A 57070-nucleotide genomic window follows, 5' to 3' on the forward strand; every position below is an offset into this window, starting at 1 on the left:
TATTTTTACATATTTTAATAATTAATCAATTTTTTTTGCACGAAACCAATGAGTTGGTTTTTCAATTTCATTTTGTGCTGCAACTAATTGTAATTCATATTCGTGTTGTTTTAAAGTTTCAAGCATCACTGCATATACCGCAGCAGTGGTATGTTCTAATGCCTCAACAAGCGATTTTCCAAGTAATATATTCGCCAAAAATAATCCACTTGTCATATCACCAACACCAACCGGTTGTTTAACACCAAAATCAACTAATGGACGGCTTATGTGCCAAGCTTCATGTTGTGTAACTAGTAACATTTCAAAATTATCTTTGTTATAGCCTGCTCGACTTAAATGTTTGACTAAAATAACTTTAGGACCTTTATTACAAATTTTTCGGCAAGCAATAACTGCTTCATCAACATTACTAATGTGTTGTTTATCATTTAGCTCTTCTAATTCGAGAATGTTAGGCGCCATCATGTCAGCAACAGATAAAGCGGTATTACATAAAAACTCAGCAACACCGGGCGCAACAACACAACCTTTTTCAGGATGTCCCATCACAGGATCGCAAAAATAAATCGCATTTGGGTTGACCGTTTTGACCTTTTTAACAACCTCAATAATTGCATTGCCTTGTTCTGGCGAACCCATATATCCACTTAAAACTGCATCACACCGCTTTAATTCATGAATTTGATTAATTCCATCAACAATCTCAGTTAAGTGCGATGCTGGCATTACCGTTCCAGTCCATTGTTGATATTGTGTATGATTAGAAAATTGTACGGTATTTAAAGGCCATACATTTACACCAATACGACGCATAGGAAATACAGCCGCACTATTACCAGCATGACCAAATACCACATGTGACTGGATCGATAAAATATTTTTCACTCGATTATCCCCAAATTAACAAACAGTAATATTTTTTACCACGACGCAGTAAAGTATAACGATTAAACAGTTTATCGCTATCAGTAAAACGGTAATCAATTGTTGAGTTACGTTCTCCATTTACCGAAATGGCATTTGATTCTATCATGGTTCTGGCCTGACCTCGAGAAGGTGCAAACTGTGCATTAACGATTGCTTGTTGTAAATCAGCATCACTTTCAATTGATAGTGTTGGCATACCATCTTGCGCTAACTGTTCAAAATCAGCTTGCGATAAATCACTTAATTTTCCTGAAAAAAGACTTTCGGTAATACGTTTCGCGGCAATTAGCCCCTCTTCACCATGCACTAATCGAGTCACTTCTTCTGCCAATACATATTGAGCCCTTGGTGCAACGCCACTATTTTTATCTTCTTCTTCCAGTGCATCAATTTCACTTAATGGCATGAAAGTGAAGAATTTTAAGAAGCGATATACATCAGCATCAGCCGTATTAATCCAAAATTGATAGAATTTATATGGACTAGTCTTTTTCGGATCAAGCCAAACAGCACCACTTTCTGTTTTACCAAATTTAGTTCCGTCAGATTTTGTGATTAATGGCACAGTTAAGCCATATACCTGTTTTTGATGTAAACGGCGGGTTAAATCAATACCTGCGGTAATATTTCCCCATTGATCTGAACCACCAATTTGTAATACGACACTGTGAGATTTATTTAAGCACGCAAAATCATAAGATTGTAATAGACTATAAGAAAACTCAGTAAATGAAATTCCTTGCTCATCGCGGTCAATACGTTGCTTCACTGATTCTTTATTAATCATAGCATTGACTGAAAAATACTTACCAACATCACGTAAAAAAGTGAGCACATTCATACCACTAAACCAATCATAGTTGTTGGCAACAATGGCGGCATTTTCACCACAATTAAAATCTAAAAATGGTGACACTTGTTGTTTAATTTTTTGACTCCATTCAACAACTGTTTCTTCTGTATTGAGTTTACGTTCAACGGCTTTAAAACTCGGGTCACCAATTAAACCCGTTGCGCCACCGACCAAAGCTATCGGTTTATGGCCAGCTAATTGAAAGCGTTTTAAACAAAGTAAAGGAACTAAATGACCAAGATGCAAACTATCGGCAGTAGGATCAAAACCACAATAAAGCGCAATGGGATGTTGTTCTATGAGTTCTACCAGTGCTTTTTCATCAGTAAGCTGAGCAATCAGTCCACGCTCTTGCAGTTGTTTGATCACATTTTTTGTCATGATATTTACCTATTATATTTTGTTACGTTTAGAGTTTACTTTAAATAAAAATTTTATTCTGCTTTATTATGAAAACGTTTATACGCCTGTTTAAAATGGTCTGCCACAACTTCGTTAGGTCTGTTATCGCATAAACTAACAATCACAATGGCAATAGATGCAAATAAAAATCCAGGAATAAGTGAGTAAAGGTTAAACCAATTAAAATTGATCCAAAGCAACACGGTTATTGCACCAATCACCATTCCCGCTAATGCACCATTACGTGTCATTCTTGACCAAAATACAGAAAAAACAATAATTGGTCCAAAAGCTGCGCCAAATCCTGCCCAAGCATGACTAACTAAATCAAGTACACTGTTATTAGGGTTTATTGCTAATAAAATAGCGATAACCGAAACCAATAGCACCATAATACGCCCCACCCAAACAAGTTCGCGCTGTTTAGCGTTTGGTCTTAAAAAGGCACGGTAAAAATCTTCGGTTAAAGCACTTGAGCAAACAAGTAGCTGACAACTTAACGTGCTCATTACTGCAGCTAAGATTGCAGCAAGTAAAATACCAGCAATCCAAGGATTAAACAGTAATTTTGATAGCTCAATAAAAATACGTTCATGCTTACCATTATTAATTAAGTAAGCTAAACCTGGATTATTAGCAAAATAGGCGATTCCAAAAAAACCAACCGTAATGGCACCGACTAAACATAAAATCATCCATGTCATACTAATTCGACGAGCATTTTTCATTACCTCATGTGAATCAGCAGCCATAAACCTTGCTAAAATATGCGGTTGACCAAAATAACCTAATCCCCATCCTAATAAAGAGATAATAGAGATAAAGTCCATATGGGCAAAGATATTTATATAATCGGGATTAAGTGATTCAATATGAACAATAGCATCATTAAAACCACCTGCATTAGCTATAACCATAATTGGGGTTAAAATCAGGGCAAACATCATTAAACTAGCTTGAATCGTATCGGTCCAGCTCACCGCTAAAAAACCCCCAATAAAAGTATAGGCAATAGTCGCACCAGCGCCAGCTAACATTGCCCAACCATAGCTCATACCAAATGTACTTTCGAATAATTTTGCGCCAGCAACGACACCAGAAGCACAATAAATGGTAAAAAAGATCAGAATAATTACTGCCGAAATAATACGAAGTAAAGAGCTCTTATCATCAAATCGTCGAGCAAAATAGTCTGGTAATGTTAAAGAATTATGGTTAATTTCGGTAAAAACACGTAACCTGCCAGCAATGAGTAACCAATTTAGATAAGCACCGATTATCAAACCAATAGCAATCCAACTCTGAGATATACCGAATAAAAAAACGGCACCGGGAAGCCCCATTAACAACCAGCCACTCATATCAGAAGCACCGGCTGAAAGTGCTGTCACAACACTACCGATACGACGCCCACCGAGAATATAATCACCAAAGTTTTGCGTTGCACGAAACGCAAAAAAACCGATCGCAATCATCCCTAAAATGTACACACTAAAGGTGACAATCATTGGTAACGACATTTTTATAAAAAACCTTGTATTATGAAATTGAAATAGTGGGGTAGCTTATCATAAAAAGACGATGCTAAAAAGCAGGCTATTTAGGTATTTGAATCAATAAAAAATCAATAGCAAACCGTTATAAACATTATACTATTGGCTAATAGTCATATAGTATTGCTTATATTTATTTTAAATAACGCAATTTAACTTACCGATAAAGTCCAAATAAAGTATATAATATTAACCCAACATTCCACTATTTTTGATTATAATTAGTTTGTGAAACAATCAACTCGAATTCAGATTCTAGAAAGACTGAAAGAACATATTAAAGATCCTACAACAGAACTAGTATATCAAACACCCTTTGAATTACTTATTGCTGTTGTATTATCTGCTCAAGCAACTGACGTTAGTGTTAATAAAGCAACCAAACCGCTATTTGCTGTTGCTAACACGGCTGAGCAAATATTAGCACTGGGTGTTGATAAGTTGAAAAGTTATATCCGCACCATCGGTTTATATAATAGTAAAGCCGAAAATATCATTAAAACTTGCCAGATATTAGTCAATAAATATCAAGGTCAAGTGCCAGAAAATTTTGATTCATTAATTGAACTGCCAGGAGTTGGCAGGAAAACCGCTAATGTAGTACTTAACACAGCTTTTGGTTGGCCTACAATTGCTGTTGATACCCATATTTTTCGTGTATGTAACCGGACTGGTTTTGCACCCGGTAAAAACGTAGAGCAAGTCGAAGAAAAACTGTTAAAAGTTGTACCTAAAGCGTACAAACTAAACTGCCATCACTGGCTGATTTTACATGGTCGATATACTTGTATTGCTAGAAAACCAAGATGTGGCTCTTGTGTTATTGAAGATTTATGTGAATTTAAAGAAAAAATCTACCCTGAGTGATAATCAATGACAAATAAATATACATTGGATGACGAAGATATAAACTTATTTAAAAGTAGTATTGGTCATACTAAACAATTAAAACAAGATACTGTCATTCATCAACCGCAAAAACGGTCACAAAAAATAATGGAAACACAAAAACTTCAACATGAAAAAGGTCATGCTGAGTTCTATTTTTCTGACACCTATCAACCACTATTACAAGATGACCCAATTCGTTATATACGAGAAAATGCCGATCCATTTGAACTTAAGAAATTACGACGAGGTTTTTACGATCCCGAATTTTTTTTAGATTTGCATGGTTTAACCCAACAAGAGGCAAAAAAGGAAATAGCAGCCCTTATCGCAGCCTGCTTAAAAGAAGGGGCACACTGCGCTTGTATTATGTATGGTCATGGTAAGAATATTTTAAAAAAACAAACACCAATGTGGTTAGCCCAGCATCCGCATATAATCTGTTTTCATCAAGCCCCCAAAGAATTTGGCGGCAGTGCAGCATTATTGATTTTATTTGATATAATTAATCAATAGATATTGCTAATTCTATCCCAACAATTATTTGAATTGAGCATAATGATTGTATATCGTTGATTCAACGCTATTTTTATAAAACTAATAAAACTCATATCCTAAAAAGTCTATAGCCTTGGGTCTAATTAAAAATAGCATTATTCATTATTATATAGAATTTTTTGATCTCTATTTAACGATGTCACAACATTTATAGATGATATTTTTAAATAGTGTATTAGAATTTAATACATTATTGTAAAATTTGGCTTTGTTGGTTAATGGAGTAAATGCAATAGCGCACAATAATAAGTGGCTTATTAGTTATACAAAAAACGGATTTAGCTTAGTGATAAATGAAAAAAGCCAGCTTAGTTAGTGCTAGGCTGGCAAACATTGGAAGCAATGTGAGCAATGTCATACTTTTTCAGAAGTCTTGCGACGCTCTAACAAAGTACAGATTAATGATAATAATTCTCATTACTAAAATCAAGCATTATTTTTGACTTTTTTCAAAAAAAGGGTAAAAAAACTTTCAAACTCAATGGTTTTTAATTTTGACAATAAAGAATATTTAGAAAAAACAGTTAAAAAAGCAGAACATAACCCTGCTTTTTTGTAAGAGATTAAATTTTGTAAAGAATAAAAAATGCATATGAACATCTATTTTTGGTAAATAAATTCGACGCCTTCCTCATCACTTTCATCCCAGTCGTCAAAATCATCATCGTCATCAAAAGCATCGTCCATAGCTTGTTGATGATAATCATCCCACATAAATTCAACTTTTTCTGGTGAGTTTTCTTCTTGTTCAATTTCTCGTGGGTGAGCATTCATATATTCCATCAGATCCCAACACAAAGATTTTACACCTTCATGATTGACCGCAGAAATCAAATAATATTTATCATCCCAATTAAGTGCTTTCGCGATTTCGGCTGCTCGTTTAGCGCTTTCTTCTTCACCTAATACGTCCATTTTATTAAACACTAACCAGCGTGGTTTACTGGCGAGTTTTTCACTATATTGATGGAGTTCTTGAATGATCACTTTTGCATTTTCAACAGGATCAGTACCATCAATCGGTGCAATATCAACTAAATGGACTAATACCCGGCATCGTTCAAGATGTTTTAAAAAGCGAATTCCAAGCCCTGCCCCTTCAGCAGCACCTTCAATCAACCCAGGTATATCAGCAACCACAAAGCTTTGTTCGTTATCCATTCTAACCACACCTAAACTCGGTACTAATGTTGTAAAAGGATAATCTGCAACTTTAGGCTTAGCTGCCGATACTGAACGAATAAACGTTGATTTACCCGCATTAGGTAAACCAAGCATTCCCACATCAGCAAGTAATAATAACTCTAATAAAACATCTCGCTTTTCACCCGGCGTACCATCGGTTTTCTGCCTTGGCGCGCGGTTAACTGACGATTTGAAACGAGCATTTCCCAAGCCATGAAAGCCACCTTTGGCAACTAAGACTTTTTGTTGATGATGAGTTAAATCACCAATTATTTCACCAGTATATTTATCGGTAATTCGTGTTCCAACAGGCACTTTAACGGTAATATCTTTACCACGTTTACCCGTACAATCAGAACCTTGCCCATTTTGTCCGCGCTCTGCGCGATAATTTTTTTCAAACTGAAAATCAACCAAGGTGTTCAAGTTTTCATCGGCAACAAAAAACACATCACCACCATCACCACCATCACCACCATCTGGACCACCTTTAGGTATATACTTTTCCCGACGAAAACCTACACAACCATTGCCACCATCTCCGGCTTCAACTCGAATTGTAGCTTCATCAACAAATTTCATAAATTTTCCTCTTTTTTTCGGTTAATCAGCAAACCTTTTCTTGGTTGCCAAATATGGTGTCCAATTGTTGCAAACATCGCCCCGGCAACAACCGATATTGCGCCAATATAACCTAAAATATTTAAATATTGCATGGCAAACTTTTCTGGCCAAATTAATGCAAATAAATCAGAGAAGATCAATGAAAACAACGGTGTGAGTGTTGTTATAGCACTAACTTGAGCAGCCTGCCAACGCTCCATAGCCATCACTAATGCGCCATAAGCGATAATAGTATTTAAACCACAAAAAATAATGGCAAATAATTGTGTTGCATCAGCATGAGCAATTTTACTTGGCGAAGCAAGTGGCCATAAAAATACAGTACAAATTAGATAAATTAACCAAAGTAATTGTTCTGCGCGCAATTTACGTAATAATACCTTTTGCGCAAGAGCATAACTGGCCCACGAAACAGATGCAAGCAAGCCCAGCCAAACACCAATACCATAAGTAGACATATTAGAAAAAAGGTCAGCAATATTTTTATTAAAAAATAGTACTAAACCAGTTAACAATACCAAAATACCAATAATTTGGGTTGGTCTTAATCTTTCTTTAAAGATAAAAGCACTTGCTATCATAAATATCACAATACCGGTTTGGCCAACAACTTGCGCAGTTGTCGCCGACAGATATTGAACAGCGCTAGCAAATAACGCAAAATTACCGAGCAAACCAAACCCAGCAATCATTAATAAGATAAAACGGCGACGTTTTTTAAACATAATTAAATTAGGAAATTGCTTTTTATAAGCAAGCCATATCGTAATTCCAATCGCAGACATCCCTAGCCGAGACCACGCTAAAGTCAATGGATCAACAACGGCTAATGCATATTTCATTGCAATTGGCACTATGCCCCACATAACTGCCGTTAACATGGCTAATGCAAAACCTAATTTTACATTTTGCTGTTTTATCATAATAGATAATATTATATAAAATTTAAGAAATGAAAAAAGCCCCACAATAACTGTGAGGCTTCTATAATTTTTTTAAACCGTTTCTAATTAGCTGTTAGCAACGACACTAACATACCGACGGTTTTTAGGACCTTTAACTTCGAACTTTACTTGTCCGTCAATTAAAGCAAATAAGGTATGGTCACGACCACAACCTACATTAGTACCTGGGTGAAATTGCGTTCCACGCTGACGAACTAAAATATTACCAGCAAGAACTTCTTGACTACCATAACGTTTAACACCTAAACGTTTACTTTGGGAATCACGACCGTTACGTGATGAACCACCAGCCTTCTTATGTGCCATTGTTCGATACTCCTATTAAGCGATTGCAGTGATCTTCACATCAGTGAACCACTGACGGTGACCTTGTTGTTTACGATAGTGTTTACGACGACGGAATTTAACAATTTTTACCTTGTCACCACGACCGTGTTCAACAATTTCTGCTTTAATTGTTGCACCTTCAACAAACGGAGCACCAACTTTGATGTCTTCACCATTTGCTACCATTAAAACTTTATCGAAAACAACTTCTGCGCCGGTTTCGACTTCAATTTTTTCCAAGCGAACGACTTGTCCTTCGCTAACTCGGTGTTGCTTACCACCACTTTGGAAAACTGCGTACATACTTAACTCCGCAATAAAAAGCAGACGATTACTTGATTTAAAATATATGTCTGCATTGATTAATCTTATAGGGCGTGAATTTTACGCAAAATTTATCCTTGTTGCAAGCTCTGATTTCTAAAAGATCGCAAAAAGTTACAAAAAAGATCAGAGGCATACACTTTTCAACTTAGAATAACGATAAATGATTATTTCTTTTACGATATTTATTATCAAATACTATTGAGTCTTAACGCGGTAAAAATAAAGCTACGCTGTCATGTATCAATTATAACCGCTCTTGGTTTTCAAGTGAAATAGCTTAGTTTCACTTTTTTACTTACTCTAATCAGATAACAAGAATATGCAGTATATTTACCGATAAGCTTAATCCGTGATTAATTAAGCTGAAAACTATCAAATTTTAACCACAATGACATTAAATAAAATACCGTATCATCAATTAGATGATATCAAGATATTCGTTATTAAATTGTCAGTAAAATACGTAAAAAGTAGACATCAAAGGTCTCTAACAAAACTAAATTTTAAAGTCAGAAAAATAATAGCAGGTTGTTTATATTGTAAACAGTAAATTCAATAAAAAAGCCAAGTATGACTTAACCTCGTTGCATAAATAAAATGTTCCCTTTTATTAATTAATATAAATTAATTAATTAGTTGATAAAAAACTTATTTTTATTATGATAAATTTTATACTTCTATATACATGAAATTTAAGATAAGGTCAGTTTAAAATGTCTACATTAATTACTGCTTACTCAACCCTCACCAATCCACCTGCTATTGATTTTCCGTGTAAACTACTTAATCAACTAAGCTTAGAATCATCTGAACTTCCCGATCACCTTGATGATTTTATCGGTTTTGTGATGAACGCAGGAGACGGAGAGATGAATTCTCGTCGTTATGCTTTATATCGTCATATACAAAGAGTACGACATCTGTTTAGTATTGAAATTGACGAAGATAAATTTGATCAGTTCGCCGATTGGGGCTGGCGAGCTAACGTAATTATTTATCTATATGACAATACTATTCGTAACCCTGACGGCGATGTGTTGCAAGATCCTTATGGTAAGTTTGATAAAAATGCCACCATGCCTTATCCTTTAGATGCAAAACAACGTAAAGCAAAAACAGAACAATATTTAAAAGAACTTGGTATAAACGTTCCCACCAGTTTACCGCCTGTCGTTGCTGAATCTGAAGTAGTATTAAGATCGCCTGACGAGATAGCCCATCGAGCTTTAGCTTTGATGATATGTTGCATTCAAGCAGAAGGCTTTTATGAAAACGACCCCATCGATCCTGATGAGTTTAAACAGCGTTGCCCGATCGGTTATGCTGCTCTATCCGATAATGAACGAGCGTTTATCCACAGCAAGCAACCAGAACAAAAAGATGTAATCAATAAGTCTTGGCGATATGAAGCTTTATTAGCTTTACAATGGGCAATTGAGTGGCAATCTCAGTTACCTTTTGCGGATACTGTATGTGATTCATCTGATTTAGTTAATCAAGCAATGAACTATAACCAACAACCAAATCAGTCTGTCAATTTAAGACCAGTGAGTGAAATATTGGATGCTTTAGATTTACATTATCGTTTACATTGGTTAACAAGAGAATACGGGCGTGAGGATAAGGCGCTTCCTGCATCAATTAACGGCGGTGTGATTTACGAACGCCATTACGCATTAAACTGGCTAACCAATTTTGAAAATGCTGATTGGGATGATGTGGATACGCCAACTTGATTTATAAGTGCTATTTAAAACCATAAACCCTCTGAACAAATAGAGGGAATTGCCATCAATCGATACACAAACGAACACAATAATTTAGATTTTAACTGCAAGATGTTTTACTTAAAATCCACATAATCCTAACTAAAGAATTATGTTAAGTGAAGTAAGCACATACTTGCGGTGAGATCTTATCCGTAAAATCTAATTATTTAACAAAACTTGCTAATATTTGACACTAAAAAGCGTGTAAAAAATTAATTGATAATTGTAGTGAAATTTGTATAATTAGCCGACTAAATAAATTGAGTAATGATAATTGAATTACAATTCAAGAATGCTACCATCTCGTGAAACTTTAGCACGAGCGCAAAGATTTAATGATGATGTTGTTGACGTTTCGGGTGTGGATCTAGTATTAAGCTTGATCACCACAGCCGATTTAATTCGAGCAAATATTTATGCACAGTTAACCAAAGATTATGGTGTATCTGAAGGCAAGTTTGCATTATTAATGTCGCTCTATTCTGAAGGCGAAACTAATGCCAGCGATTTAGCATTGCGAATAGGCGTAACACCGGCAACCGTTTCAATTATGGTCAAGCGAATGCTTGCAGCATCAAGCCCTTTAATATCAATGAGCAAAAGTGGAGAAGATGGTCGTACACGTCTGATCGCTTTAACTGATGCTGGCATTAAACTTATTCATAACGCATTACCCAATCATCTCAAAGCTATCCGGGCTTTTGCTCAAGTTTTAGATAGCCAAGAACAAGAATCTTTAATACAGATGTTACGTAAATTATTACGAAAATAAACGACTTTATTACCTTAAAGTCATATTACTTTATCTTAATACTTAGCTGACTAAATAAATGGAAAATAAGCTATAATGAATATGCCAAAAAATATTAAAATCCCCGTTATATTTTTACTACTGCTTTTATTAGGATCAACATTAATTTATTTTGGTTCTCGAAACGACGCTGTATCGGTTGCCAAAAGCATTAAATCAGGTGTACTCACTGCTGATGAAATTAATGTCGCTTTCCAAAATGTTAGTGGTAAATTGTTAAAACGTACCGTCCAAGAATCACAACATGTGAAAAAAGGTGATGTTTTAATGGTACTGGAAGATACCGATACACAGCTTGCTATTGATCAACTTAAAGCAGTAATAGCAGGTCAAGAAGCGGCAATTAATCAAGAACAGGCCGCAATAAAAATTGCTGAAGATGAAACTAATCTATCAGAAGTATCAACGTGGCGAAATATTGAATCAACACAAGCCAATATTGATGCGGCAATTTCAGCAAGAGATTTTGCAAATACAGAATATGATCGCCACACCCAACTTCGTAAAACGGGTGGTGCATCACAATCGCAATTAGATAGTACGCGTAATACTTATATTTCAACTAAGATGAGTGTTATCCAATTACAAAGTCAATTAGCTACATTAATGGTCGGTGCAACACCAGATCAAATAAAACAATTTGCTCAAACTAAAAATGCTACCGGCATGACTTTACAATCGATTATTAATGCGCGTCATAATATTGAAAATCGTCAAAATCAATTAGCACAATTGCGTGCACAATTAGCACAATCACAAGCAGAATTAAAACAACTTGAGATCAATTATCAACGATTAACCCTTACCGCGCCAGAAGATGGAAAAGTCTTAAAACTGATGTATGAAGAAGGGGAATTAGTTCCTACTGGCGCACCAGCAGTGCTGTTAGAAACTGATCGTCAATATGTTGATATTTATGTCAATGAAAAGATGGTTAACGATTTCCAACCAGGTACTAGCGTAAGTGCTAATGTAATTGCGCTTGATAAAACAGTTAAAGGCAAGGTTAGATTTGCGACTGCAGCGCCGTCTTTTGCTGATTTACGCATGACTCGAGAAAGAGGACAAGCCGACTTAACATCTTATCAAGTTAGAATTTATGTTGATCCTATCCCACACTTATTAACGGGTATGACATTAGAGGTCGATCGATAATGCAAAACATGATTAAATCTATGCTTGAAGAGCTTGATGCTATGCTGTCCGGTCACTTTATACCTTATTATAAAGTAGCGATCGGTTTAGCGGCAATTGTTGCACTCATTTTTTCGCTCGTTCTTAGTCATGGAGCCGTGTTTGAAGGTAAAATTGCGGTAATTGATCTTGATGGTTCTAAATATTCTACTGAATTAATTAGTAAAGTGAACACTTCACCTTATATCCAAGTTGCTGAAGTGATAAGATCACCGGTTAATCCGATTACCCTAGTGTCACACGATCGTAATTTGGGGGTGTTATATATTCCTAAAGGCTTAGAAAAAAGTTTAAAAAAAGGTGATCAGACCGTTCGTTTAGGTTATTTTGCCGATGACACCAATGACGCGCAAAATGCGAAAGTGTTACAAAGTCTGAATGAATATATACCTGAATCAGGTGCGGAGCTAAGTGTTAGTCGTGTTTCTGCGTTAGGATTAGGTCGTGAAGGCACCGAGGCAGCATTATCACCAATGCAAATCAAAACACGGTATATGTTTAACCCAGCAAGTTCTTCGACCATATCGACCATTATTTATTTTGTCTACTTTTTTTCTTCTTTAACTTATGGTTTAACATCGTTAATGATCATCGGTCGCCTAAAAGTAACAGGCATGTGGCAAACGGTGTTAGAACGAGGTTTTATGCCATTATTGGCAAGAACAATACCTTATGCACTATTTTATACAACAGGGCTAACCTTGATTACGGCTATATTAGTAATATTTGGACAATTACGCTTTGATGGTAATTATTTTGCTTTTGTACCGAGTATTTTTATGACAGGACTTGCTTTTGGCTGGTTAGGTTTATTGCTATCTTGGAACACCAACAACCCAGGTGAAGGAGCTAGTCGTATGATCTTTTTGGTACCACCTGGATTTATTATGGGGGGATCAACCATGGCCGTAGGTATCATGCCAATATGGGCTTATTATATCAGTCATGCCTTTCCTTTAGTGTGGCTTTTTCGCTTTTTCCGAGATTTTGCCATGCGAGGACGTTCATTAATTGATATGTTAGCAACATATGGCATGTTTATTATCTATCTGACCATTATTGCTTTTGTCGTCATGATGGTGATTAATCATGTTAGAAAGAAAACAGGTATTGAAAATGTAAACCAGATAAAAGATTATTAGTTAAAATACACTAAAATTTTATACTGAAACGCATTTATTTTCTTAACGTTTTTACAAAATAGGGTACTGTTTATTCTATGTGATTTAGATATTGTTAATTTTGGTGATAACGTGTTAACCCAAAGGGGGATGATCTGTCCCCCGCTTAAATCTCAATTCAAATACGACAATAATAACATGCTTTTTGTACTATATTCTGGTCAACAGATTAATATATAGTCGTTGGCAAGATATCTGTATTGCCATTTTGATCTATAAACAAACGGAACACTTTTTTTTCACCATTGTTAAGGGTAAATTCACGTTCACGACGAGGTGCATTGAAACTACACAATCCCTTTCCTTGTATTGATGCGCCAACTAAAATGTTTCCACTAGGTGCATACAATGAAACATACTCTTTTGTTTCTAGCTTTGCTGCCTCGTTACCATTAATGAATACATTAATATAACAGCCACTACCGACAAAGCCTTTATCTCTTATTAATACCAAATTGGCATAATTATCGACTCTATTGTCAAATCCTAAAATTCTCTCTTTTGGGGTATACTTAGCTTCACTCAATAAAGTCGGAGTAGTTGAGCAACCAGCAAGAAAGGTGACAATTAACAATGCAATAATTACTTTTTTCATCTTCTTTCCTAAATCACTTATTTTTCGTAATGTCATGTGATTTAATTGATAAAATTCAAACATAATCGCTTCAATAAAACGGTCAATGAACCAATTGCATCAAAAACGAGAAAATTGCAAAATAAGTTTCTGACAGAAATTTTAAGGAACCTTATGTGTTTAAGTATAAAAATATTTAGTACTACTCTCTAATTCGGGATAACACATAAAGGAGGATTAAAGACAACTTTGTCCTTGATGTTGCGTTAGAATGTTAGGGTATTTTGCAGCACATATCCCTATTTAAAATTATGACTAAAACAATAAAAACCTAAACATCAAGTGCTTACAATTTGAAATGAGAAAAAAGTCCCTAATAGATATAAAAAAATAAAGTCACCGCATTATCCTTTTAACCAAGATACAATATTTGTAATAACAAAATAGTTTTACATAAACCATCCACAATCTAAATAACCACAAATACCCGCTGTTAAAAACATTCATATTTATATGAAAAGATAAAACTTGTGATCAAGATCACTTCGCTAATCGAAATCGACTATTTTGTAAATTGGTCAAATTGTTTTCTTTTACTTCTTATCAAGAATTACCTAACAGACTAAATTTACTGATAATATTCTATTTTTTGTTTTCTCCTATTTTCCCACTCCTTTCGTTTAATTTAAAAAAGAAAGTAATATTTACCGTTATTTTCATAAAAGCATTTTGTGACTTATCTATCATTTTCATTGTCTTTCGTGTGTTTAAATTTAATAACTCAATGAAAGCAATGTGAATGAACGTGTTATGAATGATGAAATGATGACCACACTACAACGCCGAGAAAAAATAATTCATTTACTTGATAACCAAAATACAGTTTCGGTTAATAAGTTGAGTAAATTATTTAAAGTATCAACAGTGACTATTCGTAATGATTTACGTCATTTAGAAGATAAAGGCTGCGTATTACGCTGTTATGGTGGTGCTATATTAAATAAGGCTTTTGCCTTTGATAAACCATTGTTAGATAAAAGCCGCATCAATTCAAACATAAAAAATAAAATAGCCCAAAAAGCTGCTGAGCTAGTGCAAGATGGCGATCGTATTATCCTTGATTCTGGCTCGACAACAGCAGCAATGGTGCCATATTTATATAAAAAACAAAACTTAATTGTTTTTACCAACGCTATCAATATTGCTTACGACTTATCAACCAATACCGATATTGATGTGATTATTGCTGGTGGCAATATTAGAAAAAAAGCCTACTCGATTTCAGGCCCTACTGTTGAAGAGCAACTAAAAATGTTTCACTTCAATAAGCTCTTTTTAGGCGTTGATGGATTTGACTTAAATGCTGGGATCACAACACCTAATTTTGCTGAAGCTGTTGTTAATCGAATCATGTGTCAAGTATCAAGCGACATTATTGCTATTACTGATTCGACCAAATTTGGACGTAAAAGTTTTTGTCTGATCGAAAAGATCAATTGTATTAATACGCTAATTACTGATTCAAAAATTCCAAAAGACTACTTAACGCAATTACATACATTAGGCATCAATGTCGTTATTGCAGATTCATAAACGACTTTATTTTTATCAAAACAAATTAATCACTAAACAGGGTTCTTATTATGCAACAATACTTTAATTATTCACTAGATTGGTTAACACAACGTAATGCACAACATACCGCTAAAGAAATTTGGCAACAACCACAAATTTGGCGCGAAGTTCTTGAACTAATTCAGCAAAAACAACCTGAACTACAACAATTTTTGCAACCTATACTGGCTGATGCCAATTCAGATATCATTTTAACTGGCGCTGGTTCATCTGCTTTTGGTGGTGTTGCGCTTGCCCCTTGGCTTCGTGAGCATACCCACCGCAACTTTTTTGCCTATGGCACAACCGAAATTGTCGCAGATCCACTACAATACCTACGTCCTAATAAAAAAACCTTAATCATATCCTTTGCGCGTTCAGGAAACAGTCCTGAAAGTGTGGCAACAGTTCAACTTGCAGACCAATTAGTGGCAGATTGTTATCACCTTTTTATAACTTGTAATCCGAATAGTGCTTTAACCCAATATGCAGCTAACGCCAACAATAGCAAACGAATTTTTGAGCTCATTATGCCAGAAGGTACCAATGATTTAAGCTTTGCTATGACATCGAGTATTAGCAGCATGATGCTAGCAACATTACTAATTTTTGGTCATTTTGATAACCAAACAACTCTCAATGCTGTTAATAAAATTGCTGATATAGCAGAGCAAAAATTGATAAGCTGGCAAGATATTACTAAACAATTAGCAGCAAAATCACATCAACGAGTGATCTATGTGGGTAGTAGCTGTTTTACCGGACTTGCTCAAGAATCAGCATTAAAAATTTTAGAACTAACAGCCGGCAAAATAGCCAGCCGTTTTGACTCAATACTAGGGCTTCGCCATGGTCCTAAATTTATGGTAGATAAACAAAGTCTAGTTATTTGTTTATGTTCGAATGATGCCTATATACACAAATATGATAACGATTTATTTAATGAATTAGTTCACGATCATATCGCTACCGATGTTCTAGCCCTTAGTGGCAAAAACAATAACACCCCAAATGTCTTATCGATTGATAGTGATCTGGCTGATTGTTGGCTACTCTTCCCTTATCTTGTTTTTGCCCAAATGCTCGCTTTTGAAAAATCATTAAGCTGTGGCTTAACGCCCGACAATCCATGTCCTACTGGTGAAGTAAATAGGGTTGTAAAAGGTGTGACTATTTATCCATTTAATCGAGTCTAAACGGTAATTATTTTATATCAAACCACTAAGGAGGGAATCAGTATGGGGACGCCAAATATTCTAATGACACGCATAGATAATCGTTTAGTCCATGGTCAAGTCGGAGTCACTTGGGTAAATGCACTTGGTGCTAATTTATTATTAGTTGCCAATGACAGTGCTGCACAAGATCCAGTCCAACAAAACCTTATGGATATGGTCATCGCTGAAGGTATTCAAACCCGTTATTTTACTTTGCAAAAAACGATCGACATCATCGGCAAAGCCGCCGATCGTCAAAAAATTTTTATTGTTTGTAAAACACCACAAGATGTTCTTACGCTAGTAAAAGGTGGCGTACCTATCAAATTTGTCAATGTCGGTAATATGCATTTTTCAGAAGGGAAAAAACAGATACATAAAACGGTATCGGTTGACGAAAGTGATATTGCCGCATTTAAAGAACTTCACCAATTGGGTGTCACTTGCGAAATTCGCCGAGTGCCCGATGAGTCCGGTGAAAAAATTTCAGATTTACTCAACTTTTGTTAATAACAGGGAGCACTATATGTTAATCGATGCGTTATTAATTGGGCTATTAGCAGGTATTGCTGGCGTTGATCTGTTTGATGGACTCACGCATTTACATAGACCGGTTGTTATTGGTCCTTTGGTCGGTCTAATTTTGGGCGATGTCACAACAGGTTTATATGTTGGCGGTTCATTGGAATTGGTCTGGATGGGGATGGTACCGTTAGCCGGTGCACAACCACCAAATGTGGTCATTGGTGGTGTAATTGGTACCACATTTGCCGTTTTAACTCATGCCGATCCTAAAGTAGCGATTGGAATTGCCGTACCTTTTGCTATTGCAGTGCAAGGTTGCATTACTATTTTATTTACTATCTACTCACCAATGATGCATAAATGCGACAAATTTGTCGATCAACTCAACTTCAAAGGTATTGAATGGGTCAACTACTTAGGAATGATTATATTATTTTGTTTCTATTTTATTGTCGCATTTTTACCAATCTATTTTGGTGCAGATGCAGCTACTGAGTTAGTCAAAAAATCACCACAATGGTTACTTGATGGGTTAAGTATTGCCGGTGGTATGATGCCTGCAATTGGCTTTGCCATGTTAATGAAAATTATGATGAAAAAAACTTATATCGCTTATTTTATTCTCGGTTTTCTTGGCGTGACATTTCTAAAATTACCTATTTTGGCAATTGCATTAGGCGCACTTGCCATTGCAATGATCGATTTCTTTAATTATAGCCGTGATAACAATCAAAGTAACAAGCCAGCCGGCTCAATGGAGGTGGAAGATGGGATTTAATAACGATAGTGAAAGCCAAATGGCACAAAAAGCAGAAAAGCGTATGGAACAAGCGTTAGCTACCAGCAAAGTATCGACCGATACCTACAGTGATCAAAGCCAAAATATCACATTAACTAAGAGTGATATCAATCGTATGGCATTTCGATCACTTGCATTACAAGCTTCATTCAATTATGAACGTATGCAAGCGGGCGGTTGGCTATTTACAATTTTACCTGCATTACGAAAAATTCATCAAAATAAAGATGATTTAAAAAATTCAATGCATATGCATATGGAATTTATTAATGTCCACCCTTTTGATGCGACATTCTTGTCTGGACTGGTATTAGCCATGGAAAAAGGCAAAGAAAATATTTCAACCATCCGAGCAGTTAAAGTTGCATTAATGGGGCCTTTAGGCGGTATAGGTGACGCATTATTCTGGCTGACATTATTACCTATTTGTGCAGGAATTGGGGCATCATTGGCATTAGAAGGTAGCTTATTTGGACCAATTATCTTTCTATTAATGTTTAACGTGGTACACTTTGGATTACGTTTTGGCCTTGCTCACTACGGTTATCGGGCTGGTATCAGCACTTTACCATTATTAAAAACGCACACTAAACGTATTTCACATGCTGCATCAATAGTTGGCATGACCGTTATTGGTGCTTTAGTTGCCTCGTATGTACATTTAGCCACACCACTAGAAATTAATGCAGGACAGGCACATATTGCACTACAAACCGATGTACTGGATAAATTAATGCCTAATCTATTACCGTTAGGATTTACATTAATGGTTTATTCACTCATGAAACGTAACTTTTCACCGGTTAAATTAATTGGTTTAACTGTAGTAATTGGTGTTTTAGGTAAATTAGTTGGTTTTTTATAAAGGACAAATTATGATAGGTGTGATATTAACCGGTCACGGTAGCTTTGCTACCGGCCTTTTTCAGGCTGCAACACAAATTATTGGCGAGCAAATACAATTTAGCGCAGTTGATTTTCCTGATGGGATGAGTAGTGAACAACTTGAACAACAGCTCAAAGCATCATTAAAATCAAACGATACCGGTGAAGGCGTCATTTTTTTGACCGACATTGTTGGTGGATCTCCTTTTAAACTATCGGCTACGCTTAGCTTCGAATTTGAGAAAATCGAGGTGATTAGTGGTATTAATATGCCGCTATTATTAGAAATATTGTTACAACGCGATGAATTGGATTTGCAAACCTTACGTTTAAAAATTGTTGAAAATGCCGATAAAAGTATTAGTAGCTTATGGCATGAACAACAAAAAAAATCAACTTATGAGAAGGAATGTTCAGATGGCATCTAAGCAAATTCATGCAAAACAAGTTTTAACACCTATTGGTTGGTTAGAAAATGCCATTATCACTATTGAAAAAGATAGAATCACCGATATTGAACTTAGTGATAAACCCAGTGTCAATGAGATTAAAGTATTACCAGCACTAATTGATACCCATATTCATGGCGTAATGGGTGCAGATACGATGGATGCAACGCATACCGCTCTTGATACCATGAGTCGTTTTCTAGCACAGCGTGGTGTAGGTGCTTTTTTGGCAACAACAGTAACGGAAAGTCATGAAAAAATTGAAGCGGCTTTAATACAAGTAAAAAATAGTATTAAACAAGGGGTATCTGGTGCAACCTTACTTGGGTCATATCTAGAAGGACCTTTTTTTACCGCAACACACAAAGGTGCACACCCACAAGAACTACTACATGCCCCCAATCAATTACTCATTGAAAAATGGTTAAAACTTGCAGAAGGGACATTAAAGTGCATCGCTTTAGCGCCTGAATATCCTGAATCGATAGCGATAATCAAATGGTTATCTAGCCAAAAAATACGTGTCATGCTAGGACATACTGATGCAGACTATTCAACTACTAAAGCGGCACTGTTGGCCGGCGCAAGTGGCGTAGTACATTGTTATAATGGGATGTCAGGTTTACAGCATCGTAATCCCGGTGTTGTTGGCGCAGCACTCAGTATTGACAATTGCCAAGCAGAAATCATTGTTGATGGCCACCATGTTCATCCTGCAGCTGTTGCCATTGCTCACAAATGTTGTGGTAAAAATTTATTGCTCATCACGGATGCTATGCGAGCAACCGGTATGCCTAATGGAGATTATCAATTAGGCAAATTAGTCGTACATATGCAAGATAATGTTGTACGCACCGATGAAGGAAGTCTTGCTGGAAGTGTATTAACGCTGGATCGTGCTGTTAACAATTTTGCTAAATTTACAGATATTTGTTTTGAACAAGCATGGCTACATGCTAGCTATTACCCAGCAAAAGCATTAGGTATTGATGAAGATTTAGGTAGTATTTCCATCAATAAATTAGCTAATTTAGTCTTACTTAATAAGCGAAATGAACTAGTTGCAACTATTGTTAATGGTAAAGTGGTATATAAATCAAAAGAATATGATGATCATTATTTTTGCTAAATGCTGAACAAAGCATAATTATGATCACTAAACCACGCCTAAAGAATATTTTTATGCTATAACCAAAAGAGTATAACAATGTTATAACTCACGTTTTTAAATGACATAAAAGGAGGTCATATGAAACAAATCCTATTTAAAGGAATATTAGGTTTAACAGCATTGTTGTCATTTTCAACATATGCAACAGATACGCTAGATGATTATACTTTAGAACAAGTGGTCGTATTTAGCCGTCATGGTTTACGTGCACCATTAGCCAGTCCAACAAGCACACTAGGGAAAGTCACGCCAAACCAATGGCCACAATGGGATACACCAGCGAGTTATTTGACCATACGCGGCGGTGTGTTAGAAACATATTTTGGTCACTATTTTAGCCAATGGCTTGTGGATAATAAATTATTAAATGCCGATAGTTGCCCAACTGAAAAAGATGTTTACATTTATACCAACAGCCTTCAACGAACAATTGCGACCGGACAATATTTTGCGGTTGGTGCTTTTCCTGGCTGCATAGTGCCTATTATTCATAAAGAAAAACTCGGTACGATGGATCCACTGTTTTTCCCTGTTATTCGAGATGATAGTCCTGAATTTAAACAAGCTGCGATTAATTCAATTAATCAAAATGCAGATTCTAATGGTATTGACGGGTTAAATAAAAAGCTAAATAAAGCCTATCGAGACATGGCTAATGTCATCAATTATCCAAAATCAAAAGATTGTTTAAACAACAAGCAATGTGACTTTATTGCTTTACCAACACAATTGATCATCGAAAAAGGTAAAGAACCTGGTATTACTGGACCACTACGAACAGGAACATCTATTGCCGATGCCTTTATATTACAATACTATGAAGGCGTACCTTTAGCAAAAGTAGCTTGGGGCAAAATAAAAAATGAGCAGCAATTTAAACAACTAGTTGCCATTAAAGAAGATTATAATAAGGTTCTGTTTGGCTCACCTGTTGTGGCAAAACACGTCGCTGCAAATTTAGTTAATTATATTAATCAAGCATTCACTGAAAATGACTCAACTATAAAGTTTACTTTTTTAGTAGGGCATGACTCCAATGTAGCTTCTTTATTTTCAACACTGCAGATTCAACCTTATAACTTACCAAACCAGTTTGAAACAACACCTATTGGCGGCAAAGTGGTATTCGAAAAATGGCGAAACAACAGTAGTGGCGAAAAATTTATGAAAATTGAGTATGTTTATCAATCTACAGATCAAATTCGCAACTTATCACCATTGAATCGTGATAATCCACCACAAAAAGTCACCTTAAACATGACAAAATGCCCAACAAATGCAATGGGACTTTGCTCATTCACCACCTTCAAACAAGTGATGGATGATATCAGCAAATAGTGTTATTTATTAATAGTAAGCAAAAACTGTTAACTGCGTTTTATGCTTACTATCCATTATGTTTATCTAAGGTTATTCAGCATTAATTTTTGAAATCACAATATCCGTTGGCATAACTTTTTTAATGATTAATTCATCAAAACTATTAATGTTCAATGCAACGTTTGCCTGAGCACAATTCAGTAAATTAACACCAATAACTTGGCATTTAGCATTAAAAGCAGATTGTATTCCCGCAATCGAATCCTCAAAAACAATACATTGCTCAGTAAGTAATCCAAGTGCTTTTGCGCCTTGTAAGTAACCGTCCGGAGCAGGTTTAGTCTTTGCTACCATTTCACCCGTGATAAAAACGGGTGGTTTCGCTACGCCAAGCAGGTTGAATCGAGATTCAGCAACTATTTTAGTGCCAGAAGTCACAATGCCCCAAGGTATATTTTGCGATGATAACAATTGTAAAAATTTACTCGCGCCGGGTATTTCACTTATGCCATCTAAGTCTTGTGATTCTAATTGCTCCATCCAGTTAAACTCTTGTTTTATCTCTTCATTAGGTTTATCCGGTAAAAAAAGCTTTATATTGTCAATCGCTTTACGCCCATGAATTGAAGTCAACACATAATCATGATTTAGATGATGACGCTTGGCAAATTTTAACCAACAACGCTCAACTGCTGATAATGAGTTGACTAATGTCCCATCTAAATCAAAAAGAAGTCCTTTAGCTTGCATATTATAATTTTCCTGTACGACTACATTGAATTTACTCTTCTATCGATTTTTGCATTAACTGATTTCCATTTAATGCAAATAACGTCAATCAATCACTTTTGCCATACCTGTATAGAGACTCATTAAACATTCAATCTCAACACAACAATACGCTGCTGATATTGTCACAAGTATTACAACAGGTTGCGACTGCATAGCCACATGAACTCACCATTGAATTAGTTAACAAGTGATAAATATCAAAAGTCGTTATCTGCTAACTTTATTATTGTGCTTTTTAGTATTTATTAAGATGAAATAAGTTAAATAGCCCCGCCTTTTCAAGCGTTATTGATCCATTACTTGTTGGACAACAACTTGCTGGAAATAGCCATCATAGTTTTGCATATTGACAAAACCAGTTTGTGACTCCATCGTATTTAACATGCCCATCGTCATAGCTCGTTTAAGCATCACCTCTACCGGTTCATGTTGGTGAATACCAACAGCCAGCCCAGCTAAAGTTACATCTCCAGAACCGACAGGATTAACCACATTAATTTTAGGAATTGTGACTCGATAATATTGTCCATGACAACGAGCAAAGGCGCCATTTTTACCCAATGATACAATGACAAAAGCGATGTTATCCAACAAAGGATGATTGACCGCTGAAATCAGTGAATCAATATTTTGTTCATCAATATTAACTTGTAGAATTTGTTGTAGTTCACTCTTATTGGGTTTAATCAAATATGGTTTATTTTGGGAGATTAACACCTCATGCAGCATGTTGCCAGATGAATCAAGTAAAACGGGAATATTGTTTTTATTCGCTTTTTCAATAAGTTGAGCATAAAAATTAACAGGAAAACCTTGGGGCAACGATCCAGAAATTGTGATTACTTTGGCCTGACTTAATAGTGTTTGATAATGATTGAAAAAATGAATCACATCTTGTTCAGTAAGTATAGGGCCTGATTCAAGAATTTCAGTTTGATTCCCCTCATGTAAAATCGCTATACAATTTCTTGATTCCTGTTTTGTAATATAAAAATCATATTTAATATCATCTTCAGTCAATTTTTTTTGAATATATTCACCCGTAGTGCCACCAACAATACCCGAAGCTAATACATCTATCCCCGAATATTTAATCCCCCGAGTTACATTCAGTCCCTTCCCTCCGGCTGTTTTTCTGACGTCTTTTACTCGATTAATATCATTAATGTTAAATTTTGCCAGTGGATAAGAGATATCCACCGAAGGGTTCATTGTAATGGTTAATATCATGTTTTTTTCCTACACAAATGATGCTCTACTATTGTTTATGAGAAATATTCAACTTACTTAATTTGGTTAATATGATGTAAGAAAAAAGTTTGTAACAGTATTAGTCTTTGCTTAAATTGGATAAGCTGAAATTGATGATTTTTTTATAAACGACATTCCATCGAAATCCCATCATCCTTGTATTTTATACAACTATAAAACCAACACCTTTTGCTTCAAATTCTTGTTTACATCGACTATTAACATCAACATCTGTAATAATTACATCAAGCTGGCTCATAGGTAACACAACATTGATACCATTACGCCCAAACTTTGATGAATCTAAAACCGCAATCACATGTTTTGCAGCTTTAGCCATAACGCTACTTATAGTATAACCTTCATTAAACGTTGTTATTCCTCTTTCAGCATCAATCCCGTCTGCGCCAACAAACAAAATATCTGCTGAAATGCCGGCTAATGATTGCTCAGCAATTTTTCCATGAAAAGAACGTGTTTTGTGTCTGAGCGTACCTCCACACATAAACAACATGATGTCACTATTGTCTGATAAGATAAATGCTGACGTCAGACTATTGGTAATCACTGTAATATGTTTTAGTTTTACCAGCTCTTCAGCTATTAGCATAGTTGTACTACCGCTATCTAAAATAATTGTATCACCTTCTTTAACATGTTTAACTGCTTCAATTGCAATACGTTTTTTTGCTTCTATAAATCGCTGATAGCGCTCTTCTAATTGCAACTCTTTAAACGATTTCATTTCTCCATTATCAACGATTTTAGTTGCGCCACCATGAAAACGTATTAATACGCCTTGTTTTTCTAGCAATCTGAGATCAGTTCGAATCGTGACTTCTGAAACATCATATTGCTGAGATAAATCACTCACCAATAAAGTACCTTTCATATTAATAAGCGCTAATATCTGTTGTCGTCTTTCACTTGCATTCATATTATTTCCTTTTTCGAAAATTTTTCAGCAGTGTATAACAAACAAAATCAAAAGATAAGCGCTCTTTTTCATGGTGGAATTAATTTAAAATTCTAACGGCAATTCAATAAAATTTTGCCATTCATGGGTTGTCCATTCAAACTACTCACTTCATGAACAAAAGCGTCAAAATCACCAATCACAGCAATGAGATCATCAAGCTTAATTTTGCCGTCTACAAAAAATTGGCTCACCAGTTGCCACTCTTTACCAGGCCAAGGATCGGAATAGTTCATCCAACTACCTAAGATTGCAAGCTCCTTCCTTAAAATCAAACCAAATGTTTTTTCTGGCAAGGTAAGATCATTATGCAGTGTGCCAATCAAACAGACCTTGGCCCTAGGACCGGCAATCTCGATAGCTAATTTAACCGTAATAGGCGATCCTGCAGTTTCTAAAACAATTTGCTCAAAACGGCATGATGACAAAGCTTGATGAATATCTTGAGCGGTTAAATCTTTAGAATTATAGACAGCATCAGCGCCTAATTTTTGAGCTAGTTTTAAACGCTCATCATTGATATCAACAACCGTAATCGATTTAGCCCCCATCGCTTTGGCACATAACAGGGTAAGTAACCCTATTGTGCCACCACCAACAATCACTAAATTTTTATCTTGGCATCCTTTAGCCAATAATAGTGCATGCATACCCACTGTCATTGGCTCAAAAAAAGCGCCTTCCAATGCATTTACTCCTTCGGGTAATTTAAATGCGTTTTTTTGATCTAATACTATATATTGAGCAAATCCACCTGCCATTCTTGATCCGACAAAGGTATAGTTTTTACACAGTGAATAATAGTGTTTTTGGCATTCATCACATTTAAAACAAGGCAATAAAGGCACACAAGAGATCAAATCACCAATCGCAAAGCCTGTGACTGCCTCGCCTTTTTCAACCACGGTACCACTAAACTCATGACCCAGTGTAATTGGATAAAAATGTGCAGCATGATGAAAGATTCTTGGGATATCAGAACCACATAAACCACAATAAGCCACTTTTACTAAAATTTGATTTTGCGAGGTTATTTTAGGTACTTCAACATGTTGTACAGCTAAAGTTCCGCCTTCATTGACAATAACCGTTTTCATTTTCATTTCCTTACGTTAGTCATCACATTTTGTTAATGTATTGCTTTGACTTATTACGCATAGTCAAAGCCAGTTAATTTTTTTTAAAGTGTAACTTCTAATTTATTGATTTATCTGGTCTTTTGCTATTATTTGCTGTTGCAATAATTTATGTTTTTGTGCCCGTTTCCAGGTTAAATACAGGCAGAACAAATAAAAGATACCAATAACTGCAAAACCAATAGGTTGATTTAAATTAACTAACTGAACCATGATATAGGTAATAGGCGAACCACCTTGATCCATCGCACCAACCGAGATGCCATTACCAGCAGTAATAGTACCGGCATTGACGGCAAGCTGAGTGGTTAGTGGCACCATTTGAGTTGCAATCCAAAGCGTAATAGCAATAATGATTGAACCGGAAATAATAATCCTAAACAGATTGCCTTGATGAATCGCCACACCCATTGCGATAAAAAAGCCAATTGTTGCTAAATCACCAAAAGGTAATACCTCATTACCGGGCAGCACAATGGCAATAAAAATACTTAATGGAATAAAAATTAAACTGGCAGATACGACTGTTGAGTGACCGAGTAATAAGGCAGGATCTAAACCAATTAAAAAGTCTTGCCCGCCAAATTTTGACTGTAAATGTTTACGTGCTTGTTTAGAAATGGGGGTTAATCCATCCATGATGGGTTTAATCACTCTTGGCATTAATAACATGACTGCCGCGGTTTGAATCGCAAGTTGCAAGGTCTGTTTAACCCCATAACCGGCTAATACGCCTAATAAAATCCCCATAAATAGACCAACTGTGACTGGCTCGCCAAATGCGCCAAATCTTTTTTGCATATCTACCGCATTGAAATTAATCTTTCTAATGCCAGGTATTTTTTCAATCACCGCATCGACAAATACCGCTATCGGTCCACAATAGGCCGAAGTACCATGTGGCACGGCAATGCCGTCAAGTTCAAAAAAATCTTTGGTATCTTTAGCAAACCAATCCCCCAATTTATAAGCAATAATTGCATGTACAACCACGCCAGCAATACCTAGCCAGTAAGAGCCGGTTGCAATATAAACCAGCGCCCCGCTGAAGGTCATATGCCAAATGTTCCAAATATCAACATTCACCACACGCGTCAATTTTAAAATTAACATAACTATATTGACGACAATGGCGATAGGAATGGCAACTAAGGCAATTTGTGAGGCCCAAGTCATTGGCGCTGCACCTGGCCATCCAACATCAACAATACTAAGACTAATATCAAACCGTTCCGCCATTGCTTGCGCCGCAGGTCCGACCGAACTAGTTAATAAACCAACAACCAATCCAATACCGACAAAACCAATACCTATATGGATTCCAGCTTTTAATGAATCACCCAGTTTCATTCTTAATGCTAACGAAAATAGGATAATGACAATAGGTAACATTACTGATGGACCTAGATCCAAAATGTACTGCATAATTTCAGTAAACATAGATTTATCCTTTTAAAATAGATAAGATTTTTTGTTTAAGTTGATCGATACCTACACCAGACACAAAAGGCATGCCATGTACAATAGGAATATCACCAAACTGTTGATCCATCTTTGCTGTAGTACAAATTAAGTCGACATCATCAATAAACGTGTTTATTTCGTTTATACGACATTGAATAAGATCAAGTTGAATATTATTTTCATTGCATAGTTCTTTTATTTCTTCCGCGGCTAATGTCGAAGTTGCAACAGCACCACCACAGGCAACAATAATCTTTTTTTTCATAAAAACTCCTGTAACTCATTGATGAAATATTACATTTTCAAAATGCGTCGTAATTTGTTCTTGCGATGCATTTAGAAGAAACTGATAAAATTCTTCATGTTGCAAATTAGTAAATAAGGCTTTTAAAAGCGCTAATTGATCTGCAGGCGAGGTAACAACTAACGAAATAATTAGCGAGACATCAACTAAACTATCATCATCAGCCCGATTGAAAGCAACCGGTGAGCCTGTTCGCAAAATAAAAATAGCAGGGGTATTGGCATGTTCAGCTTCACAGTGAGGAATCGCAACAGCATAATTATCAAATGCAATGCCGGTTGGAAAGGCATTTTCTCTTGCGATAAGTGCTTGCAAATGACTTTTTTTAACAATTGTTTTTTGCTGCAATTGCTGACTGATATAGGTTAATGCTTCTAATTGATTTTTAAAAACAAGGTTGTCTTCGAAAAGAAGCCGGCATTTTTTCATAATTAATCTCCATACTTGATTTATGTTATTTCGAAAACAAAAGCTATATTCGAAAGATTATTTTCTTTCGAATATAAAAGCAAACAGCAATAATAAGTTTTGTGATCGAAATCTATTTTTTTCAAATAAAGAGAAATAAATCATCTCCATCTAATTGAGATAGCAAAAGATAAAATCTGATCACGATCACAAAAAAATGTTTTATCTATTGCAAAAAAAGATTAATGTGACAAAATGTTACCCGTAACAAAGGAATAATAAGGATAAACAATGACTAAAAAAAATAAACAAGTTTTTGTTTTTATGGGAGTATCTGGTTGTGGAAAATCAGCAGTCGCAAAGCAAGTGGCTTATGACTTTGATGCTGCTTTTCTTGATGGTGATTTTTTACACTCTAAAGCAAATATCATAAAAATGCGTAATGGTATCCCATTAAATGATGAAGATCGTATGCCTTGGCTTCATTTAATCAGTAATGCAGCATTTGCAATGAGTAATGTTAATAATATTTCGATCATAATTTGTTCATCGTTAAAAAAACGCTATCGAGATATTATTCGGGGTGAAAATGAAAATGTTCACTTTATATACTTAAAAGGCAGCTTTGATGTTATTGCTGAACGGTTAGCAAAACGTGAAGGGCATTATCAAAAAGCCAATATGTTGCAATCACAATTTGATACCTTAGAAGAGCCGACGCCTGATGAAAAAGAGGTTTATACCATCAATATCGAACAGCCATTAGCAGGGGTTATCAACGATACTGAAAACGTCATCCGTTCAATTTGCCACTGCTTTTAACATATAAAAATTAAAAGAATATAACAATAAAAATTAAGAGGTTAATGTGAATCCAACAGTTCAAGCAGTTACACAGCGTATTATAGCGCGCTCAAAAGCTTCGCGTGAAGCTTATTTACAGAAAATAGAACATGCCATGTCTAACAGAGTCAATCGAGCCAATCTGCCTTGCAGTAATTTAGCACATGGTTTTGCCGCTTGTTGTATTGATGATAAAAATGACTTAAAAAATATATTAAAAAGTAATATTGGCATTATTAGTGCTTATAACGATATGTTATCAGCGCATAAACCTTATGAGTTTTATCCAGAACAGATACGAAAAGTGCTGCATAAACTAGGTGCTGTTGGCCAAATGGCTGGCGGTGTACCGGCCATGTGTGATGGCGTTACGCAAGGTGAGCCGGGGATGGAACTTTCGTTAATGAGTCGAGATATCATTGCTATGTCAGTTGCTATTGGTTTGTCACACAATATGTTTGATGGCGCTTTATATCTTGGTATATGTGATAAAATTGTACCAGGATTATTTATCGGCGCGCTCACTTTTGGGCACTTACCTGCTATTTTTATACCAGCCGGCCCAATGCCTTCAGGTTTGCCAAATAAAGAAAAAGTTCGTATACGCCAGCTCTATTCAGAAGGAAAAGCTTCTCGCGAAGATTTATTAGAATCTGAATCAGCGTCATACCATACCAGTGGAACGTGTACTTTTTATGGCACCGCAAATAGTAATCAAATGGTCATTGAACTTATGGGATTACATTTACCCGGAGCCGCATTTGTCCATCCAGAAACAGCATTACGTTTTGAGTTAACTAATGCAGCCGCGCAGCAAATTACCCGCCTCACAAATCAATCAGGTAATTATATGCCTGTTGGTAAAATGGTTGATGAAAAAGTAATTGTAAATGGTTTAGTTGCATTACTCGCGACAGGTGGCTCAACCAATCTAACAATGCATATTGTTGCTATGGCTAAGGCTGCTGGGATTATCGTTAATTGGGATGATATTTCGGATCTTTCAACAGTTGTTCCACTCTTATGTCGAATTTATCCAAATGGCCCAGCTGATATTAATTATTTTCAAGCTGCCGGAGGAACATCACTACTTGTCAGAGAATTGCTTGAAGGTGGTCTATTACACGAAGATGTTGAAACTGTTGTTGGGCGAGGTCTTAGCCACTATACCAAAGAGCCTATTTTAGAAAATGGTAAATTAATTTTCCGCGAAGGTCCAAACAAATCACTCGACGAAAATGTTATCGCATCAATTAAAAAGCCATTTGATTCACATGGCGGCTTAAAAGTCATGTCTGGCAATTTAGGGCGAGCTATTATGAAAACCTCAGCTATCGCTAAAGAGCATCAAATAATTGAAGCACCAGCAGTAATATTTAATAGTCAATATGATTTAGATGCAGATTATAAAGCAGGTAAGTTAGATAAAGATTGTGTTGTTGTTGTGCGTTATCAAGGACCAAAAGCAATTGGTATGCCTGAATTACATAAACTGATTACACCACTCGGTGTTTTACAAGATCGTGGGTACAAAGTTGCGTTATTAACGGATGGTCGATTATCTGGTGCATCAGGCAAAGTACCAGCAGCAATTCATGTGACGCCAGAAGCTTACGAAGGGGGATTGTTAAGTAAAGTGCAAGAGGGTGATATTATTCGAGTTAATGGTCAAACGGGTGAAATCACTTTACTTGTAGATGAAGCTGAACTCGCTAAGCGTCAACCTTATGCGTTTGATTTACATGATTCTCATTATGGCTATGGCCGTGAGCTTTTTTCGGTAATTCGGGAAAATTTAACTTCAGCAGAACAAGGGGCGGTGAGCTTTTAATTCGATTTTCTGCCGCATGTTGCGGCAGAAATCTTAATATATCATGTAATTAGCCTTTATCTTAAACTTCATGATACATCATTAGGCGACTTAGCATGAATTATTTTTTAATGAAATTATCCACTAACAAATCAACTACATCTCCCATTTTGCCATGCAATGAGGCTTTTACACTATAAAGTGCCATGCCCATCACTTGTGACGCTTGGATTTCAGGTGGCATAACAAGCTCATTTGAGCTGGTTTTCACATCCAACAATGCAGGGCCTGGGTGTGATAAAAATGATTGCATTGCTGCTTCAAGCAGATCAGAGTCTTCTACACTTATTGCAAACAATCCCATAGATTCAGCAACTTTAGCAAAATTAGGGTTTTGTAGGTCGGTATAATGATCAACCAATCCTTCTACTTTCTGCTCTAATTCAACAAAATTAAGTGAACCATTGTTAAGTACGATAATTTTTATTGGTAATTTTTCTTGGATGGTGGTTAATAAATCCCCCATCAACATACTAATACCACCGTCACCAGATAAAGTTATGACTTGGCGATTAGGAAATGCCTTTTGTACACCTAACGCTTGAGGCATCGCATTTGCCATTGTGCCATGTTTTAAACTAATTACAGTGCGTCTTTTACCATTAGTATTAAAATGTCTACATGCCCAAACCATAGCAGATCCAACATCAGCACAAAGAACCGCATCATCTGTTGCATATTTATCCACTAATTCAGTTAAATATTGAGGATGAATGGTTGCTTTTGAAGGCATTGATTTTTTATTTAATTTATTCATTGACTTGGTGTATAGTTCACGACATTTCACTAAGAAAGCTGTCTCTTGCTTTTCGTTAATTAATGGCAATAAAGCAGTAATTGTTGGTTTAGTACTACCAACAACGCCCACACTCACAGGATGACGTCGTCCAAGATGCGTAGCATCAATGTCAACTTGGATAATGATTGCTTTATTTGGGTAAAATTGTGACCAAGCAAAATCAGCACCTAACATCAGTAGTACGTCACAATCTTTGATTGCGGTCGAACCAGATTCAACCCCAAACATACCAGTCATACCCACATTATATGGGTTATCATATTCAACAAAATCTTTGGCTCTTGATGTATGCACAATTGGCGCTTTTAGTTTTTCTGCAAGACCAATTAATTCATCATGAGCCTCATGAGCGCCTTGTCCGGCAAAGATTGCTATCTTATGATTTTTATTTAATATATCGGCAATTTGATTAAGTTCTTCGTTAGAAGGATGAATAATTGGTTTAGGATGGTAAATTTTATGACCACTATTATCTTCTACTTTTTCTAAACTAATATTATAAGGAATGACTAAAACAGCAACGCCTCGTTGATTAATCGCAGCTTGAACTGCCGCTGTGGTTATTTGTCTTGCTTGTGTTGGATCATTTATTTCCTGACAAAATACCGAACAATTTTTATAAACAGATGGAAAATCAACTTCTTGTGGAAAATCAGTTCCTCTTTGTGAAGTAACCAATTGGCTTGCTAATAAAATAACCGGCACTTTATTACGTTGCGCTTCGTAAATACCATTAATAAAGTGTAAGCTTCCTGGTCCACATGAACCTGCACATGCAGTTATTTGATCAGTTAGATAAGCTTCAGCGCCTGCAGCAAAAGCCCCCACTTCCTCATGACGAACGTGCACCCACTCAATATCACTTTTTTTAATGGCAGATGTAATTTGGTTTAATGTATCGCCCACAATCCCATAACAATGTTTAACTCCGGCTTCACCTAAAACATCGACTATAATTTGTGCTACTGATTTTTTTGATGACATAGTTTCTCCTAAAAACTTTTATTGTTTTATTCCACTTTTAGATGCATAAATTACACCTACTTTGCCATAATGCGAATAGGTTATAAAAAAAACAGCAGAAAATGTTAAAAATGTAATAATAAAGTGGTCAATTTTAAGATAACTTGACTGGATAATATTCCCTATTACAATAAATCAATGTATTATGTTTAACATAGTATTTACTTCATAGAGTTGCTTTTGTGAAACAATTGTCATCTGAGCATGGGTTAATATCATCAATTTCTGCTCTGTTACCTGATTATTTATCCCAATATTTTCCATTATTAATTATTTGTATATTGTTATTGATCGCAATTTTACTATTTTCGTTTAGTAAATTGAGAATGGACATAATAGCGATACTGACAATTACCGCTATTACCATTACAGGTATATTAACACCATCTGAAGCATTAGCCGGATTTAGCGATCCCAATATCGTTCTTATTGCATTATTATTTATCATTGGTGAAAGCCTAGTTAGAACCGGTATATCGTTTAAAATGAGTGAATATATCCTAAAAATAGCGGGTAAGAACGATATTCGTATCATCATTTATATTATGCTGGGCTCTGCTCTACTCGGTTCAATAATGAGTTCTACTGGCGTAGTTGCGATTTTTATTCCGGTTGCTATCAGTATTGCCAATCATACGGGTATTCATGTCAAAAAATTGATGATGCCACTTTGTATTGCCGCTCTTATTAGCGGTATGATGACTTTAGTTGCAACTGCACCAAATTTAGTCGTAAATAGTGAACTTAGCCATTTTAAATTAACTGAGTTTGGTTTTTTCTCAATTACGCCAATAGGTTTAGGCGTATTGTTTGTTGGTCTTATTTACTGTGTATTAACTCGTAACTGGTTGCTTACCGCAGATCAACTTGCGCCAACAACAATTCAACCGCAAAGACGACGAATTACGGATTTGATTCGTGACTATAAATTAATTGGTCGAGCACATCGTGCGCAAATTTTAGCGGGTTCACCTTTTGTTGGTCGAACCATCGATGGCCTACACTTGCGTAGTGAACATGGCGTAAATGTTATTGGTATTGAACGTTGGCGTAAATTCCAAAAGGTTCTTATTCCCGTCAATGGTTCAACGGAATTTAGAGAAAACGATATATTACTGCTTGATATGTCACACTCCGAAGCTGACTATCGTACTTTTCTAAATACCAATAATCTTGAACCTAAGGTATTGCGTGGTGAATATTTTTCAGAACAAGTTAAAGAGGTCGGTATGGCTGAAGTTGCCTTATTACCGGAATCAAGCTTATGTGGTAAAACACTTAATGAAATCGATTTTCGTAGTAAATATTTTTTGACCGTAATCGGTATTTGGCGCAATCATGCTCCTGTTGAAACTAATAACTTATTCCAAGAACGATTAGAAATGAGTGATACCCTGTTAGTCTGTGGAGATTGGGGATCAATTCAAAAACTACAAACCCGTACCAGTGATTTTGTAGTACTCGATTATCCTTCCGATATCGATGACATTGCTCCAGCAAGCTCACAAGCTTATGCTGCCTTAATTAATTTAGCTATCATGATTATATTAATGGTAACCGGTATTGTGCCAAATGTTGTTGCAGCACTTATTGCCTGTTTATTAATGGGCGCAACAAAATGCATTGATATGACTAATGCCTACAAGTCAATACACTGGCCAACATTAATTTTAATTATAGGGATGATGCCTTTTGCATTAGCACTAAATAAAACTGGTGGTATATCACTCATTTCGGCTTGGCTTGAAGTCCATTTACGATCTTTTGGTCCATATATGGTACTTACCTTTGTTTTTTTATTATGTTCAATTGTCGGATTATTTATTTCTAATACAGCGACCGCCATATTAATCGCGCCAATTGCGATTGATTTAGCCTTAAAATTTGGTTATTCCCCTTATCCATTCGCTATGACTGTTGCCATCGCAACCTCTGCGTCGTTTATCACACCCGTTTCTTCGCCAGTTAAAACGATGGTAGTTGCGCCTGGGGGGTATAGTTTTAGTGATTTTGTTAAAGTTGGCGTACCATTAACCTTTTTAGTGATGGCGGTTGATATTGCTTTAGTGCCAATATTCTTCCCGTTTTAAAGCTTAACGGCTATAATGATTGATAACTGATAATATTAATACATACTTCACGAAATTAATGAATAGGAGAATTAAAAAATGATGAATTTTCTACAAACTATTTTAGCTCTAGCGGTTGCAGCCGCGATTATTATCGGTTTACTGACTTTTATCGGATTACTGGCTAAGTTTCAATGTTATAGAACTATAAAACAAGTTGAATCTGGCAAAATGAGTGATGCCACACTGATGCGCCGTTATAATATGACCAAAAAATATAAAGACAGTGTTTTTTGGACATTTTTTAATTATGGTATTTACTATAAATACGGTAAGAAATTAAATCAAAAAGTTTTTGAAGTTTTTAAAGAATGTATGATTAAACGAAATCTACCTTTATAAAATTTTTACTTATTCTCTATCTTGAAGCAAAGGCGCTAATTATCAATTAAGCGCCTTTCTGTTTAAAGATTCTCAAGAAAATTTCAGTTATAATGCCACTCATTATTTTCTGATTATGGATAAAGATACATGCCACAAAATATCAAGCCATTAAACATTATTTTTGCAGGTACCCCTGATTTTGCAGCCAAACACCTACAAGCTTTAATCGAAGCGAAACATAATGTGATAGCTGTTTTTACTCAGCCCGATCGTCCTGCTGGGCGTGGTAATAAGTTAACGGCAAGTCCGGTTAAACAATTAGCCATCGAAAATCATCTTCCGGTTTATCAACCAGCTACACTCAAAACTGAAGAAAATCAAAAAATCATTGCTGAGCTCAATGCCGACATTATGATTGTGGTGGCATATGGTCTTATTTTACCGCAAGCTGTGCTTAATATGCCTAAACTAGGTTGTTTAAATGTGCATGGTTCATTATTACCAAGATGGCGCGGCGCAGCTCCTATTCAACGCGCTTGTTGGGCAGGTGATACTTTAACCGGTATTACGATTATGCAAATGGATGCCGGGCTTGATACGGGTGATATGTTATATAAGCTCACCTGTCCAATTGAACCTTCTGATACCAGTGCAACGTTATATAACAAACTGGCACAATTAGGTCCACAAGGACTACTTGATACCTTAACACTAATTACCGAAGGAAAAATCCAACCCGAAAAACAAGATCCATCACAGGTTACTTACGCTGAAAAATTATCTAAACAAGAAGCTAAACTTGATTGGAACCTATCGGCACAGCAACTTGAACGTTGCATTCGCGCCTTTAATCCTTGGCCTGTGAGTTATTTTGACGTTAATGGCGAGCCAGTAAAGGTATGGCAAGCAGAAGTGATAAAAACATCCAACAATCAACCTGTTGGCACTATTTTACAAGCGGATAAAAAAGGAATATGTATTGCAACAAGTGATGGCGCATTAAATATGACACTTTTACAACCTGCTGGTAAAAAACCAATGTCTGCTCAAGATCTATTGAACTCTCGCAAAGCATGGTTTGAAGTAGGTAAGATACTGGGGAAATAGTTAAAAAGATATTGCAGGATAAATTCCTGTAATATTATCGTTTTTTGGCTAACAGCGTCGCAAAGCGGAGCTTTATTCGGTTGCCATGGATATCCGTTTTATGCAGTTCGCCAACATCTTCATTGTATTTTAGGATGTCCCAATTTTGATAATAATTAAGTAACTCATTCTCTTTAAACGTAAACGAAAATCCTACAGTGCAAGGAAAATCATCAGTTGACATAGCGCAAACAATTAAATTATAACCACCCGTTTTAGTTATGTTTTGCATATTATGAATGATATCGGGAATTCTATCTGGTTGTAAAAACATCATTACAACAGTTGAAATAATTAAATCGTAGTTACCTTTTAAATTAGCCTGGTTAATATCATAAATAGATGCATTGATATGCGATAAATGATCGTTTGCAATAATTTCTTGTAAATTACTAATACTCATTTCTGACTTATCAACGGCATCAACATCAAAACCAAGTAGCTGTAGATAGAGTGAATTACGACCTGAACCACAACCTAAATCTAGCGCTTTTCCGGCCTGAATGATTTGACAGACTTCCAACACGTCAGAATGGGTTTTAGTCATCTGATATTTTTTCTGGCTATAATCCTCAGGTTGACAATAAAAAGCCAACTGGCACTGCAAATCATCTGAAACTTGAGCTATTCGATGCCATTGCTGAGGCTCAATAAATGGAGGCTGATGTTCAACATCAAAAACATATTGAGAAACGATATCGCCTTGCTCGGTTAACATATCAAAATTGATATGACCTTTTATAATGTTTAATTTTGCCCAAGTGCCTAGTTGTGTATTATGTTTTTCACGAAACAAATCGGGTAACGTTTTTGCATCCCAAACAGGAAACGTTTTGTAGCAAACTAAATCTTTATCTTTCATCACGAAGTACCAACAATGCTATCTAATAGTTGATTATTATAGTCAAGTATTAACCCAATAAACAACTTACTTTTTATAAATAAAATGATGTTTAAATCAGGAAAAATAAATTTATAGTAGCGAAGTTAACTATATCAACATATAATCATCAGCATTCTAAAATATAGAGTAATAAATATTAGAGGAACAATTTATGGGATTTTTAACAGGTAAACGCATACTGGTTACCGGCGTTGCAAGTAATCGTTCTATTGCTTACGGTATTGCAAAAGCGATGCACCGTGAAGGCGCAGAATTAGCTTTTACTTATCAAAGCGAAAAATTAAAAGGCCGTGTTGAAGAGTTTGCTGCTGATTTTAATTCTAAAATCGTTTTACCTTGTGATGTCGCGCATGATGAAAGCATCACAACATTATTTACAGAGCTAGCTAAAACTTGGGATAAATTCGATGGTTTTGTTCATGCAATCGCCTTCGCACCAGGTGATCAATTAGATGGTGATTATGTTAATGCGGTAACGCGTGAAGGTTTTGCCATTGCGCATGATATTAGCTCTTATAGCTTTGTTGCGATGGCTAAAGCTTGTCGTTCAATGCTAAATCCTAACTCAGCATTAGTCACGCTTTCTTATTTAGGCGCTGAACGTGCAATTCCTAATTATAATGTTATGGGTCTTGCTAAAGCATCTTTAGAAGCAAATGTACGTTATATGGCAAATGCAATGGGACCTGAAGGTATTCGTGTCAATGCCATTTCTGCTGGCCCTATTCGTACTTTAGCCGCATCAGGCATTAAAGACTTTAAAAAGATGTTATCACATTGTGAATCAGTAACGCCTATTCGTCGTACAGTAACGATTGAAGATGTCGGTAATTCAGCAGCATTCTTATGTTCAAATTTATCGTCAGGCATTACGGGTGAAGTCATCCATGTTGATGGTGGCTTTAGCATCGCGGCGATGAATGAGTTAGAACTTAAATAAGTTATCGATTCAGTTATAAAAACGCTAAAATACTCCCACCCCATTGGTGGGAGTATCGTTCTAGGCATTAATTAATGTTTAATTATCTTAAAGCCATAATAAATTAAAATAGCCTTATTAATTTGCTAAATAACGACAAAGATAAGCTGTCGCTTCAACAACCTGAACATCAAATTTGCTTTCACCAGCAACATGAAAAACTTGTCCTGCTTGGAAAACTTGCCAATCATCGGCTGTAGGTAGTAACACCTTAAGCGAACCCGTTATAACTGTCATTTCTTCAGGATTGATAGTACTAAAAATGTATTCGCCCGGTAACATTACACCAACAGAAGCAGAACCAGCCGAAGCATTTTCAAAACTAATTGATTTAACTTTACCATCAAAATATTCATTAACATTTAACATTGTGATACCTACCCGTTATTTTCTATATCGTAAATTTAACTGATTGCAAACTTCTGATTTAAGTCTACAAATTCGAATCATCATTTCCTAATACACTATAATTTACTGTCATATACAGTTAAGGTAAATAAGATTTTTACAAGGCCATATAAAATAACCAATTTAGCAATAACGTAAATTTTGATAAATTAATTTTTTATAAAAACCTTATTTAGTTTCATCTTAAACATAGTGATTTGTAATAAACTTAAGAAAATAGCATACAGATGGAGTTTTTTCCGTTAAAATCTATGCCAATTTGCGCAATACAAGTTTGTTGGAGAAAATATGAAAATAGCAAAAAACACGGTGGTTAGTTTAGCTTATCAAGTTAGAACAAAAGATGGGGTTTTAGTTGATGAAGCAACAGCGGCTGCACCACTTGAATATTTACAAGGTGCAGGAAACTTATTACAAGACCTTGAAAATGCCTTAGAAGGCCATCAAGTTGGTGATAAATTTGATGTTGAAATCATCAATGCCTATGGAGATTTTAACGATGCTTTAGTACAAAACGTTCCTCGTGATGTTTTTGTAGGCGTTGATGAATTAGAAGTTGGTATGCGTTTTTTTGCTGATACCGACCATGGCTCATTACCGGTTGAAATCACAGCTATTGATGGCGATACAGTGACTATTGATGGTAATCATATGTTAGCAGGACAAGATCTACAATTTAATGTTGAAGTATTAGCGGTTCGTGAAGCAACAGAAGAAGAGATAGCACATGGACACATTCACGGTGCACACGGGCACGACCATGGACATGGTGGTTGCGGTTGTGGTGGCCACGATGATGAAGATGAAGATACAGGTTGCTGTGGCGGTGGTCATGGTGGCTGTGGTTGTCATTAATTCACCGAACAAAATTCATTACAAAAGCGCCTGTCGGCGCTTTTTTTCGTAAAGAATTCATGTATTTTGTGATTAATTTCCCAAAATTTTAAATTGGGCCTTTATACTTCCTTCTTTTTATCAATAATTTATTCTTATTTTGGAATAAATTACTAATTATGTCCTCACCCTCGCCAACATTAATGCCTCGTGAAAAACTCTTACGTTTTGGGGTTGAAACATTAAGTGATGCTGAATTGCTCGCCTTATTTTTACGTACAGGTACGCGAAATATACCTGTTTTAGAATTATCACAAAAATTATTAAATGAATTTGGTTCTTTTTATAATTTAATTAATGCAAGTCACAGTGATTTTTGTAAAAAACATGGTTTAGGTACCGCCAAATACACACAACTAAAGGCGGTTGTCGAACTTTCACATCGCTATCTTAAAGTGAAAATAATGAAAGAAAATTCCCTTACTTCACCTTCTTTAACTCATCATTATTTAGCAAGTCGATTAGCAAACAAAGATCGTGAAATTTTTATGGTGATTTTTTTAGATAACCAAAATCATGTAATTACTGCAGAAGAAATGTTTACTGGTACCTATAACTGTGTAGAAGTTCATCCACGCGAAATTGCTAGACAGGCATTACAGTATAATGCAGCTGCATTAATTCTAGCGCATAATCACCCTTCTGGTATTGCAGAGCCCAGTCAAGCCGATCGCGTCCTGACACAAAAGATTGAACAAGTTTGTGAATTAATTGATATTCGGATTCTTGATCATCTTGTGATAGGTAAAGGACAATATGTGTCATTTGCTGAACGAGGATGGATTTAATAACCATTTTTACTTACAATGTATCTTTACCTACACACTCTTATTAAAGATCTTATGAAACAACGATTAGAATTATTAGAAACCAAAGTAGCATTTCAAGATATGACCATTGAAGAACTCAATCAGATGGTCATGCACCTACAAGCTGATATTAGCAAATTAAAAGAACAATTAATGCTTTTATCACAAAAAATACAAGCAAATCAGTCATCTAATATTGCCAGCTTAGCAGAAGAAACACCACCCCCACATTATTAAACGACCTTGAAATTAACCTATTTTTATTTAAGAACAATTAAAATTAATCAACAAAACAGACAGTAAGCTTAATATATTTTAATTACGTGAAATTAATTGAAGTATTAAAACGACTTTAGTATAGCTAACAATATAACAACTGTATGTCAGATAAAATATCGAAAACTATAAACAATTTATTCCAATTATTTGTTTAGGAAACTTATCAAAGCAACCATTACGATAGTGGTTGTCTAAAATCATCAAGTTTGTTTATTAAAGATGAAGGTATAAAAGTTAAATTCAGCTCAATAAAAAACCGGCTTAATTGCCGGTTTTAGTTCTCAATGAGTTAAATTTTTTATTCAGCTGCTGCTTCTGCTTCTACTGCAGGGCGATCAACTAATTCAATATAAGCCATTGGTGCATTATCTCCATCGCGGAAACCACATTTTAAAATACGTACATAACCACCAGGACGGGTAGCAAAACGTGGACCTAAATCTGAAAATAATTTTTTCACTGTATCTTTATCACGGATACGAGCAAAAGCCAAACGGCGATTAGCTACGCTATCGCTTTTGGCTAGCGTAATTAACGGTTCAACAACACGACGCAACTCTTTTGCTTTAGGCAATGTAGTTTTGATGATTTCATGTTCAACAAGTGAACTAGTCATGTTACGAAACATTGCTTGACGATGGCTGCTATTTCGGTTCAGTTGACGACCACTTTTACGATGGCGCATAACTTTATCCTTCTTATATAAATTTTATCTTAGTCTTCAACAATACTTGCTGGTGGCCAGTTCTCAAGACGCATGCCTAAAGATAAACCACGAGAAGCGAGCACATCCTTAATTTCAGTAAGCGATTTCTTACCAAGATTAGGGGTTTTAAGTAGCTCAACTTCGGTACGTTGTACTAAATCACCAATATAATGAACTGCTTCTGCTTTTAAGCAATTAGCAGACCGAACAGTTAATTCGAGATCATCTACTGGACGTAGAAGAATCGGATCAAATTCCGGTTTATCTTCTTTAACTTCAGGTTGACGTACATCACGTAAATCAACGAAAGCTTCAAGTTGTTCAGCCAAAATAGTTGATGCGCGACGAATAGATTCTTCTGGATCAATGGTACCATTGGTTTCCATATCGATAACCAGTTTATCTAAATCGGTACGTTGTTCCACACGAGCCGCATCGACAGAATATGCAATGCGCTCAACTGGGCTATAACAAGCATCAACTAATAGACGACCAATTGGTCGCTCTTCATCTTCTGACTTAACGCGAGCAGAAGCAGGGACATAACCACGTCCTCGTTGTACACGAATACGCATACTAATTGAAGCATTGGCATCAGTAAGATGACAAATTACTAAATCAGGATTAACAATTTCAACATCACCATCATGAGTGATATCCGATGCAGTAACTGCACCAATACCTGATTTATTTAAAGTCAGCATAACATCATCTTTAGTATGCACACGTACTGCTAATTTTTTCAAATTAAGCAGAATATCAAGTACATCTTCTTGAACGCCTTCTTTAGTACTATACTCATGCAGAACACCGTCAATTTCAACTTCGGTTACTGCATATCCCGGCATAGATGATAATAAAATGCGGCGTAGTGCATTACCTAAAGTATGTCCAAAACCACGCTCAAGTGGCTCTAAAGTCACTTTTGCATGAGTTGGGCTGTATTGAACAACATCAACTAGGTGAGGTTTTAAAAACTCTGTTACAGAACCCTGCATTATGTCCTCTCTTAAGTGCTAAACTTTACTTAGAGTAAAGTTCGACGATCAAATGTTCGTTGATGTCAGCAGATAAATCTGAACGTTCTGGTAAGCGTTTGAATACACCTTCCATTTTGCTAGCATCAACTTCTAACCATGTTGGTTTTTCACGTTGTTCAGCTAACTCTAAAGCGGCTTTAATACGTGCTTGTTTTTTTGATTTTTCACGAACACTAATCACATCTTCAGGCGAAACTTGATAAGACGCAATGTTCACAACGTGACCATTAACAAGAACAGCTTTATGACTAACTAACTGACGAGCTTCAGCACGAGTTGCACCAAATCCCATACGATAAACAACGTTATCTAAACGACGTTCTAAAAGACCAAGTAGGTTTTCACCAGTATTGCCTTTAATACGCGCAGCATTTTTATAGTAATTACGGAATTGACGTTCTAAAATTCCATAAATACGTCTAACTTTTTGTTTTTCACGTAACTGAACACCATAATCGGATAAACGCGGTTTACGCGCACCATGTTGTCCAGGCGCTTGTTCTAACTTACATTTACTGTCAACCGCTCGGACACCAGATTTAAGGAATAAATCAGTACCTTCACGACGACTTAATTTGAGCTTTGGTCCCAAATATCTTGCCATTTTATTTCTCCAATAATCCTATAAACATTCGATGTTTAATAAATAATTAAACACGACGTTTCTTTGGTGGACGACAACCGTTATGAGGGATCGGAGTAACATCAGTAATGTTAGTGATACGATAACCCGCAGCATTTAATGCACGAATTGTTGACTCACGACCAGGACCAGGTCCTTTTACCATAACTTCTAGATTCTTAATTCCGTAGTCTTTTACGGCTTCTGCACAACGCTCTGCGGCCACTTGAGCTGCGAACGGAGTTGACTTACGAGAGCCACGGAAACCAGAACCACCAGCGGTTGCCCAACCCAACGCATTACCTTGACGATCGGTAATAGTTACGATTGTATTGTTAAATGATGCATGAATATGAGCTACACCATCAGAAACTTGCTTTTTAACACGTTTACGTGTACGAACAGGTGTCTTTGCCATTTATTATCACCTCAATTATTTCTTGATTGGCTTACGCGGTCCCTTACGGGTACGAGCGTTAGTCTTAGTGCGTTGACCACGAACAGGAAGTCCACGACGGTGACGCATGCCACGATAACAACCAAGGTCTAATAAACGCTTGATACTCATAGTTACTTCACGACGTAAATCACCTTCAACAGTAAATTTAGCGACTTGTTCACGTAACTTTTCAATCTGATCTTCAGATAGTTCTCTGATCTTTACATGTTCAGGAATACCGGCTTCAGCACAAATTGTCTTAGCGCGAGTATTACCAATTCCATAAATTGCTTGTAACGCAATTACAGCATGTTGTTGATCAGGAATGTTAATGCCTGCTATACGGGCCACTATGCACTCCTTTATTGTTAATGTTAGTAAACTTACTATACTGAAAAGCCCGTTTTCAGGATACTCAAACAGCAAGTTTACAAATAAATTTAGGCTGGCTATTCTAGCCAGCTTTACTATACTTTGGCAAGTAAAATATGCAAAAGTTCAACTTTACAGTTAAATAAAATTAACCTTGACGTTGTTTATGCTTACCTTCAATGCAAATAACACGAACGATGCCATTGCGTTTGATGATTTTACAATTTCTGCATAATTTCTTGACTGAAGCACGAACTTTCATTTTTTTCTCCGTAACTTCTGGCTAACTTATCGGCCATAGCCTTTAAGGTTCGCTTTCTTTAACACTGACTCATAACGATTTGGCATCATTAAAGTCTGTACTTGTGCCATAAAATCCATGATTACAACAACCACAATTAATAAAGAGGTCCCACCAAATTGGACAGGAACTTTCATTGCACTTGTCATAAACATTGGTACCAAACATACAAAAGTAATGTAGATAGCGCCAATTAGCGTTAACCGTGTCATTACCTTGTCAATATACTTCGATGTTTGTTCACCTGGACGGATACCTGGAATAAATGCCCCAGATTTTTTTAACTGATCTGCTGTCTCTCTTGGGTTGAAAACCAATGCGGTATAGAAGAAACAGAAGAAAATAATCGCAGCTGCAAAAAAGATTATGTATAACGGTTGATCATGAGAAAAATATTGACCTATAAGAACAATAATGTATCTCCAACCTTCACCATCTCCTTGAAACCAAGAAGCCATCATAGATGGTAACATAACGATTGTTGAAGCAAATATAGCCGGAATTACACCTGCCATATTAATTTTCAATGGTAGATGTGTACTTTGTGCGGCATACACACGACGACCTTGCTGACGCTGCGCATAGTTGACGACAATACGTCGTTGACCACGTTCAACAAACACAACAAAATAAGTCACACCAACTACTAATGCGGCGACTACTAGTAATAAAATTGGATGCAATGAACCAGAACGAGCTTGTTCAATTGTTTCATATATTGCATGGGGAAGACCTGCCACAATACCCGCAAAGATAATGATTGAAATACCATTACCTACACCGCGTTCCGTGATCTGTTCACCCAACCACATAAGAAACATAGTGCCAGTAACTAAGCTAACCGATGCAATAAAATAGAAAGAAAATCCTGGATTAATCACAACATGACCATAACCAGGAATATTCGGTAGACCAGTCGCAATACCAACTGCCTGTACAATCGCTAAAGCAAGAGTGCCATAACGAGTGTATTGGCTAATTTTCTTACGACCTGATTCACCTTCTTTCTTCAATTCTGCGAGTTTAGGGCTAATGGCTGTTAATAACTGTACGATAATCGATGCAGAAATATATGGCATTATCCCTAATGCGAAAATTGAAGCACGGCTTAAAGCACCACCAGAGAACATATTGAACATACCGACAATACCATTAGATGATGCTTGTGCTAGTAAGTCCGATAACGCTTTAGTATCAATACCAGGAACCGGAATATAAGAACCTAGACGAAAAACAATAAGCGCTAAAAGCACAAATATTAAACGTCTTTTAAGCTCACCACTACCGCCTCGAGTACTTTGAAAATCTAATCCTGGTTGCTTTGCCATCTTTCTAATTATTCCTCAATTTTTCCGCCAGCAGCTTCAATTGCAGCTTTAGCACCTTTCGTTACTCGAATACCACGAACGGTAACTGGTTTAGTTACTTCACCAGATAACATGATTTTAGCATATTCGATTTGTGAATTAATCACATTTGCAACTTTTAAGCTATTTAAGTCAACAACATCACCTTCAACTTTCATTAAATCTGAAAGACGAACTTGTGCTGTTACCATAGCTTTACGTGAGGTAAAACCAAATTTTGGTAAACGACGATATAAAGGCATTTGACCACCTTCAAAGCCACGACGAACGCCGCCACCTGAACGAGATTTTTGACCTTTGATACCACGAGTACCCGTTTTACCTAATCCAGAACCGATTCCTCGACCTAGACGTTTTGGTGCATGCTTTGAACCTTCAGCAGGAGATAAAGTATTTAAACGCATTACTATTACTCCTCTACTTTAACCATGTAATAAACTTGGTTTACCATACCGCGAATCGCAGGTGTATCCTCGCGCTCAACAGTATGACCAATACGACGTAATCCTAAACCTACTAACGTTGCTTTATGCTTCGGTAGACGACCAATAGAACTACGAGTTTGTGTAATTTTAATTGTCTTTGCCATGGCTAATTACCCCAAAATTTCTTCGACGGTTTTACCACGCTTAGCAGCAACCATTTCAGGTGATTTCATGTTTTCTAAGCCATCAATTGTTGCACGAACCACGTTAATTGGGTTTGTAGAACCATATGCTTTAGCTAGAACGTTACGAACACCAGCAACTTCTAATACCGCACGCATCGCACCACCGGCGATAATACCAGTACCTTCTGATGCAGGTTGCATATAAACACGAGAACCTGTATGAGCACCTTTAACCGGATGCTGTAAAGTATCGTTGTTTAACGCAACATTAATCATATTACGACGTGCTTTTTCCATTGCTTTTTGGATTGCTGCTGGCACTTCACGTGCTTTACCATATCCAAAACCTACGCGGCCATTACCGTCACCAACAACAGTTAGTGCAGAAAAACTAAAAATACGACCACCTTTTACGGTTTTAGAAACTCGGTTAACTGCGATTAATTTTTCCTGCAGTTCACCAGCTTGTTTTTCGATGTTTGACATCTTTAACTCCTACCTTAGAACTGTAGGCCAGCTTCGCGAGCAGCATCTGCTAGCGCCTGAACTCGACCATGATATTGGAAACCTGAACGATCAAAAGAAACTTCTTTGATATCTTTCGCTAATGCACGCTCTGCGATTGCTTTACCAACTGCTGCTGCTGCATCTTTGTTTCCAGTGTATTTTAAACTTTCACTGATAGCTTTTTCTAATGTAGAAGCGGCTGCCAGTACTTCTGATCCGTTTGGTGCGATAATCTGCGCATAAATATGACGCGGAGTACGGTGAACTACTAAGCGAGTTGCAAGTAGTTCATGCATCTTACGACGCGCTTTAGTTGCACGACGGATACGAGCTGATTTCTTATCCATAGTGTTACCTTACTTTTTCTTAGCTTCTTTAGTACGCACAACTTCATCTGCGTAACGAACACCTTTACCTTTATAAGGTTCAGGACGACGATAAGCACGGATATCTGCTGCTACTTGTCCAATTAACTGTTTATCAGCACTTTTTAGTACGATTTCAGTTTGAGAAGGACATTCAGCTGTTACACCTTTAGGTAATTGATGTTCAATTGGATGTGAATATCCAAGAGATAGACCAATTGCATTACCTTTAACTTGTGCACGATAACCGACACCAACTAGCTGAAGTTTTTTAGTAAAACCTTCAGTAACACCAATAACCATTGAGTTAATCAATGCGCGCGCTGTACCTGCTTGAGCCCAAGCATTCGCAAAGCCGTCACGAGGGGCAAATTTAATTTGACCTTCTTCTTGATTAATAACAACAGCATTATTAATTGTACGAGATAACTCGCCATTTTTACCTTTAATCGTAATTACCTGACCATTGAGTTTTACCTCTACGCCAGCAGGAACAACGACAGGTGCTTTTGCAACACGAGACATTTTTTTCTCCCTTACGCTACGTAGCAGATAATTTCACCACCAAGACCTGCTTGGCGTGCTGCTCGATCAGTCATAACACCTTTAGAAGTAGAAATAACTGCGATACCTAATCCTGCCATTACTTTTGGCAATTCGTCTTTACGTTTATAAATACGTAGACCTGGACGGCTAACACGTTTAATACTTTCTACAACAGCCTTACCTTGGAAATATTTTAAAGTGATTTCCAATTCTGGTTTAGTGTCACCAACTACTTTATAGTCCCCGATATAACCTTCTTCTTTTAGCACATTGGCAATTGCCACTTTTAGCTTAGAGGAAGGCATGGTGACTGCAACTTTATTCGCAGCTTGACCGTTACGAATGCGGGTCAACATATCTGCTATAGGATCTTGCATGCTCATCTATAACACTCCCCTGATTACCAACTTGCCTTTTTAAGACCTGGAATCTCACCACGCATGGCTGACTCACGGACCTTAATACGGCTTAAACCAAACTTACGAAGGACGCCATGAGGACGACCGGTTTGACGACAACGACGACGTTGACGTGATGGACTAGAATCACGAGGAAGCGTTTGCAATTTAAGCACTGCATTCCAACGATCTTCATCTGATGCATTAAGATCAGAGATAATCGCTTTTAATTCTTGACGCTTCGCAAAATATCTTTCTGCTAGCTTTACGCGTTTCTTATCGCGTTCAATCATTGATTGTTTAGCCATTATGCCCTACCTTACTTACGAAATGGGAAGTTAAAGGCAGATAATAAAGCTCGGCCTTCTTCATCTGATTGTGCACTTGTTGTGATAGTAATATCTAAACCACGAACACGATCAACTTTATCATAATCGATTTCAGGGAAAACGATTTGTTCTCGAATACCCATGCTATAATTGCCACGACCATCAAAAGATTTTGCGCTTAAACCACGAAAATCTCGAGTACGAGGAAGAGCAATATAAACTAGACGTTCAAAAAATTCCCACATACGTTCGCCACGTAAAGTGACTTTACAACCAATAGGATACCCTTGACGGATTTTAAAACCAGCAACTGATTTGCGTGCTTTAGTGACAAGTGGTTTTTGACCACTGATTGCTGCTAAGTCAGCAACTGCATTATCTAATAATTTCTTATCAGTAATTGCTTCACCCACACCCATATTCAAGGTGATCTTTTCGATCCGAGGGACTTGCATGACAGATTTGTAGCCAAACTGGTCTTGCAGTTTATTTACTACCTGTGCTTTGTAGTAATCATGCAGTTTCGCCATCGTACACTCCAAATTACTTAATTGATTAATTCATTAGTAGACTTATAAAAACGGACTTTTTTTCCGTCTTCAAAACGAAAGCCTACGCGATCTGCTTTGCCTGTAGCTGGGTTAAAAATTGCTACGTTAGAAACATTAATAGCTGCTTCTTTCTCAACAATTCCACCATCTTGATTTAATGCAGGTACTGGTTTTTGGTGTTTTTTCACCAAATTGATACCTTCAACAATCACTTTGCCTGTAGACAAAACACTTTTTACTTTACCGCGTTTACCTTTATCTTTACCGGTTAACACGATAACTTCATCTTCTCGACGGATTTTCGCTGCCATTACCCGCTCCTTACAGTACTTCTGGTGCTAATGAAATGATCTTCATAAACTTCTCAGAACGAAGTTCACGAGTGACCGGTCCAAAAATACGCGTACCAATCGGTTGCTCACTGTTATTATTTAAAATAACACACGCATTGCGATCGAAACGAATGACAGATCCATCAGGACGACGAACACCTTTTCTAGTGCGCACAACCACAGCTTTAAGTACATCACCTTTCTTTACTTTACCACGTGGAATTGCTTCTTTAATGGTAACTTTGATGATATCACCAACCGCTGCATAACGACGGTGCGATCCACCGAGAACCTTGATACACATTACACTACGTGCGCCAGAGTTATCGGCAACATCTAGCCTAGTCTGTTCTTGGATCATTTTAATGCTCCGTATAAATAAATTATTGTCTAATCTACCTTCATCCACCTCAACTACCATGGATAAGAATAGACAACCAAAAACCCACATATGTGAGGGCGCATAGTATAACACCACTCAAATAAAATGGATAGCATAAAATAAACGGCCGATGAGCCGTTTATTATATTATGTACAGTTTTTAATCAAAAAGATTAACTAACTGCTTTTTCTACGATTCGAACAAGAGTCCAAGATTTGGTTTTTGATAATGGACGACACTCTTTAATTTCTACAGTATCACCAATACCACACTCGTTGTTTTCATCATGTACATGCAATTTAGTCGTACGTTTAATGAACTTACCATATAACGGATGCTTCACTTTACGTTCAATAGCTACAGTAATAGATTTATCCATTTTGTCGCTAATAACACGACCTTGCTGAGTACGAATTTTTACTTCAGTAGTCATATTACGCACCCGCCTTCTCAGTTAATAATGTTTTAACTCGTGCAATATTACGACGCACTTGTTTTAACACATGAGTTTGTGTTAACTGACCCCCAGCTAATTGCATACGTAAGTTAAATTGCTCACGTAATAAATTAAGAAGTTCAGTATTTAACTCTTCAACGCTTTTTTCGCGTAGCTCTTTTGCTTTCATTTACATCACCGTCTTAATCACAAAGGTGGTTTTAATTGGCAGTTTTGCAGCTGCCAACGCAAATGCTTCACGAGCAACTTCTTCCGGTACTCCGTCCATTTCATAAAGGACTTTACCTGGTTGAATCTGAGCAACCCAGTATTCAACGTTACCCTTACCTTTACCCATACGCACTTCAAGTGGTTTTTCAGTAATTGGTTTATCAGGGAAAACTCGAATCCAGATTTTACCTTGACGCTTAACTGCACGAGTCATAGCACGACGTGCTGCTTCGATCTGGCGCGCAGTCAAACGACCACGACCCACAGCCTTAAGACCGAATGTACCGAAACTAACGTCAGTACTTACAGCAAGACCACGATTGCGGCCCTTGTGCACTTTACGGAATTTTGTACGCTTTGGTTGTAACATCAGCGACGCTCCTTATTGTTTTCGGCCTTTGCGCTGCTTTTTCGGTTGAGCAGCAGGTTGTTTTTCTGCTTGTTCAACGGCAGCCATACCACCAAGGATCTCACCTTTGAAGATCCACACTTTAACACCAATAATACCATAGGTAGTTAATGCTTCAGATGTACCATAATCGATATCAGCACGTAGAGTATGTAGAGGCACACGACCTTCACGATACCATTCACTACGTGCGATTTCAGCGCCGCCTAAACGACCACTTACTTCAACTTTGATACCTTTAGCACCCGCTTTCATTGCATTTTGTACCGCACGTTTCATTGCACGACGGAACATAACACGGCGTTCTAACTGAGAAGTAATACTGTCAGCAACTAATTTAGCGTCAAGTTCAGGTTTACGAACTTCAGCTATATTAATTTGTACTGCAACATCACGTTTCTCTTTCTTGTCTTTATATTTATTGACAATAGAAGCTACGGCATTACGTAATTTTTCAACGTCCTCGCCTTTTTTACCAATCACAATACCCGGACGAGCAGTGTGAATAGTAATGCGAACGTTAGTTTCTGCTGAACGGTCGATTACAATCTTAGAGATTGATGCTTGTGCTAATTCTTTGTTTAAGAATTCACGCACTCTAAAATCACTTTCTAAATTATCAGCGAATGTCTTTGTACCCGAATACCATGTAGATGTCCAAGGCTTGACGATGCCTAGTCGGATACCATTTGGATTTACTTTTTGACCCATTGCTATTCTCCAGCCTAGCGATCAGAGACGATCACGGTGATGTGACTCGTACGCTTCAAAATTCGATCTGCACGACCTTTTGCACGAGGCATAATACGCTTCATGGTTGGACCTTCGTCTACGAAAATTTTCGCAACTTTTAGATCATCAATATCAGCACCATCGTTATGCTCTGCATTAGCAATAGCAGACTCTAATACTTTTTTAACTAGTACAGCCGCTTTTTTATTGGTGTACGTTAAAATATCAAGTGCCTGAGACACTTTCTTACCGCGAACAAGATCTGCAACTAAGCGAACTTTTTGTGCAGAAGAACGAGCGTGGCGGTACTTTGCAATTGTTTCCATCTCTTTCTCCTACTTATTTCTTCTTAGCTTTCTTATCCGCAGCATGGCCGCGATAAGTACGAGTCGGCGCGAATTCACCCAATTTATGACCAACCATTTCGTCGGAAACATAAACTGGAACGTGCTGACGACCATTATGGACAGCGATGGTCAAACCGATCATGTTAGGAAAGATCGTTGAACGACGGGACCAAGTACGAATTGGTTTCTTGTCCCCGCTTTCCACCGCTTTCTCTACCTTCTTCAGCAAGTGTAGGTCAATAAAAGGACCCTTCTTGAGAGAACGTGGCATAGCTAATCCTCTATATTAATTATTTCTTATTGCGACGGCGAACAATATACTTATCAGTACGTTTGTTGCTACGCGTTTTCAATCCTTTGGCTTTTTGACCCCATGGAGACACAGGATGTTTACCAAAGTTACGACCTTCACCACCACCATGTGGATGGTCTACCGGGTTCATTGCTGTACCACGAACAGTAGGACGAACACCGCGCCAACGCGAAGCACCCGCTTTACCTAGTACGCGAAGCATATGTTCTGAGTTACCCACTTCACCAATAGTGGCGCGGCAATCAGATAACACTTTACGCATTTCACCTGAACGTAGACGTAATGTTACATAAGCACCATCACGCGCAACGATTTGAACATAACTACCAGCAGAGCGAGCAAGTTGTCCGCCTTTGCCTGGTTTCATTTCAATATTATGCACGGTAGAACCGACTGGAATATTGCGCATTGGTAAACAGTTACCTGTTTTAATTGATGCATCAACACCAGATTGGATCTGATCACCTGCTTTTAAGCCTTTAGGCGCTAAAATATAACGACGTTCACCGTCTTTATATAGAACCAATGCAATATTTGCACTACGGTTCGGATCATATTCCAAACGTTCAACAACTGCTGGAATACCATCTTTATTACGCTTAAAGTCGACAATACGATAATGTTGTTTATGACCACCACCGATATGACGGGTAGTGATACGACCATTATTATTGCGACCACCAGTTTTGCTTTTTGAATCAAGCAACGGTGCATAAGGCTTACCTTTATGCAACTCTGGGTTAACCACTTTAACAACGTGGCGACGACCCGGAGATGTAGGTTTACACTTAACAACTGCCATTGTTCTTACTCCTCCGAATTACTCAGCGACGCCAGCAAGGTCTAAGTTTTGACCTTCTGCTAAAGTAACGTAAGCTTTTTTCCAGTCGCTACGGCGACCGATTTGTTGACCACGACGTTTTACTTTGCCTTTAACAACAAGCGTATTTACGTCATCTACTTTAACTTCAAATAGTTGTTCAACTGCGGCTTTAATCTCTCTCTTAGTAGCATCTTTAGCAACTTTCAATACTAATGTATTTGTTTTTTCCATTGAAATAGATGCTTTTTCAGAAACATGTGGTGCTCGCAGGACTTTAAGCAGACGCTCTTCACGAATCATGCTAACATCTCCTCTACTTGTTTAACGGCATCAACAGTGATAACCACTTTGTCAAATGCAATCAAACTAACTGGATCAATACCTGCCACATCACGCACATCAACTTTATGCAAGTTACGTGCTGCTAAGAAAAGATTTTCATCAACGTCAGAGGTAATGATTAGAACATCATTAAGATTCATATCATTTAATTTCTGAGTTAATAATTTAGTCTTAGGTGCTTCAACAGTAAATGTTTCAACCACAACTAAACGTTCTTGACGCACTAATTCAGAGAAAATACTCTTTAATGCACCACGATACATTTTACGGTTAACTTTTTGGCTATGATCTTGTGGTTTTGCTGCAAATGTTACACCACCACTACGCCAGATTGGGCTCTTAATAGAACCTGAACGAGCACGACCTGTGCCTTTTTGACGCCATGGTTTTTTGCCTGAACCAGCGATTTCTGCACGAGTTTTTTGTGCGCGAGAGCCTTGACGAGCAGCAGATGCATAAGCAACAACTACTTGGTGAACTAACGCTTCATTAAACTCACGTCCGAAGGTAGTTTCGGAAACAGAAAGCGCTTGCGCGTCTTTTACTACTAATTCCATCTCTATCTCCTCGACGTTAAGCCTTGATTGCTGGTTTAACAATTACGTCACTATTGATTGCGCCAGGAACCGCACCTTTAATTAATAAAAGGTTACGCTCTGCATCAACACGTACAATATCTAAGTTTTGAACAGTTACACGTTCATTACCTAGGTGACCTGCCATTTTACGACCTTTGAACACTTTACCTGGAGTTTGGTTTTGACCAATTGAGCCATGACCACGGTGTGCCAAAGAGTTACCATGGGTTGCATCTTGAGTACGGAAATTCCAACGTTTAGTTACGCCAGCAAAACCTTTACCTTTAGATGTACCAGTAACATCAACTTTTTTAACGTCTGTAAAAATATCAACGTTAATGCTTTGACCTACAGTAAATTCACCTTCTTCAAAACGGAATTCCCATAGACCACGACCAGCTTCAACGCCAGCCTTAGCGAAATGACCTGCTTCAGGTTTGTTTACGCGGCTTGCTTTTTTGCTGCCAGTAGTAACCTGAATAGCTTGATAACCATCATTTTCAAGCGTTTTTACTTGAGTAATGCGGTTACTTTGAACTTCAACTACGGTGACAGGAATAGAAACACCCTCTTCGGTGAAGATTCGTGTCATTCCTACTTTACGACCGATTAAACCAATCATTGTTTCGACCTCTCAATCATTCAGCCTAGGATTAACCTAAACTGATCTGCACATCAACACCGGCAGCAAGATCTAGACGCATTAAAGCATCAACTGTTTTTTCAGTTGGCTCAACAATATCAACTAGACGTTTGTGAGTGCGAATCTCATATTGATCACGCGCGTCTTTATTAACGTGCGGAGAAATCAATACGGTAAAACGCTCTTTGCGTGTCGGTAATGGAATAGGACCACGAACTTGTGCGCCTGTGCGCTTCGCAGTTTCTACAATTTCAGCAGTTGATTGATCTATCAAACGATGATCAAACGCTTTTAACCGGATACGGATTCTTTGGTTCGACATGAGACCAGAGCTCCACTATTTAAAAGTTATAACAAAAGACTACTCCTCTTACCCTGTTTCGATTGACAGGAGAGTGTAATCCGTTCTTTTTCGTAACCCCCAAATCGGGAGTATTGTTGATATAATTCAATATTATTAAATAAGGATTATATCTTCATACGCATTTGCTTATCAAAAATTCAACAAACAAAGTGCGTCAATTATACGTAAATAATTAACTAATGCAAGGAGTAATTCATAAAGAGTAACGATAATGACTTTAACAAATCAAACAAATATTTTTAGGATTACAGGTACTAAAGCGATAATACCTAAAGGAAGTGCATTAAATAAATATAGCTATTCTTCCTTTAGACTAAAAATTTAATAGTAATTATTTAATATGGCAATAATTTATTGCTATTTCTGATGCTAATTTAGCATTATTAAAGACGAGATTGATATTAGCTTCTAAACTATTACCACCCGTTATTTCTACCACTTTTGCTAACAAGAATGGCGTGGTTTCTTTACCTTTAATCCCTTTCTCAACCGACTCTTGTAACGCTTTTTCAATCGCAACGGAAATAATTTGCTCATCCATTGCATATTGTTCAGGAATAGGGTTTGCAACCACAACGCCACCCTTTAAACCCAAATCCCATTTTACGTTAATCATGTCGGCAATCTGTTTAGCGCTATCTAGTTTTACGCTAACATCAAACGGACTAGTTCGGCTAAAGAACGACGGCAGTTTTTCGGTTTGATAACCAACCACAGGTACCCCATATGTTTCAAGGTATTCCATCGTTAGACCTAAATCTAAAATTGATTTGGCACCAGCACAAACTACAGCGACACTTGTATTAGCGAGTTCTTGAAGATCGGCTGAAATATCAAAGGTATGCTCAGCGCCACGATGAACGCCACCAAGCCCGCCGGTTGCAAAAACTCGAATACCCGCTAATTCAGCAATAATCATTGTAGCTGCAACGGTTGTCGCACCATTTTGTTTATTGGCTACAACAACTGGTAAATCACGACGGCTTACTTTTGTTACATTTAATCCTTCTTTACCAAGAATGGTGATCTCTTCTTTTGATAACCCAGCTTTTAATCGACCGTTAATTACCGCAATCGTTGCAGGAATTGCGCCATTTTTTCTGACAATTTCTTCCACTTTTAATGCGGTTTCCACATTTTGCGGATAAGGCATGCCATGTGAAATAATGGTCGATTCTAAAGCAACGACAGGTTGATTATTGTCAAGCGCTTGTTTAACTTCTGGCGAGATATCGAGATATTGATTATAGGTAGATACATTATTCATGAAACAGACTCCAATATATTTTGAACACAATTAATAGATAGATTTGGATTATTGGTAAATTCAGATGATAACGTTAAAGATGAGCACGCTTGAGCAAATCTCACACTTTGATAAAAACTCATATTATCCAAATAGCCATGAGCAAGGCCAGCCAGCATCGCATCACCTGCACCTGTAACGCTAATAATTGTTGTAGGAATAGAAGCGGACCAACCTTGCTCACCATTGATTTCGCTGTAATAAACACCTTCAGCACCCGTACTGATCGCTATACGCTGCACGCCTTGTTTATGAAACCAATCAATAACAGCTGGTATGTCTTTATCGCTATTAATTTTTATGCCACTTAACATTTCAGCTTCAAGGCGGTTAGGTTTTAAAGTATGAATATGTGATAACCAATCTTTTATTTTATGCGATTTAAAGGCTGAAACGGTATCAACAAAAATAGGGACTGAGCCTGCGTTACTGAATAACCAAGCCAAAGCCTCTGATTGTAAATTACAATCAATAATTAATAATTTTGCATGTTGAATCAATTGTTTTGACTCATTTAATAAACTTGGTGTTAACTTATCAATAATGTCCATATCGTTGATAGCTAGAATCATTTCACCAGCTTCATCTAATAGAGAAAGATAAGTTGAAGTACTATCCCCTTTTACAACGTGGCAATGATCCATATTAACGCCAGCTTTTCGCGTGTGCTCAATCAATTGCATGCCATAAAAATCATCACCTATCATAGAAACCAGATGAGTATCTTGTCCCAATAATGCTAAATTTTCAGCAATATTACGACCGACACCACCAGGTGTACAAGCAATTTTGCCTGGGTTTGAATCACCATAAACTAAT

At 36.9% G+C, this 57070-nt stretch carries 71 protein-coding genes (1 of these 71 running past the window's edge); 23 read left to right on the top strand and 48 right to left on the bottom strand.

All coding sequences use genetic code 11. The features are described from left to right. Window positions 1-21: 21 nt before the first annotated feature. Genes pdxY through putP form a run of 3 tightly spaced genes read right to left on the bottom strand, consistent with a single transcriptional unit; the run spans window position 22 to window position 3711 of the window. A complete protein-coding gene (pdxY, locus tag J3U57_RS08230) occupies window positions 22-888 on the bottom strand; it encodes a pyridoxal kinase PdxY (RefSeq protein WP_267333902.1) in 867 nt (288 codons plus the stop codon). Window positions 889-892: 4 nt separating this feature from the next. Then, window positions 893-2164: a tyrosine--tRNA ligase gene (tyrS, locus tag J3U57_RS08235; RefSeq protein ID WP_267344416.1), complete on the bottom strand. Its 1272-nt coding sequence runs from the start codon at window positions 2162-2164 to the stop codon at window positions 893-895. Window positions 2165-2217: 53 nt separating this feature from the next. Beyond that, the gene (gene putP, locus J3U57_RS08240; RefSeq protein WP_416379671.1) at window positions 2218-3711 is read right to left on the bottom strand and encodes a sodium/proline symporter PutP; all 1494 of its coding nucleotides are present in this window, start codon (window positions 3709-3711) and stop codon (window positions 2218-2220) included. A gap of 255 nt (window positions 3712-3966) precedes the next feature. Between putP and nth the strand changes: the two genes are divergently transcribed. Then, window positions 3967-4605, top strand: a complete 639-nt coding sequence (gene nth, locus J3U57_RS08245; RefSeq protein WP_065634495.1) for an endonuclease III — start codon at window positions 3967-3969, stop codon at window positions 4603-4605. A gap of 6 nt (window positions 4606-4611) precedes the next feature. Further along, a complete protein-coding gene (gene smrB / locus J3U57_RS08250) occupies window positions 4612-5142 on the top strand; it encodes an endonuclease SmrB (protein ID WP_267333904.1) in 531 nt (176 codons plus the stop codon). Between the two features lie 642 nt (window positions 5143-5784). Here the strand turns inward: smrB and cgtA are convergent. The 4 genes from cgtA to rplU form a co-directional block, all read right to left on the bottom strand. Continuing rightward, the gene (gene cgtA, locus J3U57_RS08255) at window positions 5785-6951 is read right to left on the bottom strand and encodes an Obg family GTPase CgtA (RefSeq protein WP_267344414.1); all 1167 of its coding nucleotides are present in this window, start codon (window positions 6949-6951) and stop codon (window positions 5785-5787) included. Next, window positions 6948-7916 carry a DMT family transporter gene (locus J3U57_RS08260; protein ID WP_267333906.1) on the bottom strand — a complete coding sequence of 323 codons (969 nt, stop codon included), beginning with the start codon at window positions 7914-7916 and terminating at the stop codon, window positions 6948-6950. Before J3U57_RS08260 ends, cgtA begins: the two co-directional genes overlap by 4 nt. A gap of 87 nt (window positions 7917-8003) precedes the next feature. After that, window positions 8004-8264 (bottom strand): 50S ribosomal protein L27, encoded by a 261-nt coding sequence (gene rpmA, locus J3U57_RS08265; RefSeq protein WP_034915250.1) that lies wholly within the window; start codon window positions 8262-8264, stop codon window positions 8004-8006. Window positions 8265-8279: 15 nt separating this feature from the next. Beyond that, the gene (gene rplU / locus J3U57_RS08270; protein ID WP_025314436.1) at window positions 8280-8588 is read right to left on the bottom strand and encodes a 50S ribosomal protein L21; all 309 of its coding nucleotides are present in this window, start codon (window positions 8586-8588) and stop codon (window positions 8280-8282) included. A 737-nt stretch (window positions 8589-9325) separates the two neighbouring features. Between rplU and J3U57_RS08275 the strand changes: the two genes are divergently transcribed. The 4 genes from J3U57_RS08275 to J3U57_RS08290 all read left to right on the top strand — a co-directional run bounded on the left by J3U57_RS08275 (window position 9326) and on the right by J3U57_RS08290 (window position 13528). Next, the gene (locus tag J3U57_RS08275; protein ID WP_267333907.1) at window positions 9326-10348 is read left to right on the top strand and encodes a DUF4272 domain-containing protein; all 1023 of its coding nucleotides are present in this window, start codon (window positions 9326-9328) and stop codon (window positions 10346-10348) included. 307 nt (window positions 10349-10655) lie between these two features. Further along, window positions 10656-11153 (top strand): MarR family winged helix-turn-helix transcriptional regulator, encoded by a 498-nt coding sequence (locus J3U57_RS08280; RefSeq protein ID WP_267333908.1) that lies wholly within the window; start codon window positions 10656-10658, stop codon window positions 11151-11153. A 75-nt stretch (window positions 11154-11228) separates the two neighbouring features. Continuing rightward, window positions 11229-12347 carry an HlyD family secretion protein gene (locus J3U57_RS08285; protein WP_065634490.1) on the top strand — a complete coding sequence of 373 codons (1119 nt, stop codon included), beginning with the start codon at window positions 11229-11231 and terminating at the stop codon, window positions 12345-12347. Beyond that, window positions 12347-13528 (top strand): ABC transporter permease, encoded by a 1182-nt coding sequence (locus J3U57_RS08290; protein WP_267333909.1) that lies wholly within the window; start codon window positions 12347-12349, stop codon window positions 13526-13528. The genes J3U57_RS08285 and J3U57_RS08290 overlap by 1 nt, the downstream gene beginning before the upstream one ends. 208 nt (window positions 13529-13736) lie before the next feature. Here the strand turns inward: J3U57_RS08290 and J3U57_RS08295 are convergent, their stop codons facing one another. After that, the gene (locus J3U57_RS08295) at window positions 13737-14162 is read right to left on the bottom strand and encodes a lipoprotein (RefSeq protein ID WP_267344413.1); all 426 of its coding nucleotides are present in this window, start codon (window positions 14160-14162) and stop codon (window positions 13737-13739) included. Window positions 14163-14963: 801 nt separating this feature from the next. On the opposite strand from J3U57_RS08295, the gene agaR reads away from it, so the two are divergent. From agaR to agp, 8 genes are all read left to right on the top strand, one after another. Then, window positions 14964-15734, top strand: a complete 771-nt coding sequence (gene agaR / locus J3U57_RS08300) for a transcriptional repressor AgaR (protein WP_416379600.1) — start codon at window positions 14964-14966, stop codon at window positions 15732-15734. Between the two features lie 50 nt (window positions 15735-15784). Continuing rightward, a complete protein-coding gene (locus J3U57_RS08305; RefSeq protein ID WP_267344412.1) occupies window positions 15785-16951 on the top strand; it encodes an SIS domain-containing protein in 1167 nt (388 codons plus the stop codon). A gap of 42 nt (window positions 16952-16993) precedes the next feature. After that, window positions 16994-17482, top strand: coding sequence for a PTS N-acetylgalactosamine transporter subunit IIB (gene agaV / locus J3U57_RS08310; RefSeq protein ID WP_267333913.1), 489 nt, complete (start codon window positions 16994-16996; stop codon window positions 17480-17482). 16 nt (window positions 17483-17498) lie between these two features. Beyond that, window positions 17499-18275 carry a PTS N-acetylgalactosamine transporter subunit IIC gene (gene agaW, locus J3U57_RS08315; protein ID WP_065634485.1) on the top strand — a complete coding sequence of 259 codons (777 nt, stop codon included), beginning with the start codon at window positions 17499-17501 and terminating at the stop codon, window positions 18273-18275. Further along, complete coding sequence (locus tag J3U57_RS08320; protein WP_267333914.1) at window positions 18265-19161, top strand: PTS system mannose/fructose/sorbose family transporter subunit IID; 897 nt, start codon at window positions 18265-18267, stop codon at window positions 19159-19161. The genes agaW and J3U57_RS08320 overlap by 11 nt, the downstream gene beginning before the upstream one ends. A 10-nt stretch (window positions 19162-19171) precedes the next feature. Beyond that, on the top strand, window positions 19172-19609 hold the full coding sequence (gene agaF, locus J3U57_RS08325; protein WP_267333915.1) for a PTS galactosamine/N-acetylgalactosamine transporter subunit IIA: 438 nt from the start codon (window positions 19172-19174) through the stop codon (window positions 19607-19609). After that, window positions 19599-20759 (top strand): N-acetylglucosamine-6-phosphate deacetylase, encoded by a 1161-nt coding sequence (nagA, locus tag J3U57_RS08330; protein WP_267344411.1) that lies wholly within the window; start codon window positions 19599-19601, stop codon window positions 20757-20759. Before agaF ends, nagA begins: the two co-directional genes overlap by 11 nt. Before the next feature lie 120 nt (window positions 20760-20879). Further along, entirely contained in the window at window positions 20880-22139 is a 1260-nt protein-coding gene (agp, locus tag J3U57_RS08335; RefSeq protein ID WP_267344410.1) for a bifunctional glucose-1-phosphatase/inositol phosphatase, read from the top strand. 72 nt (window positions 22140-22211) lie between these two features. On the opposite strand, the gene J3U57_RS08340 is transcribed toward agp, so the two are convergent. From J3U57_RS08340 to gatA, 7 genes are all read right to left on the bottom strand, one after another. Beyond that, window positions 22212-22871, bottom strand: a complete 660-nt coding sequence (locus J3U57_RS08340) for an HAD-IA family hydrolase (protein WP_267344409.1) — start codon at window positions 22869-22871, stop codon at window positions 22212-22214. A 327-nt stretch (window positions 22872-23198) separates the two neighbouring features. Next, window positions 23199-24143, bottom strand: a complete 945-nt coding sequence (locus J3U57_RS08345) for a hexose kinase (protein WP_267344408.1) — start codon at window positions 24141-24143, stop codon at window positions 23199-23201. 184 nt (window positions 24144-24327) lie between these two features. Further along, complete coding sequence (locus J3U57_RS08350) at window positions 24328-25101, bottom strand: DeoR/GlpR family DNA-binding transcription regulator (protein ID WP_267344407.1); 774 nt, start codon at window positions 25099-25101, stop codon at window positions 24328-24330. Window positions 25102-25193: 92 nt separating this feature from the next. After that, a complete protein-coding gene (locus J3U57_RS08355) occupies window positions 25194-26237 on the bottom strand; it encodes an alcohol dehydrogenase catalytic domain-containing protein (protein WP_267344406.1) in 1044 nt (347 codons plus the stop codon). A 102-nt stretch (window positions 26238-26339) separates the two neighbouring features. Then, window positions 26340-27716: a PTS galactitol transporter subunit IIC gene (locus J3U57_RS08360; protein WP_267344405.1), complete on the bottom strand. Its 1377-nt coding sequence runs from the start codon at window positions 27714-27716 to the stop codon at window positions 26340-26342. Window positions 27717-27720: 4 nt separating this feature from the next. Then, window positions 27721-28005: a PTS galactitol transporter subunit IIB gene (gene gatB, locus J3U57_RS08365; RefSeq protein ID WP_065634476.1), complete on the bottom strand. Its 285-nt coding sequence runs from the start codon at window positions 28003-28005 to the stop codon at window positions 27721-27723. A 15-nt stretch (window positions 28006-28020) separates the two neighbouring features. Then, window positions 28021-28473 (bottom strand): PTS galactitol transporter subunit IIA, encoded by a 453-nt coding sequence (gene gatA, locus J3U57_RS08370; protein WP_267344404.1) that lies wholly within the window; start codon window positions 28471-28473, stop codon window positions 28021-28023. A gap of 270 nt (window positions 28474-28743) precedes the next feature. On the opposite strand from gatA, the gene J3U57_RS08375 reads away from it, so the two are divergent. Beyond that, a complete protein-coding gene (locus J3U57_RS08375; RefSeq protein WP_267344402.1) occupies window positions 28744-29274 on the top strand; it encodes a gluconokinase, GntK/IdnK-type in 531 nt (176 codons plus the stop codon). 46 nt (window positions 29275-29320) lie between these two features. Continuing rightward, a complete protein-coding gene (edd, locus tag J3U57_RS08380; protein WP_267333925.1) occupies window positions 29321-31126 on the top strand; it encodes a phosphogluconate dehydratase in 1806 nt (601 codons plus the stop codon). Between the two features lie 100 nt (window positions 31127-31226). Here the strand turns inward: edd and J3U57_RS08385 are convergent, their stop codons facing one another. Continuing rightward, on the bottom strand, window positions 31227-32948 hold the full coding sequence (locus J3U57_RS08385) for a thiamine pyrophosphate-dependent enzyme (protein ID WP_065634472.1): 1722 nt from the start codon (window positions 32946-32948) through the stop codon (window positions 31227-31229). A 311-nt stretch (window positions 32949-33259) separates the two neighbouring features. Here J3U57_RS08385 and J3U57_RS08390 point away from each other — a divergent pair, with 311 nt between their 5' ends. From J3U57_RS08390 to fmt, 3 genes are all read left to right on the top strand, one after another. Then, on the top strand, window positions 33260-35077 hold the full coding sequence (locus tag J3U57_RS08390; protein WP_369126357.1) for an SLC13 family permease: 1818 nt from the start codon (window positions 33260-33262) through the stop codon (window positions 35075-35077). 78 nt (window positions 35078-35155) lie between these two features. Then, window positions 35156-35458 (top strand): hypothetical protein, encoded by a 303-nt coding sequence (locus J3U57_RS08395; protein ID WP_065634471.1) that lies wholly within the window; start codon window positions 35156-35158, stop codon window positions 35456-35458. A gap of 129 nt (window positions 35459-35587) precedes the next feature. After that, the gene (gene fmt / locus J3U57_RS08400) at window positions 35588-36547 is read left to right on the top strand and encodes a methionyl-tRNA formyltransferase (protein ID WP_267344400.1); all 960 of its coding nucleotides are present in this window, start codon (window positions 35588-35590) and stop codon (window positions 36545-36547) included. Between the two features lie 34 nt (window positions 36548-36581). On the opposite strand, the gene tehB is transcribed toward fmt, so the two are convergent. Beyond that, window positions 36582-37448 (bottom strand): SAM-dependent methyltransferase TehB, encoded by an 867-nt coding sequence (gene tehB / locus J3U57_RS08405; RefSeq protein WP_267344399.1) that lies wholly within the window; start codon window positions 37446-37448, stop codon window positions 36582-36584. A 193-nt stretch (window positions 37449-37641) separates the two neighbouring features. Here tehB and fabI point away from each other — a divergent pair, with 193 nt between their 5' ends. Continuing rightward, window positions 37642-38430, top strand: coding sequence for an enoyl-ACP reductase FabI (gene fabI / locus J3U57_RS08410; RefSeq protein ID WP_267333928.1), 789 nt, complete (start codon window positions 37642-37644; stop codon window positions 38428-38430). A 117-nt stretch (window positions 38431-38547) separates the two neighbouring features. Here fabI and ppnP read toward each other — a convergent pair whose 3' ends face one another. Further along, a complete protein-coding gene (gene ppnP / locus J3U57_RS08415; protein WP_065634467.1) occupies window positions 38548-38838 on the bottom strand; it encodes a pyrimidine/purine nucleoside phosphorylase in 291 nt (96 codons plus the stop codon). 327 nt (window positions 38839-39165) lie between these two features. Between ppnP and slyD the strand changes: the two genes are divergently transcribed. The 3 genes from slyD (at window position 39166) to J3U57_RS08430 (ending at window position 40817) form a co-directional block, all read left to right on the top strand. After that, complete coding sequence (gene slyD / locus J3U57_RS08420; protein ID WP_267333929.1) at window positions 39166-39732, top strand: peptidylprolyl isomerase; 567 nt, start codon at window positions 39166-39168, stop codon at window positions 39730-39732. A 158-nt stretch (window positions 39733-39890) separates the two neighbouring features. Beyond that, window positions 39891-40559 (top strand): RadC family protein, encoded by a 669-nt coding sequence (radC, locus tag J3U57_RS08425; protein WP_267344398.1) that lies wholly within the window; start codon window positions 39891-39893, stop codon window positions 40557-40559. A gap of 54 nt (window positions 40560-40613) precedes the next feature. Beyond that, on the top strand, window positions 40614-40817 hold the full coding sequence (locus tag J3U57_RS08430) for a SlyX family protein (protein ID WP_416379596.1): 204 nt from the start codon (window positions 40614-40616) through the stop codon (window positions 40815-40817). Window positions 40818-41157: 340 nt separating this feature from the next. On the opposite strand, the gene rplQ is transcribed toward J3U57_RS08430, so the two are convergent. The 30 genes from rplQ to J3U57_RS08580 all read right to left on the bottom strand — a co-directional run. Next, window positions 41158-41544, bottom strand: a complete 387-nt coding sequence (rplQ, locus tag J3U57_RS08435) for a 50S ribosomal protein L17 (RefSeq protein WP_034884211.1) — start codon at window positions 41542-41544, stop codon at window positions 41158-41160. A gap of 29 nt (window positions 41545-41573) precedes the next feature. After that, window positions 41574-42563 carry a DNA-directed RNA polymerase subunit alpha gene (locus J3U57_RS08440; RefSeq protein ID WP_065634463.1) on the bottom strand — a complete coding sequence of 330 codons (990 nt, stop codon included), beginning with the start codon at window positions 42561-42563 and terminating at the stop codon, window positions 41574-41576. A 25-nt stretch (window positions 42564-42588) separates the two neighbouring features. Then, the gene (gene rpsD, locus J3U57_RS08445; protein WP_065558591.1) at window positions 42589-43209 is read right to left on the bottom strand and encodes a 30S ribosomal protein S4; all 621 of its coding nucleotides are present in this window, start codon (window positions 43207-43209) and stop codon (window positions 42589-42591) included. A gap of 46 nt (window positions 43210-43255) precedes the next feature. Further along, the gene (gene rpsK / locus J3U57_RS08450; protein ID WP_034948028.1) at window positions 43256-43645 is read right to left on the bottom strand and encodes a 30S ribosomal protein S11; all 390 of its coding nucleotides are present in this window, start codon (window positions 43643-43645) and stop codon (window positions 43256-43258) included. Between the two features lie 15 nt (window positions 43646-43660). Continuing rightward, window positions 43661-44017, bottom strand: coding sequence for a 30S ribosomal protein S13 (gene rpsM / locus J3U57_RS08455; protein WP_025314404.1), 357 nt, complete (start codon window positions 44015-44017; stop codon window positions 43661-43663). 169 nt (window positions 44018-44186) lie between these two features. Further along, window positions 44187-44300 carry a 50S ribosomal protein L36 gene (gene rpmJ, locus J3U57_RS08460; protein ID WP_034884218.1) on the bottom strand — a complete coding sequence of 38 codons (114 nt, stop codon included), beginning with the start codon at window positions 44298-44300 and terminating at the stop codon, window positions 44187-44189. Window positions 44301-44326: 26 nt separating this feature from the next. Continuing rightward, the gene (gene secY / locus J3U57_RS08465; RefSeq protein ID WP_267333931.1) at window positions 44327-45667 is read right to left on the bottom strand and encodes a preprotein translocase subunit SecY; all 1341 of its coding nucleotides are present in this window, start codon (window positions 45665-45667) and stop codon (window positions 44327-44329) included. 8 nt (window positions 45668-45675) lie between these two features. Continuing rightward, the gene (rplO, locus tag J3U57_RS08470; RefSeq protein ID WP_065634461.1) at window positions 45676-46110 is read right to left on the bottom strand and encodes a 50S ribosomal protein L15; all 435 of its coding nucleotides are present in this window, start codon (window positions 46108-46110) and stop codon (window positions 45676-45678) included. Window positions 46111-46115: 5 nt separating this feature from the next. Then, on the bottom strand, window positions 46116-46295 hold the full coding sequence (gene rpmD, locus J3U57_RS08475) for a 50S ribosomal protein L30 (RefSeq protein ID WP_025314400.1): 180 nt from the start codon (window positions 46293-46295) through the stop codon (window positions 46116-46118). A 6-nt stretch (window positions 46296-46301) separates the two neighbouring features. Further along, window positions 46302-46802 carry a 30S ribosomal protein S5 gene (gene rpsE, locus J3U57_RS08480; protein WP_025314399.1) on the bottom strand — a complete coding sequence of 167 codons (501 nt, stop codon included), beginning with the start codon at window positions 46800-46802 and terminating at the stop codon, window positions 46302-46304. Window positions 46803-46816: 14 nt separating this feature from the next. Then, entirely contained in the window at window positions 46817-47170 is a 354-nt protein-coding gene (rplR, locus tag J3U57_RS08485; protein ID WP_025314398.1) for a 50S ribosomal protein L18, read from the bottom strand. 9 nt (window positions 47171-47179) lie between these two features. Then, the gene (gene rplF, locus J3U57_RS08490) at window positions 47180-47713 is read right to left on the bottom strand and encodes a 50S ribosomal protein L6 (RefSeq protein ID WP_267333932.1); all 534 of its coding nucleotides are present in this window, start codon (window positions 47711-47713) and stop codon (window positions 47180-47182) included. Between the two features lie 11 nt (window positions 47714-47724). Next, window positions 47725-48117, bottom strand: coding sequence for a 30S ribosomal protein S8 (rpsH, locus tag J3U57_RS08495; protein ID WP_034884228.1), 393 nt, complete (start codon window positions 48115-48117; stop codon window positions 47725-47727). 17 nt (window positions 48118-48134) lie between these two features. Next, complete coding sequence (gene rpsN, locus J3U57_RS08500) at window positions 48135-48440, bottom strand: 30S ribosomal protein S14 (RefSeq protein ID WP_065634459.1); 306 nt, start codon at window positions 48438-48440, stop codon at window positions 48135-48137. A gap of 11 nt (window positions 48441-48451) precedes the next feature. Continuing rightward, entirely contained in the window at window positions 48452-48991 is a 540-nt protein-coding gene (gene rplE, locus J3U57_RS08505) for a 50S ribosomal protein L5 (protein WP_065634458.1), read from the bottom strand. Between the two features lie 17 nt (window positions 48992-49008). Beyond that, window positions 49009-49323 (bottom strand): 50S ribosomal protein L24, encoded by a 315-nt coding sequence (rplX, locus tag J3U57_RS08510; protein WP_065634457.1) that lies wholly within the window; start codon window positions 49321-49323, stop codon window positions 49009-49011. Between the two features lie 10 nt (window positions 49324-49333). Then, entirely contained in the window at window positions 49334-49705 is a 372-nt protein-coding gene (rplN, locus tag J3U57_RS08515; protein ID WP_025314392.1) for a 50S ribosomal protein L14, read from the bottom strand. 194 nt (window positions 49706-49899) lie between these two features. Continuing rightward, on the bottom strand, window positions 49900-50160 hold the full coding sequence (rpsQ, locus tag J3U57_RS08520) for a 30S ribosomal protein S17 (RefSeq protein ID WP_025314391.1): 261 nt from the start codon (window positions 50158-50160) through the stop codon (window positions 49900-49902). A gap of 1 nt (window position 50161) precedes the next feature. Next, window positions 50162-50353, bottom strand: a complete 192-nt coding sequence (gene rpmC / locus J3U57_RS08525) for a 50S ribosomal protein L29 (RefSeq protein ID WP_065634456.1) — start codon at window positions 50351-50353, stop codon at window positions 50162-50164. Continuing rightward, complete coding sequence (rplP, locus tag J3U57_RS08530; protein WP_025314389.1) at window positions 50354-50764, bottom strand: 50S ribosomal protein L16; 411 nt, start codon at window positions 50762-50764, stop codon at window positions 50354-50356. Window positions 50765-50776: 12 nt separating this feature from the next. After that, a complete protein-coding gene (gene rpsC, locus J3U57_RS08535; RefSeq protein WP_065634455.1) occupies window positions 50777-51514 on the bottom strand; it encodes a 30S ribosomal protein S3 in 738 nt (245 codons plus the stop codon). A gap of 14 nt (window positions 51515-51528) precedes the next feature. Beyond that, entirely contained in the window at window positions 51529-51861 is a 333-nt protein-coding gene (gene rplV / locus J3U57_RS08540; protein ID WP_034884235.1) for a 50S ribosomal protein L22, read from the bottom strand. A 13-nt stretch (window positions 51862-51874) separates the two neighbouring features. After that, window positions 51875-52153, bottom strand: coding sequence for a 30S ribosomal protein S19 (rpsS, locus tag J3U57_RS08545; protein WP_024496505.1), 279 nt, complete (start codon window positions 52151-52153; stop codon window positions 51875-51877). Between the two features lie 19 nt (window positions 52154-52172). Next, window positions 52173-52997, bottom strand: coding sequence for a 50S ribosomal protein L2 (gene rplB / locus J3U57_RS08550; protein WP_065562943.1), 825 nt, complete (start codon window positions 52995-52997; stop codon window positions 52173-52175). An 18-nt stretch (window positions 52998-53015) separates the two neighbouring features. After that, entirely contained in the window at window positions 53016-53318 is a 303-nt protein-coding gene (rplW, locus tag J3U57_RS08555) for a 50S ribosomal protein L23 (protein ID WP_034885052.1), read from the bottom strand. Then, window positions 53315-53917: a 50S ribosomal protein L4 gene (gene rplD, locus J3U57_RS08560; protein ID WP_025314384.1), complete on the bottom strand. Its 603-nt coding sequence runs from the start codon at window positions 53915-53917 to the stop codon at window positions 53315-53317. The genes rplW and rplD overlap by 4 nt, the downstream gene beginning before the upstream one ends. Window positions 53918-53933: 16 nt before the next feature. Further along, the gene (gene rplC / locus J3U57_RS08565; protein WP_065567159.1) at window positions 53934-54560 is read right to left on the bottom strand and encodes a 50S ribosomal protein L3; all 627 of its coding nucleotides are present in this window, start codon (window positions 54558-54560) and stop codon (window positions 53934-53936) included. Between the two features lie 31 nt (window positions 54561-54591). After that, the gene (rpsJ, locus tag J3U57_RS08570; protein ID WP_006120582.1) at window positions 54592-54903 is read right to left on the bottom strand and encodes a 30S ribosomal protein S10; all 312 of its coding nucleotides are present in this window, start codon (window positions 54901-54903) and stop codon (window positions 54592-54594) included. A gap of 373 nt (window positions 54904-55276) precedes the next feature. Continuing rightward, complete coding sequence (locus J3U57_RS08575) at window positions 55277-56212, bottom strand: pseudouridine-5'-phosphate glycosidase (protein WP_267344397.1); 936 nt, start codon at window positions 56210-56212, stop codon at window positions 55277-55279. Then, on the bottom strand, window positions 56209-57070 hold the 3' portion of the coding sequence (locus J3U57_RS08580; RefSeq protein WP_267333934.1) for a PfkB family carbohydrate kinase. Its footprint extends 230 nt past the window's final position; 862 of the gene's 1092 nt are visible here — the last part of the coding sequence; its start codon lies off the right edge, out of view; the stop codon is at window positions 56209-56211. The genes J3U57_RS08575 and J3U57_RS08580 overlap by 4 nt, the downstream gene beginning before the upstream one ends.

Origin of the sequence: Gilliamella sp. B3464 (assembly GCF_026536145.1) — a bacterium.
GTDB lineage: Bacteria > Pseudomonadota > Gammaproteobacteria > Enterobacterales > Orbaceae > Gilliamella.

Coding starts and splice junctions, on each gene's coding strand:
- tyrS (WP_267344416.1), bottom strand. CDS start 2,164: ATGACAAAAAATGTGATCAAACAACTGCAAGAGCGTGGACTGATTGCT.
- smrB (WP_267333904.1), top strand. CDS start 4,612: ATGACAAATAAATATACATTGGATGACGAAGATATAAACTTATTTAAA.
- cgtA (WP_267344414.1), bottom strand. CDS start 6,951: ATGAAATTTGTTGATGAAGCTACAATTCGAGTTGAAGCCGGAGATGGT.
- J3U57_RS08260 (WP_267333906.1), bottom strand. CDS start 7,916: ATGATAAAACAGCAAAATGTAAAATTAGGTTTTGCATTAGCCATGTTA.
- rpmA (WP_034915250.1), bottom strand. CDS start 8,264: ATGGCACATAAGAAGGCTGGTGGTTCATCACGTAACGGTCGTGATTCC.
- rplU (WP_025314436.1), bottom strand. CDS start 8,588: ATGTACGCAGTTTTCCAAAGTGGTGGTAAGCAACACCGAGTTAGCGAA.
- J3U57_RS08275 (WP_267333907.1), top strand. CDS start 9,326: ATGTCTACATTAATTACTGCTTACTCAACCCTCACCAATCCACCTGCT.
- J3U57_RS08285 (WP_065634490.1), top strand. CDS start 11,229: ATGAATATGCCAAAAAATATTAAAATCCCCGTTATATTTTTACTACTG.
- J3U57_RS08290 (WP_267333909.1), top strand. CDS start 12,347: ATGCAAAACATGATTAAATCTATGCTTGAAGAGCTTGATGCTATGCTG.
- J3U57_RS08295 (WP_267344413.1), bottom strand. CDS start 14,162: ATGAAAAAAGTAATTATTGCATTGTTAATTGTCACCTTTCTTGCTGGT.
- agaR (WP_416379600.1), top strand. CDS start 14,964: ATGATGACCACACTACAACGCCGAGAAAAAATAATTCATTTACTTGAT.
- J3U57_RS08305 (WP_267344412.1), top strand. CDS start 15,785: ATGCAACAATACTTTAATTATTCACTAGATTGGTTAACACAACGTAAT.
- agaV (WP_267333913.1), top strand. CDS start 16,994: ATGGGGACGCCAAATATTCTAATGACACGCATAGATAATCGTTTAGTC.
- agaW (WP_065634485.1), top strand. CDS start 17,499: ATGTTAATCGATGCGTTATTAATTGGGCTATTAGCAGGTATTGCTGGC.
- J3U57_RS08320 (WP_267333914.1), top strand. CDS start 18,265: ATGGGATTTAATAACGATAGTGAAAGCCAAATGGCACAAAAAGCAGAA.
- agaF (WP_267333915.1), top strand. CDS start 19,172: ATGATAGGTGTGATATTAACCGGTCACGGTAGCTTTGCTACCGGCCTT.
- nagA (WP_267344411.1), top strand. CDS start 19,599: ATGGCATCTAAGCAAATTCATGCAAAACAAGTTTTAACACCTATTGGT.
- agp (WP_267344410.1), top strand. CDS start 20,880: ATGAAACAAATCCTATTTAAAGGAATATTAGGTTTAACAGCATTGTTG.
- J3U57_RS08340 (WP_267344409.1), bottom strand. CDS start 22,871: ATGCAAGCTAAAGGACTTCTTTTTGATTTAGATGGGACATTAGTCAAC.
- J3U57_RS08345 (WP_267344408.1), bottom strand. CDS start 24,143: ATGATATTAACCATTACAATGAACCCTTCGGTGGATATCTCTTATCCA.
- J3U57_RS08350 (WP_267344407.1), bottom strand. CDS start 25,101: ATGAATGCAAGTGAAAGACGACAACAGATATTAGCGCTTATTAATATG.
- J3U57_RS08355 (WP_267344406.1), bottom strand. CDS start 26,237: ATGAAAACGGTTATTGTCAATGAAGGCGGAACTTTAGCTGTACAACAT.
- J3U57_RS08360 (WP_267344405.1), bottom strand. CDS start 27,716: ATGTTTACTGAAATTATGCAGTACATTTTGGATCTAGGTCCATCAGTA.
- gatB (WP_065634476.1), bottom strand. CDS start 28,005: ATGAAAAAAAAGATTATTGTTGCCTGTGGTGGTGCTGTTGCAACTTCG.
- gatA (WP_267344404.1), bottom strand. CDS start 28,473: ATGAAAAAATGCCGGCTTCTTTTCGAAGACAACCTTGTTTTTAAAAAT.
- J3U57_RS08375 (WP_267344402.1), top strand. CDS start 28,744: ATGACTAAAAAAAATAAACAAGTTTTTGTTTTTATGGGAGTATCTGGT.
- J3U57_RS08385 (WP_065634472.1), bottom strand. CDS start 32,948: ATGTCATCAAAAAAATCAGTAGCACAAATTATAGTCGATGTTTTAGGT.
- J3U57_RS08395 (WP_065634471.1), top strand. CDS start 35,156: ATGATGAATTTTCTACAAACTATTTTAGCTCTAGCGGTTGCAGCCGCG.
- fmt (WP_267344400.1), top strand. CDS start 35,588: ATGCCACAAAATATCAAGCCATTAAACATTATTTTTGCAGGTACCCCT.
- tehB (WP_267344399.1), bottom strand. CDS start 37,448: ATGAAAGATAAAGATTTAGTTTGCTACAAAACGTTTCCTGTTTGGGAT.
- fabI (WP_267333928.1), top strand. CDS start 37,642: ATGGGATTTTTAACAGGTAAACGCATACTGGTTACCGGCGTTGCAAGT.
- ppnP (WP_065634467.1), bottom strand. CDS start 38,838: ATGTTAAATGTTAATGAATATTTTGATGGTAAAGTTAAATCAATTAGT.
- slyD (WP_267333929.1), top strand. CDS start 39,166: ATGAAAATAGCAAAAAACACGGTGGTTAGTTTAGCTTATCAAGTTAGA.
- radC (WP_267344398.1), top strand. CDS start 39,891: ATGTCCTCACCCTCGCCAACATTAATGCCTCGTGAAAAACTCTTACGT.
- J3U57_RS08430 (WP_416379596.1), top strand. CDS start 40,614: ATGAAACAACGATTAGAATTATTAGAAACCAAAGTAGCATTTCAAGAT.
- rplQ (WP_034884211.1), bottom strand. CDS start 41,544: ATGCGCCATCGTAAAAGTGGTCGTCAACTGAACCGAAATAGCAGCCAT.
- J3U57_RS08440 (WP_065634463.1), bottom strand. CDS start 42,563: ATGCAGGGTTCTGTAACAGAGTTTTTAAAACCTCACCTAGTTGATGTT.
- rpsD (WP_065558591.1), bottom strand. CDS start 43,209: ATGGCAAGATATTTGGGACCAAAGCTCAAATTAAGTCGTCGTGAAGGT.
- rpsK (WP_034948028.1), bottom strand. CDS start 43,645: ATGGCAAAGACACCTGTTCGTACACGTAAACGTGTTAAAAAGCAAGTT.
- rpmJ (WP_034884218.1), bottom strand. CDS start 44,300: ATGAAAGTTCGTGCTTCAGTCAAGAAATTATGCAGAAATTGTAAAATC.
- secY (WP_267333931.1), bottom strand. CDS start 45,667: ATGGCAAAGCAACCAGGATTAGATTTTCAAAGTACTCGAGGCGGTAGT.
- rplO (WP_065634461.1), bottom strand. CDS start 46,110: ATGCGTTTAAATACTTTATCTCCTGCTGAAGGTTCAAAGCATGCACCA.
- rpmD (WP_025314400.1), bottom strand. CDS start 46,295: ATGGCAAAGACAATTAAAATTACACAAACTCGTAGTTCTATTGGTCGT.
- rpsE (WP_025314399.1), bottom strand. CDS start 46,802: ATGTCAAACATCGAAAAACAAGCTGGTGAACTGCAGGAAAAATTAATC.
- rplR (WP_025314398.1), bottom strand. CDS start 47,170: ATGGATAAGAAATCAGCTCGTATCCGTCGTGCAACTAAAGCGCGTCGT.
- rplF (WP_267333932.1), bottom strand. CDS start 47,713: ATGTCTCGTGTTGCAAAAGCACCTGTCGTTGTTCCTGCTGGCGTAGAG.
- rpsH (WP_034884228.1), bottom strand. CDS start 48,117: ATGAGCATGCAAGATCCTATAGCAGATATGTTGACCCGCATTCGTAAC.
- rpsN (WP_065634459.1), bottom strand. CDS start 48,440: ATGGCTAAACAATCAATGATTGAACGCGATAAGAAACGCGTAAAGCTA.
- rplE (WP_065634458.1), bottom strand. CDS start 48,991: ATGGCGAAACTGCATGATTACTACAAAGCACAGGTAGTAAATAAACTG.
- rplX (WP_065634457.1), bottom strand. CDS start 49,323: ATGGCAGCGAAAATCCGTCGAGAAGATGAAGTTATCGTGTTAACCGGT.
- rplN (WP_025314392.1), bottom strand. CDS start 49,705: ATGATCCAAGAACAGACTAGGCTAGATGTTGCCGATAACTCTGGCGCA.
- rpsQ (WP_025314391.1), bottom strand. CDS start 50,160: ATGACTACTGAAGTAAAAATTCGTACTCAGCAAGGTCGTGTTATTAGC.
- rpmC (WP_065634456.1), bottom strand. CDS start 50,353: ATGAAAGCAAAAGAGCTACGCGAAAAAAGCGTTGAAGAGTTAAATACT.
- rplP (WP_025314389.1), bottom strand. CDS start 50,764: ATGTTACAACCAAAGCGTACAAAATTCCGTAAAGTGCACAAGGGCCGC.
- rpsC (WP_065634455.1), bottom strand. CDS start 51,514: ATGGGTCAAAAAGTAAATCCAAATGGTATCCGACTAGGCATCGTCAAG.
- rplV (WP_034884235.1), bottom strand. CDS start 51,861: ATGGAAACAATTGCAAAGTACCGCCACGCTCGTTCTTCTGCACAAAAA.
- rpsS (WP_024496505.1), bottom strand. CDS start 52,153: ATGCCACGTTCTCTCAAGAAGGGTCCTTTTATTGACCTACACTTGCTG.
- rplB (WP_065562943.1), bottom strand. CDS start 52,997: ATGGCAGTTGTTAAGTGTAAACCTACATCTCCGGGTCGTCGCCACGTT.
- rplW (WP_034885052.1), bottom strand. CDS start 53,318: ATGATTCGTGAAGAGCGTCTGCTTAAAGTCCTGCGAGCACCACATGTT.
- rplD (WP_025314384.1), bottom strand. CDS start 53,917: ATGGAATTAGTAGTAAAAGACGCGCAAGCGCTTTCTGTTTCCGAAACT.
- rplC (WP_065567159.1), bottom strand. CDS start 54,560: ATGATTGGTTTAATCGGTCGTAAAGTAGGAATGACACGAATCTTCACC.
- rpsJ (WP_006120582.1), bottom strand. CDS start 54,903: ATGTCGAACCAAAGAATCCGTATCCGGTTAAAAGCGTTTGATCATCGT.
- J3U57_RS08575 (WP_267344397.1), bottom strand. CDS start 56,212: ATGAATAATGTATCTACCTATAATCAATATCTCGATATCTCGCCAGAA.